Source organism: Lacinutrix sp. MEBiC02404 (assembly GCF_053601575.1).
Genome location: NZ_JBSHNV010000143.1, coordinates 57,672 through 115,342, shown reverse-complemented (window position 1 = coordinate 115,342; position 57,671 = coordinate 57,672). Strand labels below are relative to the sequence as shown.

45 protein-coding genes (2 of these 45 cut by a window edge) are annotated in these 57,671 nt (G+C 33.0%); 17 read left to right on the top strand and 28 right to left on the bottom strand.

Going from position 1 to position 57,671, the window contains the following annotated elements; translation table 11 throughout:
- From ACVCXO_RS04965 to ACVCXO_RS04940, 6 genes are all read right to left on the bottom strand, one after another.
- Nucleotides 1-829 carry the 5' portion of a family 16 glycosylhydrolase gene (locus ACVCXO_RS04965; RefSeq protein ID WP_452228495.1) on the bottom strand. The gene continues 656 nt to the left of window position 1, outside the view, so 829 of the gene's 1,485 nt are visible here — the first part of the coding sequence; it begins with the start codon at nucleotides 827-829; its stop codon lies beyond the left edge, outside the window.
- Between the two features lie 7 nt (nucleotides 830-836).
- Nucleotides 837-2,330 (bottom strand): family 16 glycosylhydrolase, encoded by a 1,494-nt coding sequence (locus tag ACVCXO_RS04960; protein ID WP_452228494.1) that lies wholly within the window; start codon nucleotides 2,328-2,330, stop codon nucleotides 837-839.
- Nucleotides 2,331-2,370: 40 nt separating this feature from the next.
- On the bottom strand, nucleotides 2,371-3,804 hold the full coding sequence (locus tag ACVCXO_RS04955; RefSeq protein ID WP_452228493.1) for a sulfatase-like hydrolase/transferase: 1,434 nt from the start codon (nucleotides 3,802-3,804) through the stop codon (nucleotides 2,371-2,373).
- A gap of 184 nt (nucleotides 3,805-3,988) precedes the next feature.
- Nucleotides 3,989-4,852 (bottom strand): AraC family transcriptional regulator, encoded by an 864-nt coding sequence (locus tag ACVCXO_RS04950; protein WP_452228492.1) that lies wholly within the window; start codon nucleotides 4,850-4,852, stop codon nucleotides 3,989-3,991.
- Between the two features lie 159 nt (nucleotides 4,853-5,011).
- Nucleotides 5,012-5,656, bottom strand: a complete 645-nt coding sequence (locus ACVCXO_RS04945; RefSeq protein ID WP_452228491.1) for a bifunctional 4-hydroxy-2-oxoglutarate aldolase/2-dehydro-3-deoxy-phosphogluconate aldolase — start codon at nucleotides 5,654-5,656, stop codon at nucleotides 5,012-5,014.
- Nucleotides 5,649-6,596, bottom strand: a complete 948-nt coding sequence (locus ACVCXO_RS04940; RefSeq protein ID WP_452228490.1) for a 2-dehydro-3-deoxygalactonokinase — start codon at nucleotides 6,594-6,596, stop codon at nucleotides 5,649-5,651. Before ACVCXO_RS04940 ends, ACVCXO_RS04945 begins: the two co-directional genes overlap by 8 nt.
- A 242-nt stretch (nucleotides 6,597-6,838) precedes the next feature.
- Here ACVCXO_RS04940 and ACVCXO_RS04935 point away from each other — a divergent pair, with 242 nt between their 5' ends.
- The 9 genes from ACVCXO_RS04935 (at nucleotide 6,839) to ACVCXO_RS04895 (ending at nucleotide 21,548) form a co-directional block, all read left to right on the top strand.
- Complete coding sequence (locus tag ACVCXO_RS04935) at nucleotides 6,839-7,873, top strand: family 16 glycosylhydrolase (RefSeq protein WP_452228489.1); 1,035 nt, start codon at nucleotides 6,839-6,841, stop codon at nucleotides 7,871-7,873.
- Between the two features lie 39 nt (nucleotides 7,874-7,912).
- Complete coding sequence (locus ACVCXO_RS04930) at nucleotides 7,913-8,272, top strand: hypothetical protein (protein ID WP_452228488.1); 360 nt, start codon at nucleotides 7,913-7,915, stop codon at nucleotides 8,270-8,272.
- 266 nt (nucleotides 8,273-8,538) lie between these two features.
- Nucleotides 8,539-11,529: a sulfatase-like hydrolase/transferase gene (locus tag ACVCXO_RS04925; protein WP_452228487.1), complete on the top strand. Its 2,991-nt coding sequence runs from the start codon at nucleotides 8,539-8,541 to the stop codon at nucleotides 11,527-11,529.
- A gap of 41 nt (nucleotides 11,530-11,570) precedes the next feature.
- On the top strand, nucleotides 11,571-14,669 hold the full coding sequence (locus ACVCXO_RS04920) for a SusC/RagA family TonB-linked outer membrane protein (RefSeq protein WP_452228486.1): 3,099 nt from the start codon (nucleotides 11,571-11,573) through the stop codon (nucleotides 14,667-14,669).
- Nucleotides 14,670-14,681: 12 nt separating this feature from the next.
- On the top strand, nucleotides 14,682-16,442 hold the full coding sequence (locus ACVCXO_RS04915; RefSeq protein ID WP_452228485.1) for a RagB/SusD family nutrient uptake outer membrane protein: 1,761 nt from the start codon (nucleotides 14,682-14,684) through the stop codon (nucleotides 16,440-16,442).
- Nucleotides 16,443-16,449: 7 nt separating this feature from the next.
- On the top strand, nucleotides 16,450-18,162 hold the full coding sequence (locus tag ACVCXO_RS04910) for a hypothetical protein (protein ID WP_452228484.1): 1,713 nt from the start codon (nucleotides 16,450-16,452) through the stop codon (nucleotides 18,160-18,162).
- Between the two features lie 17 nt (nucleotides 18,163-18,179).
- Complete coding sequence (locus ACVCXO_RS04905; protein WP_452228483.1) at nucleotides 18,180-18,824, top strand: hypothetical protein; 645 nt, start codon at nucleotides 18,180-18,182, stop codon at nucleotides 18,822-18,824.
- 97 nt (nucleotides 18,825-18,921) lie between these two features.
- Complete coding sequence (locus ACVCXO_RS04900; RefSeq protein WP_452228482.1) at nucleotides 18,922-20,079, top strand: mandelate racemase/muconate lactonizing enzyme family protein; 1,158 nt, start codon at nucleotides 18,922-18,924, stop codon at nucleotides 20,077-20,079.
- 14 nt (nucleotides 20,080-20,093) lie between these two features.
- A complete protein-coding gene (locus ACVCXO_RS04895) occupies nucleotides 20,094-21,548 on the top strand; it encodes an NAD-dependent succinate-semialdehyde dehydrogenase (protein ID WP_452228481.1) in 1,455 nt (484 codons plus the stop codon).
- Nucleotides 21,549-21,873: 325 nt separating this feature from the next.
- On the opposite strand, the gene ACVCXO_RS04890 is transcribed toward ACVCXO_RS04895, so the two are convergent.
- From ACVCXO_RS04890 to ACVCXO_RS04855, 8 genes are all read right to left on the bottom strand, one after another.
- Complete coding sequence (locus ACVCXO_RS04890) at nucleotides 21,874-22,917, bottom strand: T9SS type A sorting domain-containing protein (RefSeq protein WP_452228480.1); 1,044 nt, start codon at nucleotides 22,915-22,917, stop codon at nucleotides 21,874-21,876.
- 84 nt (nucleotides 22,918-23,001) lie between these two features.
- A complete protein-coding gene (locus tag ACVCXO_RS04885) occupies nucleotides 23,002-23,787 on the bottom strand; it encodes a T9SS type A sorting domain-containing protein (RefSeq protein ID WP_452228479.1) in 786 nt (261 codons plus the stop codon).
- Nucleotides 23,788-24,170: 383 nt separating this feature from the next.
- Nucleotides 24,171-25,361: a DUF1501 domain-containing protein gene (locus ACVCXO_RS04880; protein ID WP_452228478.1), complete on the bottom strand. Its 1,191-nt coding sequence runs from the start codon at nucleotides 25,359-25,361 to the stop codon at nucleotides 24,171-24,173.
- 10 nt (nucleotides 25,362-25,371) lie between these two features.
- On the bottom strand, nucleotides 25,372-26,757 hold the full coding sequence (locus ACVCXO_RS04875) for a DUF1800 domain-containing protein (protein WP_452228477.1): 1,386 nt from the start codon (nucleotides 26,755-26,757) through the stop codon (nucleotides 25,372-25,374).
- A gap of 50 nt (nucleotides 26,758-26,807) precedes the next feature.
- Entirely contained in the window at nucleotides 26,808-27,830 is a 1,023-nt protein-coding gene (locus ACVCXO_RS04870; protein ID WP_452228476.1) for a UDP-glucose--hexose-1-phosphate uridylyltransferase, read from the bottom strand.
- Nucleotides 27,831-27,846: 16 nt separating this feature from the next.
- Nucleotides 27,847-28,992: a galactokinase gene (galK, locus tag ACVCXO_RS04865; protein ID WP_452228475.1), complete on the bottom strand. Its 1,146-nt coding sequence runs from the start codon at nucleotides 28,990-28,992 to the stop codon at nucleotides 27,847-27,849.
- 26 nt (nucleotides 28,993-29,018) lie between these two features.
- The gene (locus tag ACVCXO_RS04860) at nucleotides 29,019-29,915 is read right to left on the bottom strand and encodes an aldose epimerase family protein (protein WP_452228474.1); all 897 of its coding nucleotides are present in this window, start codon (nucleotides 29,913-29,915) and stop codon (nucleotides 29,019-29,021) included.
- Between the two features lies 1 nt (nucleotide 29,916).
- Nucleotides 29,917-30,915 carry a GntR family transcriptional regulator gene (locus tag ACVCXO_RS04855; protein WP_452228473.1) on the bottom strand — a complete coding sequence of 333 codons (999 nt, stop codon included), beginning with the start codon at nucleotides 30,913-30,915 and terminating at the stop codon, nucleotides 29,917-29,919.
- A 95-nt stretch (nucleotides 30,916-31,010) separates the two neighbouring features.
- On the opposite strand from ACVCXO_RS04855, the gene galE reads away from it, so the two are divergent.
- Together galE and ACVCXO_RS04845 are read left to right on the top strand one after the other, a co-directional pair.
- Nucleotides 31,011-32,036 carry a UDP-glucose 4-epimerase GalE gene (galE, locus tag ACVCXO_RS04850; RefSeq protein WP_452228472.1) on the top strand — a complete coding sequence of 342 codons (1,026 nt, stop codon included), beginning with the start codon at nucleotides 31,011-31,013 and terminating at the stop codon, nucleotides 32,034-32,036.
- 71 nt (nucleotides 32,037-32,107) lie between these two features.
- The gene (locus ACVCXO_RS04845) at nucleotides 32,108-33,118 is read left to right on the top strand and encodes a LacI family DNA-binding transcriptional regulator (protein ID WP_452228471.1); all 1,011 of its coding nucleotides are present in this window, start codon (nucleotides 32,108-32,110) and stop codon (nucleotides 33,116-33,118) included.
- Nucleotides 33,119-33,294: 176 nt separating this feature from the next.
- Here the strand turns inward: ACVCXO_RS04845 and ACVCXO_RS04840 are convergent, their stop codons facing one another.
- The gene (locus ACVCXO_RS04840) at nucleotides 33,295-34,998 is read right to left on the bottom strand and encodes a hypothetical protein (protein ID WP_452228470.1); all 1,704 of its coding nucleotides are present in this window, start codon (nucleotides 34,996-34,998) and stop codon (nucleotides 33,295-33,297) included.
- 383 nt (nucleotides 34,999-35,381) lie between these two features.
- On the opposite strand from ACVCXO_RS04840, the gene ACVCXO_RS04835 reads away from it, so the two are divergent.
- Nucleotides 35,382-40,424 (top strand): translocation/assembly module TamB domain-containing protein, encoded by a 5,043-nt coding sequence (locus ACVCXO_RS04835; RefSeq protein ID WP_452228469.1) that lies wholly within the window; start codon nucleotides 35,382-35,384, stop codon nucleotides 40,422-40,424.
- A gap of 4 nt (nucleotides 40,425-40,428) precedes the next feature.
- Nucleotides 40,429-42,684: a translocation and assembly module lipoprotein TamL gene (gene tamL / locus ACVCXO_RS04830; protein ID WP_452228468.1), complete on the top strand. Its 2,256-nt coding sequence runs from the start codon at nucleotides 40,429-40,431 to the stop codon at nucleotides 42,682-42,684.
- A 61-nt stretch (nucleotides 42,685-42,745) separates the two neighbouring features.
- Here tamL and ACVCXO_RS04825 read toward each other — a convergent pair whose 3' ends face one another.
- Nucleotides 42,746-45,703, bottom strand: a complete 2,958-nt coding sequence (locus ACVCXO_RS04825; RefSeq protein WP_452228467.1) for a DNA polymerase III subunit alpha — start codon at nucleotides 45,701-45,703, stop codon at nucleotides 42,746-42,748.
- Entirely contained in the window at nucleotides 45,703-46,917 is a 1,215-nt protein-coding gene (gene dinB / locus ACVCXO_RS04820) for a DNA polymerase IV (RefSeq protein ID WP_452228466.1), read from the bottom strand. Before dinB ends, ACVCXO_RS04825 begins: the two co-directional genes overlap by 1 nt.
- A gap of 52 nt (nucleotides 46,918-46,969) precedes the next feature.
- Between dinB and ACVCXO_RS04815 the strand changes: the two genes are divergently transcribed.
- Both ACVCXO_RS04815 and ACVCXO_RS04810 read left to right on the top strand, forming a co-directional pair.
- Nucleotides 46,970-47,743 carry an XRE family transcriptional regulator gene (locus tag ACVCXO_RS04815; RefSeq protein WP_452228465.1) on the top strand — a complete coding sequence of 258 codons (774 nt, stop codon included), beginning with the start codon at nucleotides 46,970-46,972 and terminating at the stop codon, nucleotides 47,741-47,743.
- Complete coding sequence (locus ACVCXO_RS04810; protein WP_452228464.1) at nucleotides 47,740-49,077, top strand: exonuclease domain-containing protein; 1,338 nt, start codon at nucleotides 47,740-47,742, stop codon at nucleotides 49,075-49,077. Before ACVCXO_RS04815 ends, ACVCXO_RS04810 begins: the two co-directional genes overlap by 4 nt.
- Here ACVCXO_RS04810 and ACVCXO_RS04805 read toward each other — a convergent pair.
- The 6 genes from ACVCXO_RS04805 to ACVCXO_RS04780 form a co-directional block, all read right to left on the bottom strand.
- Nucleotides 49,070-49,429: a hypothetical protein gene (locus tag ACVCXO_RS04805; RefSeq protein WP_452228463.1), complete on the bottom strand. Its 360-nt coding sequence runs from the start codon at nucleotides 49,427-49,429 to the stop codon at nucleotides 49,070-49,072. The two genes, ACVCXO_RS04810 and ACVCXO_RS04805, sit on opposite strands and share 8 nt — an antisense overlap.
- A gap of 343 nt (nucleotides 49,430-49,772) precedes the next feature.
- The gene (locus ACVCXO_RS04800; RefSeq protein WP_452228462.1) at nucleotides 49,773-49,922 is read right to left on the bottom strand and encodes a hypothetical protein; all 150 of its coding nucleotides are present in this window, start codon (nucleotides 49,920-49,922) and stop codon (nucleotides 49,773-49,775) included.
- A 252-nt stretch (nucleotides 49,923-50,174) separates the two neighbouring features.
- The gene (locus ACVCXO_RS04795) at nucleotides 50,175-50,363 is read right to left on the bottom strand and encodes a hypothetical protein (protein ID WP_452228461.1); all 189 of its coding nucleotides are present in this window, start codon (nucleotides 50,361-50,363) and stop codon (nucleotides 50,175-50,177) included.
- 5 nt (nucleotides 50,364-50,368) lie between these two features.
- The gene (locus tag ACVCXO_RS04790) at nucleotides 50,369-50,662 is read right to left on the bottom strand and encodes a hypothetical protein (RefSeq protein WP_452228460.1); all 294 of its coding nucleotides are present in this window, start codon (nucleotides 50,660-50,662) and stop codon (nucleotides 50,369-50,371) included.
- Nucleotides 50,659-52,086 carry a viperin family antiviral radical SAM protein gene (locus tag ACVCXO_RS04785; protein WP_452228459.1) on the bottom strand — a complete coding sequence of 476 codons (1,428 nt, stop codon included), beginning with the start codon at nucleotides 52,084-52,086 and terminating at the stop codon, nucleotides 50,659-50,661. The genes ACVCXO_RS04790 and ACVCXO_RS04785 overlap by 4 nt, the downstream gene beginning before the upstream one ends.
- Before the next feature lie 65 nt (nucleotides 52,087-52,151).
- Nucleotides 52,152-52,289, bottom strand: a complete 138-nt coding sequence (locus ACVCXO_RS04780; protein ID WP_452228458.1) for a hypothetical protein — start codon at nucleotides 52,287-52,289, stop codon at nucleotides 52,152-52,154.
- A 212-nt stretch (nucleotides 52,290-52,501) separates the two neighbouring features.
- Between ACVCXO_RS04780 and ACVCXO_RS04775 the strand changes: the two genes are divergently transcribed.
- Together ACVCXO_RS04775 and ACVCXO_RS04770 are read left to right on the top strand one after the other, a co-directional pair.
- The gene (locus ACVCXO_RS04775) at nucleotides 52,502-53,521 is read left to right on the top strand and encodes a hypothetical protein (RefSeq protein WP_452228457.1); all 1,020 of its coding nucleotides are present in this window, start codon (nucleotides 52,502-52,504) and stop codon (nucleotides 53,519-53,521) included.
- Complete coding sequence (locus ACVCXO_RS04770) at nucleotides 53,522-54,274, top strand: LytR/AlgR family response regulator transcription factor (RefSeq protein ID WP_452228456.1); 753 nt, start codon at nucleotides 53,522-53,524, stop codon at nucleotides 54,272-54,274. It abuts the gene before it with no gap.
- Between the two features lie 97 nt (nucleotides 54,275-54,371).
- Here ACVCXO_RS04770 and ACVCXO_RS04765 read toward each other — a convergent pair whose 3' ends face one another.
- From ACVCXO_RS04765 to ACVCXO_RS04745, 5 genes are all read right to left on the bottom strand, one after another.
- On the bottom strand, nucleotides 54,372-55,271 hold the full coding sequence (locus ACVCXO_RS04765) for a helix-turn-helix transcriptional regulator (protein ID WP_452228455.1): 900 nt from the start codon (nucleotides 55,269-55,271) through the stop codon (nucleotides 54,372-54,374).
- 9 nt (nucleotides 55,272-55,280) lie between these two features.
- Nucleotides 55,281-55,892, bottom strand: a complete 612-nt coding sequence (locus tag ACVCXO_RS04760) for a hypothetical protein (protein WP_452228454.1) — start codon at nucleotides 55,890-55,892, stop codon at nucleotides 55,281-55,283.
- Nucleotides 55,893-55,898: 6 nt separating this feature from the next.
- A complete protein-coding gene (locus tag ACVCXO_RS04755) occupies nucleotides 55,899-56,906 on the bottom strand; it encodes a PD-(D/E)XK nuclease family protein (RefSeq protein ID WP_452228453.1) in 1,008 nt (335 codons plus the stop codon).
- A 61-nt stretch (nucleotides 56,907-56,967) separates the two neighbouring features.
- The gene (locus ACVCXO_RS04750) at nucleotides 56,968-57,252 is read right to left on the bottom strand and encodes a hypothetical protein (RefSeq protein WP_452228452.1); all 285 of its coding nucleotides are present in this window, start codon (nucleotides 57,250-57,252) and stop codon (nucleotides 56,968-56,970) included.
- A 233-nt stretch (nucleotides 57,253-57,485) separates the two neighbouring features.
- Nucleotides 57,486-57,671: the 3' end of a type I restriction endonuclease subunit R gene (locus ACVCXO_RS04745; protein ID WP_452228451.1), read on the bottom strand. 3,027 nt of this gene lie beyond the right edge of the window; 186 of the gene's 3,213 nt are visible here — the last part of the coding sequence; its start codon lies beyond the right edge, outside the window; it ends in the stop codon at nucleotides 57,486-57,488.

Sequence of the window (57,671 nt, the reverse complement as noted above, 5' to 3'; positions counted from 1 at the left end):
GCCATACTTCCATAGGATTGTTTAATACAAAAGCAGTACCTAATTGGTCTTGCGTAAAATGACGAATCATTTTTCCATCGATAAAAAGTTTAAGATAGTCCACTCCCCATTCTGCTCCATAGACATGAAAATCGTCTGCTGTACGGAAATCTAAATCTTCTGTGTGATTAAAAATATTAGTTGGTCGTTGTGCTGGTGGACTCCAATCGTGTGCAGTTGCTAAATACGAATCTTCCTTAATGTTACCTTTTTTATTTTTAGGGTTCCCCATTAACTCGTACACATCTAATTCTTGCTCATAACCAATAGCCCAAAAAGCTCCGGTAATAGCTGCGTCTCCAACTTTAGAACGCACTTCCATATAACCATACAAAAAACGTTTATTAGTTAAAACACCTGCAGTTGTTACTGGCATTGGTGTTCCATCTTTATAAACTCCATATTTCGATGAGCCCATGTTTCCATCTGCATAACTTTCGTCAAAAAATTCGAAATCTGGCTCCCAAGCTGTTCTTAGTTTTAATTTACCATCTTCCACACGTACATTATGCGGTACAAACTGAGAAGGTGCACGACCTTTCCAAATATAATAATCTCCTTTTCTTCCTTCTACAAACCATTTAACAGTATCGATTTCTTTACCATTAAAATCATCACTAAGTTCTGTATTCATTACCCAACCACCTGTATTATCCGGATCGGAAAAAGGCATAGCCGCAGCTTGTTCTGTCTTTTCTTTTGCTGTGGGCTGATTTTGTGCTTTACAACTCACGTAAGTCATCGTGGTCACACTCAGTACTGCTAGAAATATAAAATTTTTGAATTTCATAGTTGTATTATTTTGCTTTTGTAATTGTTATATCGTCTATAAATAATTTTGCTGCTTTTGTTTCTGGCAAATCTTCTTTTCTAATTTCGATTTTGATGCCATCGCTTTCTGCAGAAGCTTCAGTTCTTGAAAAATCAGCTGCAACCGTTAACCATTGCTTTCTTGGTTTTGATTTTAATCCAGTAAACATCAAGTCTAATTTAGGATTCATTAATGAAATATGAATCGTATCTGTAATTCTACCTTGGTCTAACCAAACTTTAGCGGAAAGTCTATAATCTCCGGAAGGAATGTTTAACGACCCTTCTGGTGTTTTAGCAACCACTTTTTCTACGTGGAGTGAATCATTTTTTCCATATCCAAAAAACTGAAGTGCTTCTACTCCGCTTGCATAATGCCCTTCTGTAATTTTTAAATATTTTGAAGCCCCTTCACTAAAAAGCCAGAATTTCTGATAGTCATTAGCTTCTGAATCCTCAGGTACCATAGTTAAAGGTCTAGGGTTTTCTTCAAATAAAATTGGTCCTTCAAATCCGTAAAAGGCCCTATCTTTAGTTAATAAATTATCTAATGCTTTCTGCCAAACCCGCATATATTCCACCTCAAATGTCGCTGGTAATTCTTCTTTATGCGGTACTCCTATCCACTTAAAAATTTCGGAATCTATCCATATTTCCATTGGATTGTTTAGCACCCAATCTGTACCTAATTCATCTTGTGTAAATCCATGAACAAATTTTCCATCTCTGTAAATTTTCAAATAATCTTCACCCCATTCCACACCATAAACATGAAATTCGTCTGAAGTGATGTATGGTAATATTTCGTCGTACCCAAATGCTTTTGTAGGTCTGGTAGAAGGTGGACTCCAATCGTGAATAGCAGTTCGATTCATAGTATTAGTTATGGAACCTTCTTTTGCAATTTTTGGCGCTCCCATCTGTTCGTACATATCTAGCTCTTGCTCAAAACCAATAGCCCAAAATGCTGCTGTCATTGCTGCTTTTGGTGCTTTAGATTTTATTTCCATATAACCATTTAAGAACCTTTTTTTACTTACAATTGCTGCCGTTGTTACTGGTAATGGTTTTCCTTCGTGAACTCCATAGGTATCGTTGTTAGCTCCATCTGCATAACTTTCTTTTACAAAATCATAATCTGGTTCCCATTGTGTTTTTATGATTAGATTTCCATTTTCTACCACCACGTTATGAGGTGCGTATTGCGAAGGTGCACGACCTTTCCAGATATAATAATCTCCGTTTTGTCCTTCTACAAACCATTTGGTTGTATCGATTGAAGTCCCTTCGAACTCATCGCTGATTTCTTCGTTTAAAATCCAACCACTTTCATTTTCTGGATCAGAAAGAGGAAGTACTTCCTGGTTTAGAATACTAGTTTCTGAAGTGTCTTTTTGTTGCCTTTTTTCCTTACAACTTAAAGTGCAAAGTGCAACAGCACTTAATACTATAACAAAAATGGTTTTACTTTTTTTAATCATTTGATGTATCCAATTAGTTCGGTTAAATTTAGAATTAGGATTAGCCTTTAACTTTTACAGTATTATCGTATTTCTCCATTTCTTTCTTCACTAATTCTGGGGTTCTATAGCGGTCCATTCTGTCAATATCGTATTTTTCAAATTTTTGTTGCAACATCCATAATGGTCGTTCTTGGGTTAATTCCCATTCAAATAGCTTTTTGAACATGGTTTTTACAAGCTCTGGTTCGGTGGCTGCTAAATCATTTTGCTCTGTAATATCTTTGGATAAATCGTATAACTCAGCAGGTCTGTCTGCAAAACGAATTAATTTCCAATCCTTATACCTGCAAACGGCACGTGCTTCTTTTTTCCAGAATAAATATTCATGTGGTCTTTCCGAATTTAGTCCATTTACAAAAGGAACTAAATCCACACCATCTACATCATCTAAATCAGCAAAATCACCTCCACCAGCTGCATAAAATGTTGGTAATAAATCGAATGTGCTAACAGGATAATCGTAAACTGTATTTGCTTTAAGTTTTTCAGGCCATTTCATTAAAAACGGCACTCTTAAACCACCTTCTAAATGATTAGATTTTGTTCCACTCAACGGTAAATTTAAAGATGCATTCTTATCTGTTGGACCTCCATTATCATTAGAGAACACAATAATGGTATTATCCTCTAATCCTAATTCTTTTAATTTATCTAATACTTTACCACAAGCTCTATCTAAAGCTAATGTCATAGCAGCGACTTCTTTACGCTTACCTTTTAAATTTGGAAATTGCTTTAAATCTTCTTCTGTAGCTTCCATTGGTGTATGCACGGCATTAAAAGCTAAATAGATAAAAAATGGATTGTTCTGATTTTTCTCAATAAACGAAATTGCTTCATCAGCAAATACATCTGTAGCGTATCCTTTAGGCTCTTCAAAATTCCCAAAATTGCGTTCCATTTTATTATCATGGTGCACGCCATTAAAGTTTTTGTATCCAAAATAACTTCGTGCGCCACCTCTAAAACCGTAAAACTCATCAAACCCTCTATTTAAAGGATGAAAACGATCTGCATTTCCTAAATGCCATTTACCGTACACTGCATTGGTATATCCTACTGTTTTTAAATAATCTGCAATTGTTTTTTGATCCAATGGCAAACCCATATCATCCCCTAAAAATTTTGAGTTTTCACTCATATAATTTGGAACGTTGATTTCTTGATAACCAAAACGTTGTTGGTATTTCCCTGTAATTAATCCTGCTCTAGAAGGACCACAAGTAGCATCTGTTACATAGCCTTGTGTAAATTTCACACCTTGTTTTGCTAGTTTATCTAGATTTGGAGTTATCATAACATCACTTCCTTGAAATCCAAAGTCCGCATAACCCGCGTCATCTACAAAAAGAAATACAATATTCGGTTTTTTTTGCGCTGTTATTGATGTGTAAATCAATAGAAAAAGAAGTATAAAAAAGTAGTTTTTCATTTTACGAATTATTAATAATCTATATGACCATAAAATTAGTCACAAATTCGCAATTTATTTTATCAAACTTACCAACTATTAACTCTGATTTACCTTGATAATTAAATAGTAACATAATTTGGGTTCCTAGAGAACCTAAAAAGGAAGGATTGCCGTTTTATTTAAAAGAATACGGTTTGAATACTTACAGGGATTGTCTGTAATTTTTTGGAGTGGTACCCATGGTTTGTTTAAACTGTTTATTGAAGTTTGTTATCGAATTATAACCCACTGCATAACATACGGAAGACACAGAAACATTTTCTTGCACCAATAAACGGGATGCATTTCTAATACGAACTTCATTTAAAAATTGTGTAAAAGACTTATTTGTCATTTTTTTAAAAAAACGACAAAAAGAGTTTGTGGTCATACATGCTACTCCTGCGACATCATTTAAAGTAATCGCTTTAGAATAATTATCTGAAATAAATTTAATAACACTATCGATTCGTTTAGAATTCTCCGTAGTATATTGACGCATATCTGTAGAAGATAAGTGTACTTTATCTGTAGTTAAAGAAAGCTGATCTAAGATATTTAAAAGCTGAATGCTTTGCTTTGTACTAGATAAACTTGGTAACTTCAATAAGTCCTTTTTTAATGATGCACTTACTTTATTTCCAAAGCTAATACCATATTTAGATTCTTTAAGAAGTTTTGAAATTTCAGAAAATTCAGGATTCTCAAAAGTATCTTCGCCAAGAAAATTTTTCGTGAATTTGGTAACAATGGTTTCCACATGCTCTTGAATTTTACCATCCTTGATATAATGTTTCATATCATTTCTCCATAAATGCGGTAAATACGCACCAACTAAAACTAAATCTCCTGGATTAAAAGGAGATACGTCATCACCTACAAAACGTATTCCGAAACTACTGGATATATATAATAATTCAAATTCTGCATGGTAATGCCACTGCTCATCCAAACAAGGATCTACCTTTTTGTATGTGTTTAATCTCTTATTACTGAGTGTGTCGTTATTTCTTATTACCAATTTCATAATAATCAAATATAAATAAAATAATTTGATAATTATTTAACATAAATTTATTGAAATGTTAATATTTGGTCTTTACACAAAAAACAGCTCCTTTTAAACAGTCAAAAACAAGCCTACGAACAACCACAACCTACTGTTTTACAACCAAATAGTCGCTATTTATTTTAAAAAACTTTGGATTTCATTTTTTATAGAAATAAAATATTTTTTTAAACCATCAAAATCTTCCTCTTGAATACATTTCTTATTTAGTAACGAGCTTCCCATACCTACTCCAACTGCACCAGCATCAAAAAACGCTTTAATATTTTCTTTTGAAACTCCTCCTGTTGGTAATAATTTTATGGTATTTAATGGCGCTAATACATCTTTAATATATTGCGGACCTAGTTGTGTTGCCGGAAATATTTTTACTGCTGAAGCTCCTAAAGTCCATGCTTTGTATATTTCTGATGGTGTATATGCACCAGGAAATACAGGCACATTTTTAGCAACACATGTTTTAATCACCTCTTCATCTATAATAGGTGTTACAATAAATTGAGATCCTGCATCTAGTGCCTTAGTAAGATCGCCCATATTACAAACGGTTCCTGCTCCTACATTAAGATTAGGAAAAGAGGTTCTTAAATCACGAATAATTTCGGCAGCACCTTCCGTGTTCATTGTAATTTCAATGGTGTGCAAGCCAGCTTCTAAATAAGCTTCCGCAATCTTTTTAACTGTTTCACTCGGTAGGCTTCTAACGATACCTACGATTGGTGCTTTGTAATATAATTCCCAAGAAAAAGAAGTATTAGTCATATTGTTTTAATATTTTTTGTTGTCCTATAAGCATTGCTTTTCCCACAATTTCACTTTCAAAAAGAACATATTCATTTTTACCTAAAATTTCATCTAATGCCATTTTATAAAGATTGGCTAATGGATAAGGGCAGCCTAAAAAGACATTTTTTGATTCGTTTTTTAAATAAGAAAGCTCATCTCCAATAAGTAATCCACTTAGAAAATAATAGTTTTCTTCTTTGGTAGCATTTTCAAACAAATCATTTGCTCTAATAGAGAATAATCGCTCTGTTAGCTTCCCTTGGCATCCAAATTTCACTCCTTCTAAGAAAGAGATATCCATAATATGATCTTTGTCTACTTTTATAATGGAATTAGACAGGATACTTTTTTGAGAAAGAATTTCAAAAAGCTCTCCAGTCATATAATTTTTAAGGTCGGTAAAAAAACCGTTACTATATGTTATGTGTTTACTATGTGTACCAGGTAGAATTAAAATAGCCTCTTTATACGGCTTCAGATATTCTTCTAAGCCTAGGGCCTGCGTTTCTTCTCCTCGCATCATGCCCTGACTATTTTTTACACCAGAAATTAATAAAATTTCTAATCCATAGTTAAGCTGTAATTTTTTAGATACAAATTTTTTACCTTCACTGTCAAAGGGCATTTCCGCATAATCCATATTATGCAATCCTATATTAGAGGTCACCATACCTGCCGAAACGATTAAACAGTTTTGATATTGCTTAGGAAAAACTTGAATCTGCCGTAATAGATAATTTGCAAAAAAATCACTTTGATTTAATTTATCTTGTTCTAAAAAGGCATTATATAAAACTTTCACACCTTTTTCTGTACTATGCTCTTGTATAACCTCTAAAGACTCTCCCTTTACTAAGGTTAATCTAAAATTACTGGTTCCCCAATCACAACTTATAAAATATTTTGGTATAGCCATTGTTTGATGCGTCAGAGGGATTTAATTAATAGCCCTATTATCTCTTCATCCAAAGAACACAATTTACAACTATTTTGAAACAATAAAGTTTACCTTGTTATTGCATTATTTTACCTCTTTATCTTCTTCTCTACTGGCAAGGGTAATATCAATTTAGAAATGGGTAATTTTTAAGAATATTCAATCTTTTATTATTATCAAATTTGTAATCAGCAATCCAAATAACAGATAAAACACAGCATATGAATAAGACTAATCCTTTTCACTTTTTAGCCCTAACTATTAGTATGAGTTTTGTCTTTGCATGTGGAAATCAAAAAAGTACAGTTACAGATTCTTCCGCTTCAAATGCTATTCAAAATAATTCTTTTTATCCTGCATCAGACCCAAACAATACTGGTAACTGGGAGCTAAACACGCAAGTAAGCGATGAATTTGACGCTTCTATTATGGACGAAGACAAATGGTATATCGTTGGTAAATTTAAAGATGGTAAGCCTTTTTACAAACATCCTGACAAACCAAATAAAAAAGTATGGACAGGTCGTGCTCCATCTCAATTTTCAGGAAAAAACTACCGTTTAGAAGCAGGGAAATTGATACTTGAAACACGTTGGGAACCAGATTTCCCATTTATTGAAGAAGTAAGAAAACCTATTTTCGGAGATGCGTTGCCTTACGAGAACATCACAACCGCTTGCATAATAGGTCGTAGAGAATTTAAATATGGTTATATAGAAATAAAAAGTAAGGCTGTAGACGCACCTGTTTCTAGTGCTTTTTGGTCTATGGGAGACAAACTAGAATTCGACTTTTTTGAACTTTTTGGAGGGACAGGCAATTCTAATAAATCCCATTTAGATAGTCAACTATGGTGGTCTATTAGAGATTGGAATAAACCTGTAACAGGCAAACCAACCTACACCGAAAGAAAAGATGTAGGATTTAGAGTTGCAGATGATTTTCATATTTGGGGAATTGATTGGAGTGAAAATGGTGTAAAATATTATATAGATGGCAAACTATTTTCTGAAGTATCCCCAAAAGAAGTAACCGCATGGGCTAAAGAAAACAGAAAGAAAATAGATTTACCAGAGGACTACAATGGCTATGTTGCAACTACACCAATAAGCTTATGGCTAGATCAAGAAACATTTCCTTGGCACGACGTACCAAAAAGCAAAGAAGAATTAGAAGCAAAAAGTCCTGAAGGAAAGAAAGCGGATGGTATTGTTGACTTTGAAATAGAATACATTAGAGTTTGGCAAAAAAATTGATTACTAACTAAAACATTAACAACTTAAATTTAAATTATCATGAAAAAAATCGTTTTAACATTATTATTATTATTTGTAACCGTAGCAACATCTTTCGGACAAGGTAAATTTCAATTAAGACAAAACGCTCATTTTGTTGAAGCAGCAGCTAAAGAATATAATTTGGATGATAAGCAACAAGCCGAACTTTCTGAGTTTAGACTAGAAATGGTATCTGCTTACATGAAAAGCAATCAAGATTCAAAAGCTGGAGATATCACTAAAGAAGAAATGAAAGCAAGCAATAGAGAAGCTAGCAAAACATTTCACAATAAATTATCAAAGCTAACTGGTAAGGCATATGCAGATATGAAAGATTGGCTAGACGAAATGAGAGAAGAACTTAAAAAAGTAAAGTAATACTTTACATTAATTAGTCATAACTCTGTTAAGAGTTATATGAATAAACCTGTAAACAGCTAGCTCAAAAAAGCTAATTGTTTGCAGGTTTTACTGTTTACACTAGGTTATTTTCTGTTATTATAATAAAAATGGATTACCGTTCTGTTAAATATGAGTTAATATGGAGCAAGTTAAGGTTAATATATACTTAATCGTTTTCGCATAACTAGCTTAGATTTGATAAGTAATAACTACTATACTTATAATTAGAAAAAATAATGCTCATGAATAACAGAAATTTTAAAGTAAGCATAACGATACTATCCATGATGTTATCTGCATTTGGGTTTAGCCAAACAGAAAACACAAGGCCAAATATTATTCTAATTTTCGCCGATGATTTAGGTTTTACAGATGTTGGGTTTAACAGGCCAGCCGATTTCCCTGCTGCCTATGGTGCTATTCCAACCCCGCAAATAGATGCACTTGCCGCTAACGGAATAATTGCTAAAAACGCACACGTTGCACACCCTTTTTGCGGACCAAGTAGAGCAGCTTTATTAACAGGTGTATATCCGCATAGAGTCTGTGCGCAATATAATTTACCTAATGGTGTTAACGATCTTGATGGGGTAACCACAAACGAGAAATTTTTCAGTAAAGTTTTACAAGAAAACGATTATAATACTGCTGCTATTGGTAAATGGCATTTAGGTGTAGACACACAGTTTACTCCAAATAGTAGAGGTTTTGATCATTTCTTTGGAATGCTTGGTGGTGGGCATGAATATTTTGAATCTTCTTATGAACCTCAATGGGTTAACAATCCCAATACTACTAATGAATATCGCGTACCTCTTAGAAGAAATGGTGCCTATATCGATCCATCGGAGTTTGATAATGACGAATACCTAACAGATATATTGACGGAAGAAGCTGTTAACTATATCCATGTAAATGCTTCAACAAATCCAAATGACGATCCCTTTTTTATGTATTTAGCATACAACGCGCCACATACTCCTTTACAAGCACCACAAGCTAAAATAGATGCGTTTAATGCTGTAAATGGTAACGGAACTTCTGGTAGTACATTCTCTACAGTAGTAGCAGATAGTCCTGATATTTTAAACGCGAACATTCCTAACAATTGGACTGGTACCGATCAGGCATACAGAGATTCACTAGTGGAAGACCGTCTTATATATGCAACCATGGTGAGTATTATGGATGAAGGTGTTGGCTTGGTAAAAGATGCCTTAGTAGCAAATGGAATTTTAGATAACACTTTAGTTATTTTTATGAGTGATAATGGCGGTAAATTAAGACAAGCTGGTGCTGTAAATTATCCGCTTACAGCTGGTAAAGGTAGCGTAGATGAAGGTGGTCATCGTGTACCAATGTTATTACATTGGCCAGATCAATTTTCTGCCGGACAATCGTATGACCATTTAGTATCGTCTATTGATTTATATCCTTCTTTTTTAGATTTAGCAGGAGCTTCTGTTCCTACAGGGAAACTGTTGGAAGGAAAATCTGTAATGAATCAAATTAAAACGAATCAAAACGCTAGACCAAATGAATCTATTTATATAATGCGTCCGCAAAGTGGTTTTCAAAACGGAGCAATCATGCGTGGAGACTATAAAATAATTAAAAAAGGAAATAATAACACGACAGCAGGTTTTCAATTATACAATATTATCACAGATCCTGGGGAAACAACAAATATTAGAGGTACAGAACCAAATGCAGAGCAACTTGTGGACGACATGCTAACTTCTGGTGTTGCTTGGGTATCCGAATTTCAAGATGTAACTCCTTGTTGGTTTGATAATGATGATGGAGGAAACGGGCATCCACATAGTTTTTTATGGAATGATGGAACGCTACCTAATTACGATGGTTTTTTCGGAATGCCGTTAATACAACAAACAGATCTAATTAATATTGCAGGAGTAAATGACGCTACAGAAGGCACAACTAATGGTGTTTTTACCGTAAGCCTACCTACTGGTATTAATGCAGACCAAGATATAATTGTTACTTATATAGTTAGTGGTGAAGCGGCAACAGATGGTTCAGATTACACCACTTTATCGGGTACTTTAACAATTTATGAAGGTACTAACAGTACAGACATTACCATTGTAGCTAGTGAAGATGGATTAGCAGAAATAAGTGAAACTGTAATTATTCAATTAACAAATACCTCGGTGGGATCTATAAATGCTACACCAGCACAAATTAATATTTCAGATGTTACGGTACCTACTACTTTAACAACAGGTGATGTTGCTATTGTAGGTTATAAAGCTGCAGCACAAAACATAGGAGAATTAGCCTTTATTATTTTAAAAGATATTGATGCTGGAACTTCCATTAGTTTATCAAACCGTAGTTGGAAGGCAGATGGCTCCTTTAATCTTGGAGGTGGCGGAAGCCCTTATGCCATAGACGATGTATTTTCATGGACTTCTACAAGTTCTCATAATGGAGGAACCGTTTTTAAACTAGGCAGCGATGGCATTATTACAACGGTTATTAGTGGTGTAGAAACCCCTGTTGGTAATACCGTACAGACCTTTGGTACAGATGGTGATTGGGACCTTTCTCCTGCTGGAGATTCCGTTTTAATATACCATGGAAATACGGCTACACATCCAGATAATACTAGTAATGCTTGGCTTACAGGATTAAACACTAACGGCGTAGATAATGGTGGTAGTGTACAAGCTGCTGGATGGGCTATTGGTGGTGGTAACGCTTATTGCGTGCTACCTGCAGCTCTTGTTGGTTTTGACATCGATGTTACAGGCGGAGATATTGCTAATCCTTATGATCAAAATTATGGAGTTTATGTTGGTAATGCCTCTGGAGATGCTGCTACATTAAGATCTAGCATAAACAATTACATGAACTGGAATTTAAATGAAGATAATGCGTACTACTTATGGAAAAGCGATTATACCGTTGGTGGTAATGTGGGAAATATTTTTCTAGGCCAACTTAGTTTATCTACTACTCATGTAACTAAGGAAGATTTAAAAATATATCCTAATCCATCTACAGGAGTTTTTACAGTTCAGTTTAGTAAAACGCATAAAGATGTAGAAATAGAGGTTTTATCCATTTCGGGAAAATCGATAAAAAAAATACAAACTAAAAATGTGACTTCTCAAAAAATAGATCTTTCAAACTTTTCAGCTGGCATGTACTTTTTAAGAATAAAATCGGATACCGCTCTTTCTTTCGAAAAAATAATGAAATTATAATATAATTAAACTAATTTAAACAGGCTTTAAAACATAATTAAATGAAACATAAAACCTTATCAACTAAAGACCAAAAAGGAAAACTTCTGTCCATTATACTTTTTGCTTTGTTTTGCAGCTTTAACATATATGCTCAAAACACAATAATCTCAGGAAACATTACCTCTGAAGAAGATGGTTTTCCTCTACCAGGTGTTACGATACTTATCAAAAACACGAATAAAGGAGAAATCACTGATTTTGATGGAAATTATACTATTGAAGCGAATAAAGGAGACATCTTAATTTATAGTTACTTAGGACTCATAACACAACAAATAACTGTAAATGAAACAGCTCAAATAAATATTATTTTAAAACCAGATGAAAATAGTCTGGATGAAGTAGTTGTTGTTGGATACGGAACGGTAAAGAAAAAAGAAATTACAGGAGCCTTAACGCAACTAAAATCTGATGACCTAGAAAGTATTGTAACCTCCGATGTAGGTTCCGCATTACAAGGACAAGTTGCAGGTGTTAACATTGTTGCTTCCGAATTACCAGGTGGAGATTCTGAAATATTAATACGTGGTATTTCTACCCTTGCAGAAGGACAAAACGAACCATTATATGTTGTAGATGGAATTATACAAGATGGTAACCCAAGAATTCCACCAACAGATATAGAATCCTTAACGGTACTAAAAGATGCTGCTTCCACAGCGATTTATGGAGTACGTGGAGGAACAGGAGTTATTTTAATTACAACCAAACAAGGTAAACCTGGTACCTTAAGAGTACGAACAAATGCAAGTTATGCCATTCAACAAAGAAACTCGGCAGTACCATTAATGAATTCTGTAGAGCAAACCTATTTTGACATTGTATCTGCCGCAAATGTGAACAACACTACTTATGATCAAGTTAATTTACAATTATTGCAACAACCAGCATCTTTTGTAAATGAAACCGATTTAAACGACTTGGTTTTTAATGATCAAGCAGCAACACAAACATATAATATAAATATTTCTGGAGGTACAGATGATATTACATATAATGTCGGATTGGGCTTATATGACCAAGGAGGTTTACAAATAAACTCTGCTTTTAACCGCTTTAATATGCGTGCTAACACGGTTTACAGTAAAAATAAATTACGCATCCAATCTAGTTTAGCATTTGTAACAGAAGACAGAGATATACCACAAGGAAATTTATTATCACAAGCTATTGTTTACAGACCAACTCAAAATGGTTTAGATATAAATAATATAGTGGAAGAATTAAACCAAGATGGTGATGATGTGAACCGATTAGGATGGGTTTTAGAAAGTCTTAGAACCACAAATAATTTAAAAAGAAACAGAATTTCTGGTGCAGTAACATTAAATTATGAATTAATTGATGGTTTAAATCTTCAAACCAATTTAAGTCTTACTAAAATAAGTGATATAGGAAAAATCATTAGACCTTATCAAGTAATCTACAATAACTCAGGTCTACTACAAAGTGAACCAGAAAACAGTTATATAGACAGCCGAACGATTTTTAGAACGAACATATTTGGAAACATAGGTGCTACTTATGAAAAAGAATTATTAGAAGATCAGACGGTAACCTTTACCTTTTTTACCGAGTTAGAAGATAATAGTGAGGAAGCATTTTCAGCGAGACGTGCAGGTGTTACTTTTCCAGGTAGCACAACTTTAGACCTAGCAACAGGAACACAAAGCGTAGGTTCTTATGAAGATGTTGAAAAAAGATTTAGTCTTTTAGGTAGAATTCAATACAATTATAAAGATAAATATATCTTAAGCTCTGGGGTTAGAAATGATAGATCTACAAATTTTGGATTAGAGTACAATTCTGGAATCTTTCCTAATATAGCATTAGCTTGGAATGTTCATGAAGAAAATTTTTGGGAAAATTATAAAAGTGCTGTGAACAGTTTTAGAGTAAGAGCTTCTTATGGAGAAATTGGAAATGACAGAATTTCCCCATATAACTACATCCCAAGTTTAGTTCAAAACATAAACTATTTTGGAACCAATGGTGACACTGGAACAGAAACTATTAATTTAGGTACCATTCAACAAGATTTTGCGAATGAAATATTAACATGGGAAACAACTGCTGAAAAAAACCTAGGTTTAGATCTTGGTTTTCTAAAAAACAAAATAACACTTACCGCAGATTACTATTACAGAAAAAAAGTAGATATGCTATTCCCTATTTTAATCCCACCTTCTGCTGGTGGTGGAGAAAATGCTAGTCTTATTTTAAACGTTGGTAATATGGTTAATGCCGGTTTAGAATTAGGTGCCAGCTATCGTGCAAAACTAGGTAACGTAAATATTAATATGAACGGAACCTTTACGACAAACAAGAATGAAATAACTAAGATTAATGGAGATACAGAATTTATTGAAAACAACACCTCTGTATTAGTAGGTAGAGCTCCAGACCAATCTAGAATCACGCGTCTAGCGGTTGGTTATCCTGCTGCTTCCTTTTTCTTATACCAAACAGATGGTATCATTGATACAGAAGAAAAGCTAGCAGCGTACCAAAAAATAGTTAGCAATGCTAAAATGGGTGACACCCGCTTTATAGATAATAATAATGATGGTACAATAGATGATAATGATCGCGCTTATAGCGGTAGTGGTTTACCAGAATACGAGCTTGGTTATACCTTTGAAGCAAGGTATAAAAACTTTGATTTCTCTATGAATTGGTATGCAGCACTTGGTCAAGAAGTAATGAATGGATTTGATGCTTGGGCATATGGTTTTGGTAGACATAAAGATCAAGTATACCAATGGTCTCCTGCAAACCCAGAAACATCTATTCCTGCATATCAAAATGATATTAGAAGACATCCAAATTATAGAGGTAACAGTGATCTTTACTTAGAAGATGGATCTTATGTTAGATTACGTCAAGCATCTCTAGGATACAATATTCCTAAAAAGAGAGTAGAAAAATGGGGACTAGATTATTTACGCTTCTATGTTAGAGTACAAAACCCATTAACACTAACAAAATACTCAGGGTATAACCCAGAAGTTGGTGGAGGTATTTTATCTAAAGGTTTAGATTCAAATACTGGTCCAATATCAAAAATGTATATGTTAGGATTAAACTTAAACTTTTAAAAAATAATAATTATGAAACATACCATGCGAAAATTAATTATGTTAATAGTTGTAGTACTGACTATTAGTTCTTGTTCCGATGATTATTTTGAAGTAAGCAACCCAAATGAAATTGGGGAAAATGATTTTTGGAAAGATTTAAATCAAACAAACCAAGGATTAAATGCAACATACCAAACGCTGCATCACCCAGCTGTTATAAATAAAATAGCAGAAATACTAAGATCCGATATGGGATATCCAGGATATGGTAGACCTGCTCCTCAAAATACGGAGGATTTCTACTTGCACACCTACACGGGTAGTACAAATGAAATTACAGATAAATGGACTATAAACTACCAAGGGGCATTTAGAGCGAATCAAGTAATTGAGGCTTTAAATAACCTAGAAAATAATGGTGGAGATGAAGAGGAATGGAACTCTCAAATGGCACAAGCACGTTTTTTACGAGGCCTATTTCATTTTTACTTATATACCACTTTTAATAAAGGAAGTATAGTTATTCGTGACGCAGTACCTGTAACGCAAGACGATTTTGCGAAACCATTATCTTCTGCCCAAGATGTTATAACTTTTATAAGAGAAGATTTACAATTTGCATACGATAACCTTTATATGAAAGGGGAATATCCAGATAATGATGCAAGTAGAGTTACCTCTGGTGCTGCTGCAACCATTTTAGGAACTAGCTATTTATATGAGTTAGATTACACCAGAGCTATGCCTTACTTTCAAGATGTAATAAACAACCATGGTTATTCATTAGAATATGATATGGATAAATTATTTACTACAGCAGGAGAATTTAATCAAGAATCAATTCTAGAAATTAATTTTAGTAATGATAATGTTAGATTAGATTTACCGCCATGGACTGGAGAATCTGGAACCAACTGGTTAAATCAACAAACATCGAATACAAGAGGTGCAGTTGGTCCTGCTTGGATTGCTTATGATTACAAATCAGAACCAATGGATCCTTCAGACACAAGAAATTACTATGAAGATCCTAATACAGGAACTACATTAAGAAACGTTCCGCTTCGTGCCTCAGCAATGATAGCTATTGTAGAAGATAACCAAACCACCTATTATTTAGATGGAACGGTAAGTGAATATACTCGTTTTAATGCTACGGCTTGGGGATTTGCTTGGTGGAAAAAATACACAAATCATGATATACTTGCTAGAGAAGGTGATGTTCCTGGAGGTGCTCCCTACTCTAGTAAAAATGTAACCTTAAATAGACTTGCAGATGTATTATTAATGCAAGCAGAGTGTAAAATTAAAACAGGAGCTGTACAAGATGCTATGGATTTAATAAACCAAGTTAGAAAAAGATGGGGTCTGTTGTTAATAGGTACGTCTGGACCATTATCTGGAACCTATGACGGCGAAGCTTATACGGCAAACTCATTAATGCAACGCCTCATGAGAATTGAAAAACCTTTAGAAATGTCTATCGAAGGACACTGCATTCGTCATCTTGATTTTAAACGTTGGAAAAGATCTGACAATTATAGTTTTGAAGATCGCTTACAAGAGTTATCTAATGCCACCTATTATGGTGTAGATTTTCAATTTATTAATTCAGAAGGACAAACTATTACAAGAGGAAACAAACCTTCTTTAAAAGCAGAAATCCCTTCTGTTCCTTATGCCACTGTGGATTATGAATTTGACGCCTCTGTTTTAAATTATTCTGAAGCAGTACATGGAGATTATCCGATTCCTTTTTCAGAAATAAATTCTAATCCAAACATTAATTAAAAGCATTATGAAAACAATAAGAATAACATTATTAGCATTAAGTTTGGTTCTATTTTGGAATTGTGATGAAGACGAATACCAAGATTACAGTGCACCAGATACGCTATCAGATACAGCTTGGGCAATTGGAGTGGATCAAGATGCTCAAAACCCTTTTAGCATAAATATTGACACGCATATCTCTTTTTTCGATTTATCGCAAGGAACTGCAAGTCACGAATGGCAAATTCAAGAAGGCAATCATTATCTTAAAGCAGATTTTGAACCAGGTAGCGACGATTTAGTTCCATTTATTGATAACCAAGCTGGTTTAGTAAAAACATCTAAAAAAGCACACGTATTTTTTAGAAATAGTGGGCTTAATACCGTAAGGCTTTATAATAAATTTAATGAACCTGTAACTTATTATTCGAGTGAAGGGGAATTGAATGCAGTACAAGAAGGAAACCTTTGGGTTATTGATACTACATTTACTTTTGATGTATTTGCAAAACTTAAACCCGCATTTAAAGTATCGCAAGATGGTGTCGATATATTAAATGTTACCGAAGCAGATATGCCAACATTGGATGATATAAATTCATGGCCAACAGTAGATGTTGAAGCTGGTTCTTCTCTAACCTTTACAGACTTAACAACAGAAGGTAGACCAAACGGTAGATCTTGGAGATTTGCAGAAGGTACACCTAATCAAGTTGGAGGAGTAACCGCAGTTGTTCGTTTTTTTCAACTAGGAACATTTACAGGTGAAATGAGATCTTTTAGACAAGCACCCGATCCACAAGCTACAGAAATCAAGTTAATTCCTTTAAAAGTTAATGTAATACCTTCTTCACAACCTTTCGTGTTTAGTGGACAATTAAAAGAAGACGAAGGTCAAAAAATCTCATTTCAAGTAAACGGTGAGACCGTGAACTTTTCAGGGCAAGAAGACAACTTTACAGTAAGCGTTACAAATGCAGAAGCTGGTATATTTAATCAAATAATACCTGTGCAATCTGTAGCAGTAAGTAGTGCAAATGCTACTTTTATAGAATTATCATTAGCACAACAAATCTATAATTCAGACACCATAACTGTTTCCTATAATAATGCAACAGATGGCATAACATCTACAGACACAAGAGTACTTCAATCTTTTGGACCTGAAAACGTACAAATGTTTTTTGGAGATTCCGTTCTACCAGGAGGTACATCTAGCTGGGCTAGTTTTGAAACCGCAGGTGGTGGCGTTAATAACGCTAACGCTTCCGCTCAATTTTTCATCCCTGGCGGACAAGGTAATGGTCAATTTGGTGATTGGGTATGGGAACGTGTTACAACTAATTCTTTTGATGGTGATGCTAGTATGCGTTATCAATTACCTGCAGGAGAAAACATTCCGTTAATCAATCTTTTTGGATTTAGTTTTTCGCAACCAGGCGGTATTGCTGCTGGAACCTACAGAGTTTCTTATAAAGTCTTTAAAGAAAATTCTAATTTAAATGCGTTCCGAATGGAATTTGGAAATCCTGTAACACATATTTCAACATTTGATATATCAACCATCAATAATAATGAATGGGTAGAAGTATCGCAAACAATAACCTTTGATACTGCTTTACCTGCAAGTTATAGAACTACATTAAGAGTTGTAGCTGAAGATAATGCAGGAATTACTGGACCACAATTACTATATTTTGATGATTTATCACTTGTAGAATTAGAACCAAGACCATAATTTTAAATACCAAGAACATGAAAACTATTATAAAATATATCAGCATTTTAACTATTATATTTTCTTTTACAAGCTGTGATGAAGAAAACAATTTTAAAGAATCCAATATACAATTGGTACCTGTAATTAGTCTTACAGACATAGCAGCTAATCTTGCAGATAACCCAAATTTTAACCAAGAAGGATTAAATAAATCTTTTAAACCTTTTGCAATTAATATCTACAAAGACAAACCTTTAGTAATCCACTATACATCCTTTGGAAATGCAGTTGCGTATGACCCTATTAATTTAGTTAATAACTCTACAGATTTAAATTATGATATAACTTATGCTGCTTCCGATTCCAGTTTTTCGGATACGCAAGATGTTACCAATGATTATAACTATACTATTAATTACGATAGAAGTGTTACCGAACCAACTCTTGGTTTAACCATAGATATAACCACAGTAACAACTACTAGAAGTAATACTATCGATTCGGATGTTGCAGGAACAGAAACAATTACAGATACCGATGAAAATCCGGATGTTACCAGTGATGCAGTAATTACAATTGAAACATCTATAGATGGGTCTGGAACAACTACTAGAGTAAGAACAAGAACTTCAACTGTTGCGTATAGATTACTAATGGAAGACGAACAAGTATATAATTAAGTTACGCTTAAAGATTATTAAAATGGCCTAATTATAGCGTTAATTGTTTGTTGCTTTTATAAAATGCCATTAGTACTAACTATACTAAATTGAAATTATGATTATTGAAAAAATTGAAACCTTTGTTCTTAAAGATAAATTATCTAAAACGTTCTTCTTTTCACAATGGGAATACTCAGAACGTTGTATTTGTATTGTTAAAGTAACGGCATCCAATGGTCAAGTTGGTTGGGGAGAAGGCTATGGACCAGCAGCTATTTTAGAAGCTGGAATACAATTTTTAAAACCACTTGTAATAGGTCAAAACCCATTAGAGAATGAAGTAATATGGAGTACCATGTACCGTAAAACTCTAGATTATGCAAGAAGAGGAGTATTAGTAGCATCTATTAGCGCTATTGATATTGCGCTTTGGGATTTAAAAGGTAAAATTCTTAACCTACCAATATCTACACTTCTTGGAGGTGCACACAGAAAAAAAATCAAACCATACGCTACAGGTTTGTATTTTACAGATCCAGATAACCCGTCCAGAGATTTTGAAAAAGAAGTTGCTTTATACAAATCACAAGGTTTTAAAGCTATAAAAATGAAAGTTGGATTAGGTGTACAAGAAGACTTTGAGAATATAAAGAAAATACGTGGTTTAATGGGCGATGATATGCAATTAATGATAGACTCTAACCATGCCTATACTTTAAAAGAAGCCAAAGCCCTATGCCAAAAAGTAGAGCAGTTTGATATTAGTTGGTTTGAAGAACCTGTTTCCCCCGAATATTACGAACAATATAACGAGTTAAGAAATAGTACGTCCATTCCAATTGCTGGTGGAGAATGTGAATATTTAAGATTCGGTTTTCAACAACTACTAAAAAATAAATCTGTAGATATTATACAGCCAGATATTTGTTCTAGTGGTGGTTTAACCGAAGCAAAACGTATTGCTGCTTTAGCAAGCACTTACGGCGTTGAAGTTGTCCCTCATACTTGGGGAACCTCTATTGGTATTCATGTTGCATTACATTTTATTTCCAATTTAGAATGTATGCCTGGTAGAATGAAAGCGCCAGATTTTTTAATAGAATACGATCAAACTGAAAACGGTTTAAGAGAACGTCTCACCTTTCCTAAAATAAAAATGAAAGATGGTATGATTGAAGTACCTACTGGACCTGGTCTTGGTCTGGAAGTGGATGAGAAAGTATTAATGGAATATATCGACAAAGAACACAAAGCAAAGCAAACAACCTTTTAAGAATAAAAACACCTATGAAAACCCATAATTTTGGTTATAAAAAACTATATATAGACGGTAAATTAGTCGATGCCTTAGATGGTAAAAAAACAGATGTTATTTGTCCTGCAACAGGAGAAGTCATTGCACAAATTGCCGAAGCTAGTAAAGCAGATACAGAAGCTGCTTTGGTAGCTGCCCAAAAAGGATTTAAATACTGGTCTAAACTTTCATTAGCCGAAAGAACGCAATGGATGCAAAAACTTAGTGATGCTGTAAAAGAAAAAGAGCATGAACTAAGAAATGCTATGGTTCACGAAATGGGTAAAACCTATGCAGGAGCCTATGAAGATATTGAAGCATTAGTAAATGGTTTAGAATGGTATCCTAATGCTATGAAAAACCTCAGAGAGGAACAAATACCAGATTACGAAAATACGCATACGCATAAAATGATTTCTAAACCGGCAGGTGTTGCAGTTGCATATCTTGCTTGGAATTTCCCATTACTAAACGTTGGTTTTAAATTAGGACCTGCTTTAGCTTCCGGATGCTCTATTATTATAAAACCTTCAGCAATATCGCCATTATCTACATATATGGTAGGTGAGATTTTACATGCTATTAATTTTCCAGCTGGTGTAGTAAACATTCTATCCGGCTCTGTGAGTGAAGTTGCTACCGTGTTAACTACTAGCACCATTCCTTCTGTATTAACCATGATTGGTTCCACAGCAACAGGAAAAAGAGTTATTGCAGATAGTACGACTTCTATTAAAAAACTTGGAATGGAATTAGGTGGAAACGCACCTTTCATCGTTTTTGAAGATGCGGATTTTGATACTGCTTTAAATTTAGCCGTAGGTTTAAAATTTGGTAATACGGGACAAATCTGTGTTGCTGCGAATAGAATCTATGTACATAAAAATATCTATGACAAGTTTTTAAAAGCGTATGTAGAAAAAGTTTCAGCATTAAAAATAGGATTTGGAACAAAAGAAAATCCGGACGTTTTTATGGGACCTGTTGCTACTAGGAAAGATAGAGATCGTATGTTCGATATTATTGAAGATGCAGTAAGTAAAGGAGGAAAAGTAGTCTATGGTAATAAAATACCTGAAGGCTTACCAGAAAATGGAAACTGGATAAAACCAACCATTATTTCTGAAGCGAACCATGATATGACCTTGTTTAACAAAGAAACTTTTGGTCCTGTTGCTGGCTTAATGTCTTTTGATACAGATGATGAAGTTCTAAAATTAGCAAATGATACCGAATATGGTTTAGCTTCTTACATCTTTACCAACAACCATAAAAGAATTGAACGCTTTACCGAAGACTTAGAATTTGGTGAAATACAAATAAATGGTGTCAAATACGCTATTTACTTACCTCATGGAGGAATTAAAAACAGTGGTATTGGTCACGATTGTTCCCATTTAGCACTAGATGATTACCTAGTTAAAAAACGTGTTTCTACAGCGATTTAAATGCCCTATACATTGAATTTAAAATGCCTTTTACAAGATGTAAAAGGCATTTTTATTTGTATACCGTTTCCTAATAGAAATTCTTTAAAAAAATATGAGCAGTGTAATCCAACAAATTTTAATAATGGATGTGCCTAATATTTTTAAACGAACCTTCACCTCCAATAACAAAACCGAATATTATATACATACCTTACCTCCACATTTATACTATCTGTAATCTCAAATAAATAATTTCAAACAAACAATTAACGCGATTTTTAAACATAAAAAAACTCCTTTTACAACATGTAAAAGGAGTTTTTTATAAAGACTAATTCTATACTTAATTCTTAATAAACTTTTTAGTAGACACACCTTTATTTGATGTTAATCTAACTACATACATGGCAGCTTTTAAAGAAGAAACATCTATAGATGAACCAATTTTATTAACCGTTAATACCGTTCTTCCCAATAAGTCAAGTACTTCTACTTTTTCAAGAGTTTCTTGCGTTTTAATGTTTAACACATCATGTACCGGATTTGGAAACATTTCAAACTGAAAAGCACTAAAGTTTTCAGTCGAAAGTAATGGTATGTTCTTCGTAACTAGGATTCTATTATTATAAATAATATTAATCTCTCCCGCAACAACAAATCCAAGACCCCAATTAAAGAAATAAGCTCCAGAACCAGTCAATGCTGTATAAACATCAGGTCTAATTCCATTATTAGCAGATCCAATTGGAGATGTTTCATTAGAACCTAGATTTCTTATTCTAGCAGTTTTAGTGGATGAACCCGAATCAGCTCCAAGCGTATATTCTATTATAATTTGGTAAGCAGATTTATCTGCTGTACTAATTTCTGGTTGTGTACCAAAACCTGATGGTCCACCATCACTCAAAAAAACTCTAGCACCTGGCCCGTCAGATCTTACCAACACGCCATCACGATTTTGTCCAAGAATATTACCTACCTGACCTGCAGGAATTGTTGCAACAGGAGATAAACCTGTAACATATAATTGCTTGTTTGCGTCAGTAGCATTAAAGATTTGAGGGTTATTACCCAATTGCGCTACAACTGTAATAGTGATTACATCTCCCGCTACTCCCGTAATAGGTGTTTGATTGATAGCATAAGCAAAATTAGTTTGTGTTTTTATTTGATCAGCACCATTAGCACTCCATGTTTTTGTATTTGGAGGTCCGTTAGGGACATTATGTCCAGCGGACCAATCTGGATGATCCTCTAAATTGGATTGAGCAGCTGCAGCATCATAAGAAGCATCTGTATAATCATCATCAATAATGGTTGTTTGTGCATTTAAGCTCAAAGCAAAAAAAGCAAGAACAACTATAAGTAAAGTGTTATTTTTTTTCATAATAAATTGTTTTAATGGATAATTAATTTAAATATGGGTTGTTGCTGATTGTATTCTTTAACCAACCTTTTAAAGGTAATTGCACTATTCTTTTATAAACTTTTTAGTAGAAATACCATTCTCCGATGTTACTCTAATAAGATACATCGCATTAGTTAAAGAGGATATATCTACAGAATCACTAACCTCATTAACGGTTAATACAGATCTTCCTAATAAATCAATTACCTCTAATTTTGTAATTGCTTCCTTAGAAGTAATATTTAATTTATTTTTTACTGGATTAGGATACATAGTAAAAGCAAAAGCTTCTAACTGGTTTACGGATAATGTATTCGATGCAGAAACCAAAATATTATCTACTTCAATAGTACCAGAATCTGTAATTACACTACCATCGTTTTTTCTAAATACAACCTGTAATCTATCTAATGTTCCTGCATATGCATTACTGGTAATCTCAAAATTGTATGTAGAAAACTCACCTGCTGCATTTGTAGTAACTGGAACATCAATAAAAGTAGGAAAACCATTCAAGCCTGCAACTCTACCTCTAATTCTTAATACGTTAATTTGACTAGATGTGTTACTAATTCTTAATTGCATAAATTTATAATCGTCTGCATTTAATGTTTGAACTGCGGCATCACCATACATAACAATGTTTTTTGTAGATGCATCTGCTGTCCAATTAATTTCTAATTCTCCATTTGGATTATTTGTAAAAGTAGAAGCAAAAGCACCACCACTTCCTCCTTGTGTCCATCCTTCAAATGAATTAGCATCAAAAGTATATTCAATATCTGATTGTGCATTCATGAAAAATGTTAAGGATAAAAAAGCTAAGAAAAGAATGTAATTTTTTTTCATAATAAAAAATTTAAGTTATTGGTTTTATGTGTTTTATTCACAAGTAAAATTAATATTTATAGGAGATGTATCGTTCCTTAATATTACCATAGACTAACACTTAATTATCTGTAAATGAAAAACCCAACTTAGTATACCTTATAATAAGGTGTTACATTTTTACTACAACCTGGATAAAATAAATTTGATGCTTTATAGAATAATAATTACTATAATGAATTAGATACTTCCAATCTTATAGAAAACCGAAAAGGACCAAAAAAAGCATTTAGCCCTGGAAATCCGTATCAAATAGAAAATGGGTGTTAGTCAAGATTCTGGATCTGACCATATGGGGTTTAGAACTGTTGCCATAAAGAGATGGCAAAGGCTGAAAAATAAAATTAAATAAAGTCTAGAGCGGTAAACGGTTTATTAAGAATAGGCTTTTGATTTACATCTAGCCAATTTTCTAAAATAGTAGCATATATTTCTCTAAAGTCAACAGAATACTGGATGTCTTGATTAGCATCTAAATTTAATAAATTAGGAGCTTCATTATAAAATCCTGGTTTATTTAAATGTTTTCCTAAAACAAATACATTATTGGCTGCACCATGATCGGTTCCTCCCGCTGCATTTTGTTGTACACGTCTTCCAAATTCTGAAAAAGTTAACACCAGCGTGTCTTTAAAGGTATCCTTCTTTTCTAAGTCTTTTATAAAAGTAGTAATCGAATCATCATACGTTTTCAATAGTTTACTTTGTCTATTTAATTGATTGGCATGCGTATCAAATCCGCCCATAGACACATAAAATACTTGGCTATCTATACCCGAATTAATAAATTGTGCAGTCGTTTTTAACTGTTTTGCAAAGGGATTGTTTGGATATTCTATTGCACTAGAATAGGTTTTAGTAGTTTCAAAAATATATTTGGCACTCGACTTTGCTTCTATCATTGTCTTGTACAAATACCCTAGATTATGCTCACTTAAATGTGCACTGGTTTGGTAATCTAATATTTTATTAAAATATGGCGTATCCATATTTTTAAATAATATTTCAGGGTTTTTTGTTGCGATACCATTCATGCTTTCTCCTTTTAAAATTAACGACAAACTATCGTCTATTTCTATTCCGGAATAAGGCATTTTTCCATGATGCTCTATATATCGACCCAACCATCCCGTATTTATTACGTCCTCTCTTCCACTGGCGGTATGCCAAATATCAGAAGATCTAAAATGCGAACGTACCGGATTTGGATAACCTACATTATTGATTACCGATAGATAGCCTTTATCATATAAATTTTTCAACCCTTTTAAGGAAGAATGAAAACCTAAATCGTTAGAAGATTTCATTACATCTGAAGCAGAAACCGCCAACTTAGGTCTGCTTTTGTAATAAATATCATTTCTATAAGGAATGATTGTATTTAAGCCATCGTTTCCTCCAGACAATTGAATAATTACCAGTTTTTTTTGAGACAATGTATGCGCCGTTTTGTTTTCAAAAGCTTTTACAAAACTTGGAACAAACAATAAACTACTTGCTAAACTACTTTGCTTTATAAAATCTCTTCTTTTCATCTGAAACGGTTTAGCATAATTGATATTCTGGTAAAGACATTAACTGTATTAAATACTCCTTTACTTCCTTTTTAAACAGATTAGAGAGCATTACTTGTGTGTCTTTATCTATTGGAGAAATAATTAATAATTCTTGTAATATGTCTGCTTCTAAATTTTTATAATTCCGATTAAAGTTATCCCAAGAGGATTCTAATTTTAAGTATCTATCCTTATTTTTCTCTTTAGCATAGTACTCTTCAAAAGCATCTTCAAACTCCCCTTTTTCATCTATATTTATAACATGTCCATTTAATAAAACAGATGCTAATTTTAATCTAAACATTAAGGTATTACTATCTATCCAATTTCTATCTTGCTTCCAACCTGCTACATTTGGTGGATTTAGTAACACTTGTCCCATTAATTTTTGAACGAAAAGTAATTGGTTCTGTTTTTTGAATTTTAAAGGAACAATTTTTTGAATCCCCACAAACAACTCCATGGGCGATTTTATTTTAACCCCAATATTTTCTTCCTCATAAAACCAATCGGATGAAAATATGTAATGCATTAGCGTTTTGGTATTATAATCTTTAAAAAACACTTCTGTTAACTCCTCTAGCCTAGCCGAATCTATTTTAGGATTAATAAAATAGGCATATATTTTTGTGCAAATAAAACGCGCGCACGCTTTTTGTTGTAAAATAATATCGATGATATCGTCACCATCAAAAGTACCTGTTTGACCAAGAAACGTTTTCTCCCCATAATCATGAAACTTCGCATTCAAGGTGAAATCTCCATTTTGTTCGAACCTCCATCCTGTAAATGCACGTGCAGCTTCCTTTATATCTTGTTCTGTATACTCACCAAGACCTAATGTAAAAAGCTCCATCAGTTCTCGTGCAAAATTCTCATTAGGCTTTAATTTTACATTTTGCCTATTATTTAGATATTTACTCATGGAAGCTTCTCTTGCAATTGCTTTTACAAATGCTTTAAAATCTCCCAATGCGTATGTTCTTAAAGTATTGTTATATTTTAAGACATGAATGATATGATTGTCTTTACAAACAAAAACGTTAGCCCAAAACAAGGTTAATTTTTCATTTAAAACCGCATCTGTATCTCTTAATTTATGCAACCAAACACTATTTAGTGCTCTTACTTTTAGTCTGCTTTTTTTAATGAGTGCTCTATATAGTTCTTCGTTGTTTTTTCTTTCCTCATTAGACATATTTATATAGTCGTCAAACTCGGATAAGTCCATCGTAATAGGCTCAAAATTTTCGGACTTTAAAAATAAATCAGAAACAACTTCTGCTTTAGATTTTAAGGACGCCTTAGAAAGTTCGGTATTATTTAACCCAAAACCTGCCCTAAAATATAAATGCTGTATCTGTTTCCTTTTCATATTAAAGCGCTTTAATTACATATACTAAGACGTGTTGAACCGTAAAAGGTTTAAACTACTAATGCTTTTAACCTATGTACTGCTTGTTCTGCTGTGATATCGCGTTGCGGAGAACCAAACATTTCATAACCTACCATAAATTTTTTAACCGTTGCACTTCGCAATAATGGTGGGTAAAAACTCATGTGCCAATGCCAATGTTTATTCGCTTCTCCATTAGTTGGTGATTGATGAATACCACTAGAATACGGAAATGAGCATTCAAATAACGCATCGTAAGCTTTTGTTATTTTCGAAATAGCTTCCGAAAAATCTAAACTTTCTTCTGCTGAAATTTCCGCAATATTAGCATGTTGTTTTTTAGGAACAATCATGGTTTCAAAAGGCCAAACTGCCCAAAATGGGGTTAGTACTACAAAATTTTCATTTTGATAAATAATACGTTCATCAGCTTCCAATTCTTGTTTCAAATAATCGCCTAACAAACTAGATTTATGCTTTGCGAAATACGCTTCCTGATTTTTGTCTTTCTTCTCTACTTCATTTGGTAAGGTAGACTGACTCCATATTTGTCCGTGAGGATGCGGATTACTACAACCCATAACTGCTCCCTTGTTTTCAAATATTTGTACGTAATTAATCATGGCATGCGCTCCTAACTCTAAGTATTCCTTTTGCCAAGTAGTTACCACTTTATTAATGTCAGCAACTTCGATATCTGCTAAACTCTTAGAGTGGTCTGGACTAAAACAAATAACTTTACAAATTCCTTGTTCGCTTTCTGCCTTAAACAACCCTTCATTTACAGAAAATGTAGGCGAAGTTGTTTGTAATGCTGCAAAATCATTAGTAAAAACAAACACGTCTTTATACTCTGGATTTTGTTCTCCATTAATACGAGTATTCCCGGCGCATAAGTAACAAGAAGGATCATGTGCTGGTCTATGTTCTTCTTGAACAGCTTCATTTTGACCTTGCCAAGGTCGTTTTGCTCTATGTGGAGAAACTAAAACCCATTCTCCTGTTAAAATATTAAATCGTTTGTGTGAGTACTCTTGTAAATTAGAATTCATTGTATTCTGATTTTTATTATATAACATTTGTTCCTTTGGAAAGTTTTACTTTGTATACATTACAAGTTCTCCCAAACCTTTTCTGAAATTTATCTGAAGCTTCTTTTTTAAAATTTTTAAATTCACTTTTCAATACCAAATTTATGGTACAACCACCAAAACCGCCTCCCATCATTCTGGCTCCTAACACATTTTGATTTTCTTTTGCAAGCGTGGCTAAAAAATCTAACTCTTCACAACTTACTTTGTACTGTGTACTTAATCCGTTATGCGATTGATTAAGTAAAGCACCTAACATCTCTAAATCACCGGTATCAATATATTTTGCAAACGCATGAACACGTAAATTTTCTTCAATAACATACAGTGCTTTTTGGTAGTCTTCTTCTGTGATATCCTCTTTAATTCCATTTAAATCTTCAATGCTTACCTCTCTTAAAGCGTTAACATTTAGTTTTTTAGATATAGCTTCGCAAACAGACCTTCTATCATTATAAGCACTTTCAGATAGATCATGCTTTACATTGGTGTTGATAAGCATCAGTGTATAATCCTTAAAATCTATCTTATATGGTGTTGCAGTAACCGTTTTACAATCTAAAAGCAAAGCACTTTTTTTAATACCAAACATACTCGCATATTGATCCATAATACCACATTTAACACCTGCATATTTATGCTCTGCTTTTTGTGAAATAAGTATCATTTGCTTTTTGGTTAGCTTTAGCTTAAATAATTTATTTAAAGCATAAACCACACTGTTTTCTAAAGCTGCAGAAGACGACAAACCAGCTCCACCAGGAACATTACCTGCAAATGCAATGTCAAAATTTTCTAATGCATGCCCTAAGTCTAAAATCTCGCCAACGACTCCCAAAATATAATTACGCCAACCACCATTTTCTATCGGCTGAAGATCTTTAAGTTTAAATTCGTAAAAGTCATTTTTGTTTATAGCAAATACCGTACTTGTATCTCTTTTATTTTTTTGAATTGCTAGTACAATACCTTTATTAATTGCTGCAGGAAAAACAAAACCATCGTTATAGTCTGTATGCTCTCCAATAAGATTTATTCTTCCTGGTGCAAACACCATTAATGGCTTCGTTTTAAAATGCTCTTCAAAACTTTTTTTCACTTCTTTAATTAGCTTTTTGCTCATTTTATTTCGTTTTAGACTAGATGCTTTTAATTATTTTCAAGATCCAGTACATATGATACTTTATAGGTCTGTCCTGGTTCTAGTATTTGTAATCCTATTTTATTATTTAAACTATTTGAAACACCTGTTGTAGGTTCTATTGCAATAAGGTTTAAAATATTTGGCGTATAAAGTTGCAAGTAATTGTTTTTGGCCGAAGATGTCATGCTCAATTTATACTTAGGTGTCCTGAATATTACCCTATTTTCATCTAAGTGATATGCAGTATCCAGTGCATTCTTTTTTATTTGAAATGGCATAGGTGCGCTAAATGCGGAAGTACCTTTAGTTATCATTCTAACATCACTTTCCATTTGCATTTTACTATCAAAAGCGACAGAACTATTATATAAGTCATCCGACAAAAAATAAGGATGCCACCCCAAAGTAAAAGGGAAAGAGGTAGTATCTGTATTTTTTACCTTCAATTTTAAGCGAAGACCGTTTTGCGACATTTTATAAATAACATGGATATTATATGCAAAAGGAAACCCTGCATTTTTGCCTATAGCTTTATACTGTAATTCTAATTTTGCGAAATTTAAGGATGCTTCCTTTTTAATCACTTTAAACGTTTTATCATATACTAATCCATGTAATGCATTATTTCTATCTTCCTCATTACAGCCTAGATTATATGTCTTATTTTCAAAAGAATATATACCATCCTTTACTCTATTTGCAAAAGGAAATAAAATGGAAGAAGCATACGATTCTTTATATGGAAACGCATTGTTTAGGGTAATTAAAGGTGCTTTATTTAAAGTCAATAGGTCTAGTCTTCCTCCTTCATCTAAACAAATTCTTGCTACTGAATTTCCTTCCGGACTATATAATTCCACATAGTTTAAGTCCTTTTTAGCATGTGTTTTTATTTGAAACATATTATAAAGATTTTCTTATAGTTAGATGACACGGATTTTCTTCTTGTAAATGTTCTGTATTCAATATCATTTCCGCCAAGCGTTTTCCCATCGCATTAAAATCGGTTGAAATGGTGGTAATACCTTCTGCTACTACTTCTTTTAAAATAGTATCATTATAAGATACAATACCTACTTCTTCTCCTAGTTTTAATACTTCTGATTTAATCTTTTTTAGCATTCGAATTAGATTTTTATCATCTAAAACAAAATATATTTCTCCTTTTAAAGGGGTTCTATTTTCTAAAGAAGCGATCACTTCATTTTCCATATTATTATCCTTACAAAAACGCAAAAAACCGGTAACTATTCCTTTTGGTTGCTTTTCACTTTGAAACAACAATACTATTTTATGATACTTTTTAATGAGATCCATACCAGCATGAAGCGACTGGTAGATATTACTTTCAAAATTTTGAAAAATAGAAGGATATGCTTTTAAATCCGAATGTGTTTGATCTAAAATATAGACTTTATCTGAAGGTAAATGCTGAATAATAGTATTCGCGTTTTTAAAATTGGCAGGCATAATTACGTAGTAATTATAATTACCTATACTATCGCTAATCAGTTTTTCAAACATGTTAAAATTAAAATGATGAAAGAAAATATCTACTTGAATTTCACTACTTAAATTATTTATGAAGGAATTATATAAATCTTCTTTAAACGAATTTAACTCATCAAATAGCAGAAAAATCTTTTGAGAAATATGTACATGTTCACTTAAAACATAATACCCTTTACCAACAATAGATTGTATGATGCCTCTCGCTTTCAAATCATTATAAGCAATTAAAACGGTGTCTCTAGATATAGAATTTCTATTCTTGATACTATTTAAAGAAGGTAGTTTATCTCCTTTAATTAAATCCCCATGTAATATAGCATGCTCCACGGCATCCACTATTTGCTTATATTTTGGTACACTTGATTTTTTAGAAATTTTTATCAGATTCATAAACAAATGTAAAGAAAAAAAATAAACTAGTAGGTACTGGTTGGTAATTTTATATTTTTTTGTAAATTAGCACGGTATTAAAACATGCATTTGAAATGAAAAAAAAGGTAATTGTTACAGGAGGTTGTGGTTATATTGGATCGCATACCGTTATAGAATTGATTCAAAACAATTTTGAAGTTTTAATTTTTGATGATTTATCTAATTCATCTGAAGAAACCATTGAAAGAATACAAGAAATTACTGGCGTAAAACCGGCTTTTGTAGAAATCGATTTAAAAAATAGCGCAGCCACTGCGAAGGTTTTTAAAATACATGCAGATGCAGATGCGGTGATACACTTCGCGGCACACAAAGCCGTGGGGGAATCTGTTGACAATCCTTTAAAATATTACCAAAACAATTTTTACTCCCTTTTAAACACTTTAATTTCACAAAGCGAAAACGGGATTAATAATTTCATATTTTCTTCTTCTGCTACGGTTTATGGCTTACCAAAAACGTTACCAATAACCGAAGAAAATGAAACCCAACGCCCTTTTTCTGCTTACGGAAACACGAAAAAAGTTGCGGAAGAAATACTGGAAGATTATACCAATTCAAATGCAAAATTTTCAGCAATATCGCTCAGATATTTTAATCCTATTGGTGCACATGCTTCTGGTTTAATTGGGGAATTACCTAATGGAACGCCTAACAATTTAATGCCTTATATCACGCAAACTGCTGCAGGAATAAGAGAAAAACTTATGGTTTTTGGTAAAGATTATCCTACTAAAGATGGCACACCAATTAGAGACTATATCCACGTAGTAGATTTGGCTAAAGCCCATGTAATTGCCGTAACGCGATTACTTGACAACGCGAATGAAAAATCCCTAGAAACCTTTAACCTTGGAACTGGTATTGGCTATTCTGTGATGGATGTTATTAATTCGTTTGAAAAAGTATCGAAATCCAAACTTAATTATGAAATCACAGACCGTCGAGATGGTGATGTTCCAGAACTTTATGCTGCTACAAATTTAGCGAAAGAAAAACTAGGTTGGATTGCCGAAAAAGGATTGGATGAAATGATTGATTCTTCATGGAAATGGGAACAGAACTATAGAAAAATTTAATAGCAGCAAAAAAAGGTGTAGCTTTCACCAAGCAAACCTACAGTTAATTAAAGCGTACTTATTTCGGAAACATGAAAAAAATCACACTAAAAGACATTGCTAAACACTTCAATGTTTCCGTTTCTACTGTATCTAAGTCACTAAATAACAGTATAGAAATTAGCAAACCCACAGCCGAAAAAATAAAAGCATACGCCAAAGAAAAAAATTACACCCCTAATTTTAATGCGCTAAGTTTAAAAAATCAAAAGACGAAGACTATTGGAGTAATTATTCCAAACATGCTTAACTATTACTTTGCACAAATATTAAAAGGAATAGAAAAAATTGCCTCTCTAAGAGAATACCGAGTAATTACGTGTATTTCCAACGAATCTCTTCAAAAAGAAATTGAAACTATAGAAATGTTATCGACAGGTGTTGTGGATGGATTTATTATTTCTATTTCTGAAGAAACCCAATTAAAAGAGAGCTATACACATTTAAACGCCTGTCTAGAAAAAGCAATCCCATTAGTAATGTTTGATCGTGTTGTTGCAGAAATAAATTGCGACAAAGTAATTACAGACGATTACAAGGCATCTATTAACGCTGTTAATTATTTAAAAAACAAGGGTTGCAAAAAGATTGCATTTGTTTCCACCGATATAAATTTAAGTATTGGAAAATCTAGATATGAAGGCTATTTAGCTGGTTTAAAAAGCAACAATCTCAAAAAACAGGATGCCATCATTATTACAACACATGAAATGTATTATAAAAAACATGAGGCTGTTGTAAAACCTTTATTTAATCATTCGTTTGATGCTTTAATTACATCTAATGAATCTGTTGCAATAGCTGCCATGAAGGTAGCGCAACAAAAAGGAATAAAAATACCAGAAACTTTATCTGTTTTAGCATTTTCTAACGGCATTCTTGCAAGACATTCCAATCCTAGGCTTAGTACAATTAGTAGACACGGAGAAATTATTGGAGAAAAAGCTGCTACCTTATTAATTAATAAATTAGAAAATAAAATTGCATATACGACATCAGAAACCGTAGAAACCGATATCGTTCTAAGAAATTCTTCAAAATAAAACACTGCAGTACGATTAGGTACAGGTATCATTAAAATACTTGGTGTTAATATCCAAAACGTCTTAAATCTAAACCTTCAGAACCGAGTTCCTATCGCTTTTCAGAAAACATATATACTATAATATTCTTAATTAGAAACCTTGTTAAAGATTCTAAATTACAAATCATAAACGCCTTACCAAGCAGTTGCATCTAACTGTACTCGCTTCCAAGTATCAGTGGCTGTACAAATATAAATATATGTTGCTGTAACTCGAATTTCTCCTTGTGCACCTGTAGATGACGAAGTTGCCGGAGCTGCATTTAGAGCAGAAACTTTAAACTGTGTAGCCTCCGTTGTACCATTAACCTCTAAAGCATGCGTTGTTGCTATTTTAGCAATACCTACTTTGTTAGTGGCAAAATCTCCATAAATTAAAGGTATTGCTCCGTTAGAATTATTAATAAGTAATGTAGAAGAAATTGTAGAATTAGCAGCTGTAAAGAAACCCGCATTATATCCTATAAACACGTTAGCATTACCCCTAATATTCCGACCTGCTTCACGTCCTATAAATACGTTATTATTACCAGTAAGTGCATATCCAGCGGTTGCACCTACTACCGTATTCTCTGCACCTGAGGTAGTATCAAACATTGCTCCACGTCCAATAGCTGTATTATCATCTGCGTTTCTATTTTTACGCAATGCCCCATTACCGACGGCTACATTGTTAGACCCTGTTCGATTTTCCAGCAGTGCTGCCTGACCAATAGCAGTATTAGACTCTCCTGAAGTATTATCACTTAAGGCATTATAACCAAGCGCCGAGTTATAGTTACCTGTTTTGTTTGATGTCATTGTTAAGCTTCCAACAGCACTATTTTGACTACCCGTTGTATTTGAAAACAGTGTACCATTTCCAATCGCTACATTTTTATCTCCATCTAAATTCTTATTCAGTGCTGTACTACCAACTGCTGTATTATTCTCTCCTGAAGTATTCGCGTTTAAGGCCTGGCTTCCAAAAGCAGAATTCCCGAAACCAACAGTATTTAAGCGTAATGCCGAATATCCAAATGCAGAGTTATCATCATTAGTATTACTCAATAAAGCACCATTACCAAAAGCAGAATTATTAGCACCTGTAACATTATTTACTAATGCAGACCAACCTGTTGCGGTATTAAATGTACCCGTTGTATTTTTAAAAAGCGCTTGATACCCAACAGCTGTACTTTGATTTGCAGTATTAACATGCAAAGCTTGAGCGCCAACTGCTGTATTCGCATTACCAGTGCTGGATGCTAAAGCAACTTGACCCAGCGCTGTGTTACCAAACCCCGTTATATTAGCTTGCAGGGCTCTATAACCTAATCCAACATTCCTCCTATTATCACTATCTGTATTTTCACCCGCTTCAATCCCAATAAAAACAGAAGAGCCATCATCCGTGCCATCCACATCCGATTTACCATCAGAAAGATCATTTATTTTTTCGATACTCGAAAGTCGAATCCATCTTGTAGTTGGTTGATCCCAATGGTAAAAGCCTTTTTCATCAACAGGAGTAGTAAGATATATTAGCATACCTTGTTGTGCAGCCGTAGGAGGAGTTAAAGGAAAAGCATCTACTCTAGGAATCAATATCCCATCTGCATTGGATGGAGCTGCTTGGTTAGATGCGGTAATATCTATAGTCGCTTTTGGATCGGAATTGCCTACACCTACTTGAGCGTAAGAAAAAGAGAACATTAGTAATAAGGTATAAAAAGCAATATTTCTGAAGATTAATTTACTCTGTTTGTACATAGTCGTTTTATTGATTACTATTTTTTCTCTAATGTACTCCCCTTTACCACAACCAATCAAGTTTATATTATCCCTAACTAGAACCAAATTAACATATATAAAAAATGTTTTTTTAACACGAACTCGAACTAACGTATTATTTCATAATCTACTTTCCCAATATAGATTAACGCTTTCCTATCTACTATACGAATGAAATACCTAAAAATGAATCTGTCCTAACATTTTCAATTGGTATTTATGTAAGACATTCCAATCCAAGACGTAGTACCGTTATCCTATGTATATAAATAATGGATGATTTAGCGATTACCAATAAATGTTTTATAAAAAAGACAAACCCTTTTATTAACATTTCTATACGCTTTGTTTTAATATCAAAGACGTAAATTTGGATTTCGTATACATTACAATTAAAAATAAAATAAATACGTTAAATTGCTATTTACCTAAAATACTTGAGCTAGTGTATGGAGCCGAAAAAGGTGCATAAAAAATCTTCATTTTGGAAAATCGTTAAAAGAACGATTCTAGTTCTTTTTGTACTTTTTGTTGCGCTTATATTATTTATAAGAAGTCCGTGGGGACAAGACATTATTGTAACCAAAGCAACCAATTATGTCTCTAATAAAACCAATACAAAAGTTGAAATTAATAAACTATACCTTACTTTTTCTGGTAATCTACTTCTTAAAGGGCTTTATTTAGAAGATATCAAAGGAGATACTTTAGTTTACTCTAAAAACATGGAAGCTTCTGTAGCTTTATTGCCTTTAATTAAAGGAGATGAGTTTTATTTAAAGGCATTAGAATGGGAAGGTTTAAAAGCAAATGTCTACAGAAAGGATAGCATTTCTAGCTTTAATTATCAATTTTTATTGGATGCTTTTACTACGGAAGACACTACAACTGTTTCAACTTCTGGAAAGCCTATAAAAATCACATTAGGAAAACTACATCTTAAAGATATAGATGTAACATACAAAGATGCTCATTTAGGGATGCAGAGTGACATTCGATTAAATAGCCTTAATGTAGAAACCAATGCTATAGATTTAGAGCAGATGGGTTTTGATGTTAATAAAATAGAACTTACAGATGGTGTGATTAACTACAAGCAAACCAAACCATTTATTACCAATACAGAAGAACCAGAAACCAAATCTCCATTAATTGCTATCCAAAATTTGGACTTCAATAATACGCGGATTTCTTATAATGCTACTCCAGACCAACTGGACTTAAATGTATTCTTGGATGCATTACATCTACAAATGCCTGTTTTAGATTTAGAAGAACAAGTGGTTATGATAACCGATTTCCAACTAAGAAATTCCGTTATAGGATTTCAGCAATTAAAACCAATTACAGAAACGACTATCGAGAAATCTACAAATTTCGAATGGCCACAATGGAAGATTACCGCAAACAATATCGATCTCTCTAATAATCAAATTACAGCAAAAACCGGAAAAACAACCTTAGTGAACCATGTGTTTAATTCGGAAGATATACAACTAAAAGATTTTAATTTTAAAGCCAATACGCTTTTGTATCAACCCGAAAATGCTAGTGTATCTTTAGAAAAGGTGTCGTTTATAGAACGTAGTGGTTTTCAATTAAAAAAACTTACTACGCAATTAGCATTAAATACCACTTCCACTACATTAAAAGAATTCTCGTTGCATACTAACAATAATAGCGTTGCTGGTACTATTTCGATACAATACAATACTATAAATACTTTAATTAATGCTCCAGATTTAAGTAAAATAGCTGTTTCCATTCCTAACTTAAGTATCAATCCGAAAGATGCTTTTTTCTTCGCACCAGAACTTAAAAACAATAGTTATCTAACCACGCTTTCGCGGAAACAAATTACCGGTGCATTACACCTAAATGGTACTCTAAATAATCTTAACATACCAAAAACTGCTCTTCATTGGGGGAAAAACACAAAAATTAGTGCCGAAGGTTTTATAAAAAACATTTTAGATACGAATACTTTATATGTAGATCTTAAAAACTTGGATATCGCTTCCGTTAAAAAGGATGCTTTAGCTTTTACTACTCCCGAAATCGCCAACATAGAATTCCCAGCAACCTTTCGATTAAAAGGTAGTATTCATGGTGGATTAAGTACTATTACAACCAATGCGAAACTTATCACTTCGGATGGAAATATTGCCGTAAAAGGAAATTTCAAAAACACCAATACGATTGCTTTTAATGGCAACTTTGATGTTACTAATTTACAGCTAGGCAAAATTCTTAAAAATGAAAAATTAGGCGTTTACGCTTTTACAACAGCGATTAAAGGAGAAGGCACCAGCTGGAATACTTTAAATGCAGAATTAACCACCAACTTTAAGCAACTTTCCTATAATAACTATGATTTTTCACAACTGAATCTAAACGGAAAAATCACCAATGGTAACGGAAATCTAAATGTAGATTTTAAGGATGAAAACTTAGATTTTGAGATAGAAAATACAATTCAATTAGATTCGGTTGCTTCAAAAATACACTCGGTTTTACAGCTAAAAGGAGTTAATTTCCAATCCTTCGGACTTACACAAAATGATGTCCGTGCAAAATTTAACCTAGAAGCAGATATTGTAGGTAATGACACAGAAAACCTGCAATTTAAGGGTCTAATTACCGATGCGCTTTCTGTTAGAGACAATACCCCTTATTTATTGGGCGACATTTCTTTTGATGGCGCGCTTACCAATGAGACTACCGCTTTTACTATGGAAAGCAATCCGGTAAATGCCGATTTGTTTTCCAATACAGATATAGCAAATCTTATTACAGAGCTACAAAATCAATTTAATAACTACTTTGAAGATACTATTACTCCGTTAGAAACAGATGTGCCATCTACCACCACAATGCAGTTCAATGCAACGGTAAAACAAGCACCAATTCTTAAAGATTTATTTTTACCCAAGTTAGAATCGTTAGCGCCAATAGCAATAACCATCGACTTTAATGCGCAAAAGAATTTGTTTAAAGCGAGTGCTAATGCACCACAAATAACCTATGACGGAAGTACTATGGACAGCCTTGATTTTTCCCTGAATGCAGAAAAAGAAACTTTAAATTTTGATTTTGCATTGGGAAATTTAAAAACTGGAGCGATAGCCATTCAAAAAATAAACGTAACAGGGAATTTGAAAGAGCAAGTCCTCTACTCCAATTTTAATGCCTTAGATTCTAATGAAACTTTAATTCAAATTGCTTCCGAAGTTACCAAGAATAAAGACAGCATTGGTTTTCATATTAACCCGAAGGGATTCCTGCTTAACAAAGAAAACTGGTCTATTCTTCCAAATAATAAAATCACTTATGCTCCTAATTTTTTAGGTTTTACCGATTTTAAGCTTAGCCAAAATGACCAGCAAATTACCGTTAGTAATACCTTAGCTGGAAAAGACATAGAACACATAGGATTTGATTTTAAAAATTTCGAATTAAGTACTATTACCAGCCTTTTTAACCAAGAAAAGCTACTCGCTTCTGGTGAATTAAATGGAGAAGTTATTATAGAAAATCCTTTTGGAGATTTAGGAATAATAGCCAACACCAATGTATCTAATTTACAAGTTATAGAAGTGCCTTTGGGGGCTTTAACCTTAAATGCAAAATCTATAACTAGTTCTAAGTATGATCTTAATTTAGCAGTTAATGGTGCCAACTTAAACCTAGATATTGTTGGCGATTATGAAGCAAATAAAGATGGAGCACCTCTACATTTTGACATCGATTTAAAAAATCTAGAATTAAAAGCAATCGAGCAATTTGCAGGAACTTATATTTCAAAAACGTCTGGAAATCTTTCTGGAAAAATCAAACTAACTGGTACATCGAAAGTACCTAAATTTTTAGGAAATGTAAAATTTAATGCATCTGGTCTAACCATTAATGCGCTTAATGCTTCTTTTTTACTTCCAAAAGAATCTATAAAACTGGATAATACAGGTATTTATTTTGATGCATTCACCTTAGAAGACACCAATAAAAACCCTTTGGTTTTAGATGGAAAAATCACCACTAAAAACCTAATAAATCCGTCATTTGATTTAACTCTAAAAGCAAAAAACATAGAAGTTTTAAATTCCACAGAAAAGGATAATGATTTATTCTACGGAAAAGTAAATCTCGATACAGATGTAGCTATCACTGGAACTTTAGAACTTCCAAAAGTGAGAGGTAGTTTAATGATCAATGAAGCTTCCAATTTCACCTATGTTATTCCTGAAGATGAAGTGAACCTAGTAGAAAAAGAAGGTATTGTTATTTTTGTAAACAAGGAAAATCCGGAGGATATTTTAACCAAGCAAACCGAGGATTTATCATCCACAGCTGTTTTAACAGGATATGATATCGATGCACAACTAACGGTTTCTAAAAAAGCTATTTTTAATATTATTGTGGATGAGCGTTCTGGCGATAATTTAAAAGTTTCTGGTACCGGAGACTTTAAATTTGGGATTGCCAAAAATGGCGATATGTCACTTTCTGGAAAATATGAAGTAGATAGTGGCCACTACGAAGTAAGTTTATATAATTTAGTAAAAAGGCATTTTGATATTGCAAAAGGCAGCAGTATTGTTTGGCGTGGTAATCCGTTAGAAGCAGATATGGATATTCGTGCTATTTATGAAATAGAAACCGCTGCATCTGGTTTAATGGCCACCCAACTTACAGGAGAAAGTGCGAGTGTTACCAGTAAATATAGGCAACAATTACCGTTTTTGGTATATCTTAATTTAAAAGGACAACTTCTAAAACCGGAGATTTCATTTAATCTAGATATTCCAAAAGACAGTCAAGGAGAACTTGGCGGCGCAGTTTATGCACAAGTACAACAAATTAATACACAAGAAGACGAATTGAATAAGCAAGTATTTTCTTTATTAGTGCTAAATCAATTTTTCCCTTCTTCTACTAGTGATGGTAGTAGTGGTGGTTCCTTATCGATTGCACGAGACAATGCGAATAGTGTGCTCTCTAACCAACTTAATAATTTTTCAAATAAGCTTTTAGGTAAATCTGGTATTGAGTTGGACTTCGGAATTGATAGTTACACCGATTATCAAGGAGATGCACCTACTAATAAAACACAATTAGATGTGAATGCCAAAAAACGATTATTTAATGATAGACTTATTGTAGAAGTAGGAAGCGGCGTTGATATTCAAGAAAATTCCCAAAATGCAGGAGAAACAACGCCATTAGTTGGTACGGTAAATATTCAATATCTTTTTGATGATAATGGCAGATGGAGATTGAAAGCGTATCGGAAAAATGATTTTCAAAATGTTATTGACGGACAAATTATACTCACAGGAATTTCTCTAATTTTTAATCAAGAGTTTAATAAATTTGAAGAGCTCTTCGCAAAAACAGTAAAAGAAGAAGTTGCTAAAATTAAAGAGGAAGAAAAGCAATCCGTAAAACAAGAAGAGGAAAAAGACAAAAATGAAGAGGAAAAATCTGAAGAATAAAACCATGAAGTTAAAACACTACGCTATTTTATTTTTGATATGCATAGTATGCTCTTGTAGCGTAAATAAGTTTATTCCAGAAAATGAAACTTTATATCATGGTGCTACTTTTAAAATCACTTCCGAAGAAAAAATAAAAGATCTAACAGCTATAAAAGAAGAGCTTCAAGCTGTTTTAAGACCGCAACCCAATTCCTCAAAACTAGGAGTACTAGCACGTTATAAAGTCGCAAAAGGAAATCCAGGATTCATCTATCGATTTATAGATAAAAAATTAGGTGAAGATCCTGTTTATCAATCGAATGTGGATATCCAGAAAACGGAAAATCTTATTGTAAATAGATTAGAAAATTTAGGATTCTTCTTTAGTACCGTAACTTCAGAAATTAAAACAGGAACGAAAAAAAGTGAAGTGGTTTATACTATAGAAGTCAAACAGCCGTATCGCATGGAAACCTATCAGTTAGACTCCGATTCGTTATCTATATATAAAGAAATCCAGAAAACGCTAAGCGAATCTTTTATTAAAAAAGGAGATCGCTTCAATCTTTCCAATCTTAAAATAGAACGGGAACGTATAGATGAACATCTTAAATCTAAAGGGTATTATAATTTTAATGCCGACTTTTTAATTTTTGAAATAGATACCAACCGACTTAAAACACAACGTTATGATTTGTTTTTACGTTTAAAAAAGAACACACCAAAAAAAGCACTATTTGCATACCAATTAGACAGTATAAATGTATATCCAGATTACACAATAAACAAAACGAGTAATCCGGAAGATGTTGTAACTATAGATGGCATAAACTTTATACAAGATGCACTGTTTTTTAAACCCAAACGATTGCGACCGTTTATGCAGCTTGAAAGCGGACAGTTTTATGACCCAACTAAATTTAGATCTACCAGTAGACGTCTTTCCTCTATTAGCACCTATAAATTTGTTAATGTGCAGTTTGAAGAACAACCAATACAAGAAAACGATACCATTGGTTATCTAAATACCAATATTTACTTATCCCCTTTAAATAAACGTGCATTAAGTGCAGAACTGCAAGCGAACTCCAAATCGAATGGCTTTACAGGACCTACATTAGCATTAAGTTACACCAATAGAAACCTTTTTAAAGGTGGTGAAGTTTTAAAGATTACTGGAGATTTCGGGTATGAATCTCAATTGGGTGGTAACTCTAGCGGCACAACAGGTCTTAGCAGCACACAATTGGGTGTAACCGCTAATCTTGTTTTCCCAAGGCTAATTTTCCCAATGGATTTATCAGAGCAATTTAAATATACTATCCCAAAAACAGTAATAAGTGCAGGTTTTGAATATTTAAATAGAAGTCAACTTTATAGCTTAAGTAGTTTTAATGCTAGTTTTGGATACCAGTATAGAGCAAATAAGTTTGTGTATCACACCATAAATCCCATTAGTACAAGCTATATTAAACTATCGAATAGCACCCCAGAGTTTGAAACTATTTTAGAGGACAATCCGTTTTTGAAAAGTAGTTTTGAGCAGCAGTTAATTTCTGGTTTAACCTATAATTTCACATATAATGAGCTAAGCAATACCAAAACAAAACATCCTTTATATTTTAGTTCTAATGTAGATATCGTAGGAAACTCTTTAGGCTTATTGAGTTCGAAAAACACGGACACCGGTAAAAAAACAATCTTAGGTGTGGAGTTTGCACAGTATGTAAAAATAGATGCCGATGCTCGTTTTTATTTAAATTTAGGGAAATCGCAAACCTTAGTAACTAGATTGTATGGCGGTTATGGTTATGCGTATGGTAACTCCAGCGTACTGCCATTTTCAAGACAATTTTTCTCTGGTGGACCATATAGCATACGTGCTTTTAGAACACGATCTATTGGTCCTGGATTATATACCGCAGAAAGCACAAGCACAAATTCCTACTTTGACCGTTCTGGAGATATAAAACTGGAAGCTAATATAGAATATCGTTTTCCTTTATATTCGTACTTTAAAGGTGCGTTTTTTGTGGATGCTGGTAATGTTTGGTTACAAAATGAAAATACGGAATTGCCTGGTGGAAAATTCACCTCCAACTTTATAAATGAACTTGCCATTGGTACTGGTTTGGGTTTACGCGTAGACATTCAAAGTTTTGTACTTCGGTTAGATTGGGCTGCGCCACTGCACACTCCTATTATTAACCAAACTAGCAATTACTCTTTGGATGCTGGTAATGGTATTTTTAATTTTGCTATCGGATATCCTTTCTAAATAGCTTCTTTATGGAAGTAAAAAAGAAATGTACGGTTATAAAATGAAAAGATTCACAAATTTAATTCCCTCTCGGATCGGGTTTTAAAGCTAATTTTCTAGACCAGATAATATCCAAACTACAAAAATCAAAAGATGCGGTTACTTTTCCGTAGCAGGCATACACTCCTAAACCATGAATGGGATATTTCTCTACAACCTTCGTAAAATGTACGGTATCAAAATAATTTCCTTCGGTATCGGTAAAGGTGCAAAAACGCAATAATTTTCCGTTGGATGCTTTATGGAATCTGGTATTTACCAAAATGCCATAGAGCAAAACCGTTTTATTAATATTCTTATTTAAATCTTTTACTAGAATACTTTCGTTTAAAGGTTCGTCTATTAAATCAAAATAATCACACAGCGGAAAGCCTAATAATTCCATTTGGTCATAAGCTTCTTCTACAAAAGAAGTCGTAATGGTTGGCAAATCAAACTGTTTATGTTCCGTTTTAAACAGTTTTGCCTGTGCTGTTTTTGTTTTAGAAACACGCAGTTTAAAAATTGCTTGCCATAACAATGCAATCTTAGATAGTTTTGTAAACCGGAAGGCATCAATTCGAATCAAAATAGTTAACTGTTCTATACTAATAGGAACTCTATCGATAAAATTGTCTAAGGATGTAAAGCTGCCATAAAGTTGTCTTTCGGTTAGTATGCGTTTAATAACAAGAACTTCCAGACTTTTTAAATACCCAAAACCTAAATAAATACGTTTCCCTTTTATAAGCGTTGGATGATCGCTGGTATTTACGCAAGGCGGATTAATTATGCCGCCACACATTTTAGTTTCATGAATATAATGTTCTGCACTATAAAATCCGCCACCATTATTCAAAACAGCCACCATAAACTCTAAAGGAAAATAGCATTTTAAATACAAACTCTGATAGCTTTCTACAGCATAGGAAGCCGAATGCCCTTTTGCAAACGCATAACCGGCAAAACTTTTAATTTGATTCCATACTTCAAAAATCAATTCGTCTTTATAGCCTTTTGCTTTACAATTAGCGATGAATTTTTCTTCGACTGCTTCAAATTCGGATTTCGAACGATATTTCCCGCTCATTCCTCTTCTTAGCACATCGGCTTCCCCCAAAGTTAATCCTGCAAACTGATTGGCTACTTTTAGAACATCTTCTTGATATACCATAATGCCGTAAGTTTCTGGCATAATCTGAAGCAATATCGGATTGGCTTCTTTGCGTTTTTCAGGATGCCGTTGCCGTACTATAAATTCCTGTTTCATTCCGGAGCCAGAAACGCCTGGTCTTATAATAGAACTCGCCGCTACCAATCCCAAATAATCTTGCGTTTGCAGTTTTTGCATCAATCCGCGCATGGCTGGCGATTCTACATAATAGGCACCAATCGCTTTTCCGCTTTTCAATAAATTATTAATCTTCTTATCTTTTTTAAATTTCTCTACTTGGGTAATATCAATTGGCGGTACTTCTGGTCGGTTATATTTAATAATTTCTATCGCTTCTTTAATTTTTGCCAATCCGCGCTGTCCTAAAATATCAAACTTAAAAACACCAACATCTTCGGCAATCATCATATCAAACTGTACCGTTGGAAAGCCTTTTGGTGGCATATCGGTTGCCGAATAATAATGAATGGGTTTATCCAAGATTAGAATTCCGCAAGAATGCACACTGATATAATTAGGAAAACCTTTAATTAAATCGCCATATTTTAAAACTAAAGCCGAAATTTCGTCTAGGGCATCTTTGGTGAATCGGCCGCTACTCAATTTATCAATTTCTTCTTTTGGCAATCCGAAGACTTTACCCAATTCCCTAACAACGGCTTTCGTTTTAAACGTATTATAAACGGCTAATAATGCTACATTTTTAAAACGCTTAAAAATATAGTTGGTAATATCCTCGCGATCTTTCCAAGAAAAATCAATATCAAAATCTGGTGGTGAAGCGCGAAACGGATTGATAAAACGTTCAAAATATAAATCCAATTCAATAGGATCTACATCTGTAATTCCTATAATATAAGCGACAATACTATTGGCACCACTTCCTCTACCGACATGGATATACTCTCTGCTTTTGGAATAGGAAATAATATCATAATTGATTAAAAAATAGGATACAAAATCCAAGTCCTTAATGGTTTTTAATTCGGTTGCCAAACGTTGCATTACTTTTGCATTCGGATTGGAATATCTGTTATGTAATTTAGCAGTACACAAGGTTTCTAGCATCTCATAATCTGCTTCCTTGGTGTCTAAATACACACTTTGGTTTTGTGGGGCTCTATCTTTTCCGAAGTTAAAATCAATGCGACAAGCATCTAAAAGCTGTGCTGTATTTTCTAGGATAAATGGGAAGTCCGCAAATGCTTTTTTTAGATTTTCTAAAGACAACATCACATCTGTTTCCCGACATTCTTCCGTTTTCTGAAGCTTACTTAACAAGGTATTGTTATCAATTGCTCGTAATAAACGATGTGCATTAAAATCCCGCTGACTTCTAATGGTCACCTGTTGGTGAATGACTAGCTTGTCTTTAAAATCTTTATAATTAGAAAAAGGAAGCTTCCGAAGTTCTTCTGCAGAAACACCAATAAATTCATTCGTATTAAAAACCGTTTTTTCCTGTTGCAAAACCTGTTCAAACGGATAAATAACAAACACATTTTCAAAGCTTGGTGCCACATTAGGAATTTTCGTTTTGTGTTGTGTATGCGCTGATAAAAAGGTATTCAACTCTTGAAAACCGGCATTATTTTTCGCTAATCCTACAAACTGCTGTGTGGCGCCATTTCTAAAATCGATTCCTAGTACCGGTTTTATGTGATACTGTTTTGCTTTTTGCACAAAATTCAGACATGCCGAAGTATTATTAATATCCGTTAACGCGAGTGTTTGGATACCATTTTCTTTTGCTAATGCTAATAAATCTACTTCCGAAAACGTACCAAAACGCAAGGAATAATAGCTATGACAGTTGATATACATTATTGTTTTCTATGTGCTAATACAATGGGTGGTTCGCCATTAAACGGATTATTAAAACGACCGATGGTTTTTGCGCCTATCGATCCTGCTTTTTGTATACTTAATTCGCCATATTTCCCACGAATGGTATCCATAGCATGATACAAACGCAGCATTTCTTCGGTATCATCAAAAAGGTTAATTTGATAATTACCGCTAACAATATTCGTGAATTTCACACCGACTAATCGGATTAATAATCGGCGTTGGTACAACTGATCAAAGAGTTCTAAAATTTTAGGAATAAGCACATGATCTGCGCTTGTATATGCAATTTTATGCTGTTTGGTATAGGTATTAAAATCCGAATAGCGAATTTTCACACTAATGCAAGCGGTTAGCTTTTCCCCTTTTCGCAACTGATAGGCTAAATTTTCTGCCATCGCAAAAACGGTCGTCCGCAATTTATCCATATCAATAGTATCTTTGGTAAAGGTGCGTTCTGTAGAAATAGATTTCCGTTCATGAAAAGGAATTAATGGCGGATTATCGATACCATTGGCACGTTTCCAAATCGTTCTACCATTTACGCCCAACGCACTAACCAACATTTCTACGGGCATTTGTTGTACCATACGAACGGTATCAATCCCTAAATTTCGTAATACCTGATAGGTTTTGGTACCAACGGAAGGTATTTTCCGAATCGATAAAGGTGCTAAAAACGATTTTTCAAAACCAGGATCTATTTGCAATTGGTTATTCGGTTTTGCTTCGCCTGTTGCTACTTTGGAAACAATTTTATTTGCCGATAATCCGAAAGAAATGGGTAAACCGGTTTCTCGAATGATCGTTTCCCGCAATTCCGAAGCATACTTATAACTTCCAAAAAAGGTATCCATGCCGCTTAAATCGGCATAAAACTCATCGATACTTGCCTTTTCAAAAATGGGAACTTTCTCCTTTATAATTTCGGTCACCAGATGCGATTGTTTGGTGTAAATAGAAGCATTACCACGAATGACTACGGCTTCTGGACATAAACGTCGTGCCACTTTCATAGACATACCAGAATGCACACCAAATCGTCGTGTTTCGTAGCTACAAGCAGACACAACACCTCTATCTCCAGTACCTCCAACGAGCAACGGTCGCTTTTGTAATCGACTATCCATCAGTCGTTCACAAGACACAAAAAAGGTGTCTAAATCCAAATGCAGAATATTTTTTTTCATGTCACAAAATTAGCTACATTTACAAGCAATTATTGCTTATATTTGTAGCATTATGAAATTTATATCCAAAAACATTCGTCATTTAAGAAGTTTAAAAGGCGTTACGCAAGAAGTACTTGCTGAAGATTTACAGGTAACCCGATCGCGCATAAGCTCTTATGAAGAAGGTCGCTCTGCGCCTACCATTGAAATGCTCATTCAGTTGTCCGATTATTTTAAGCTTCCTATAGATATTTTACTTCGCAATGATTTAACGAAAGCAAAAGATACTTCGTTTATCGAATTAGGAAACCAGCGTGTTTTATTTCCTATAATGGTAGATAGTGATAATGAAAATCTAATAGAAATTGTTCCTGTAAAAGCTTCCGCAGGATATTTGGCAGGATATGACGATCCGGAATATATTGAGCAACTTCAAAAAATAAAATTGCCGTTTTTACCAACCGGAAAACATCGCGCCTTTCCTATTAAAGGCGATTCGATGCTTCCTATGAAAAATGGCGCCTTTGTTATTGGACGTTTTGTAGAAGATAGAAGTGAAATAAAAACGGGAAAAACTTATGTTTTAATCACGTTAAATGATGGTATGGTGTATAAACGCGTGTATAATAATATTGATTTGAATGGCTCTTTGTTACTCATGTCTGACAATAAAGTCTACAACGATTATAGTGTGCCCATCGATGAAGTGTTAGAATTATGGGAATTTACTTGTAGTATTAATACCCAAGAATACACCGAAGAAGAACTAAAAATTAGTAGTATTCTTGGTATGTTTAACGAATTAGGCGTAGAATTAAAAGCTTTAGAACGAATTATAAGATGATGTACACCATTATTGATGTGGAAACTAGCGGAACTAGTAACCGAATTACAGAGATCTCCATTTTTAAATACGATGGAAAACAAATTGTCGATGAGTTTACATCGCTTGTCAATCCCGAAGTGATTATTCCTGTATATATTACTTCGTTAACCGGAATTGATAATGCTATGGTTGCTAATGCGCCTACTTTTGCAGAAGTTGCAGATGACGTATTGGCCATTACCGAAGACACCATTTTTGTCGCGCATAATGTGAACTTTGATTACAATGTGATACGCAATGAATTTAAGACTTTAGGTATCGATTTCAACCGAAAGAAACTATGTACTATTCGTTTGTCACGGAAACTCATTCCGGGGCATAAATCGTATAGCTTAGGAAAACTTTGTGCTGCTTTACATATTGATATTGTTGGTAGACACCGCGCAAGAGGTGATGCGGAAGCAACGGTTGTTTTGTTTGAAATGCTATTGCAAAAAGAAAATGCGGAAACGGTTTTTAATGAATTCTTAAAGAAAACCTCTAAAGAAGCGACACTGCCTTCGCATTTACCGACTACTGTTTTTAATAACCTACCCGATAAAGCAGGGATTTATTACTTTAAAAATAAGAAAGGGACCATTATTTACATCGGAAAGGCGAAGGATATCAAGAAACGAGTTTTAAGCCATTTTTACAGCAAGACACAGAAATCTTTAGATCTATGTCGGGAAACTTCCGATATTGATTTTGAGCTCTCCGGATCTGAGCTTATCGCTTTCCTGATGGAAGATGCTGCCATCAAACAGCATTACCCGGAATATAATGTGGTTTCTAAACGTGCTCCGAAAGCCTACGCTATTTTTAGCTATGAGGATAGAAAAGGCATAAAACATCTGGCATATAATACACTAAAAGCCACACCTAATGCCGTGCAAACCTTTTCTACTATTGCGGATTGCAGAGCGTATTTAGAAAAACTGTGTACGCAATTTGAACTATGTCCGAAATTTTGCCATTTACAAGAAGCGGTTGCACAATGTTCGCATTATAAAATTACGACTTGCAAAGGGGTTTGTAGTGCTGCAGAAACCGTAGCTTCTTATAATATACGTGTTACCGAAGCCATTAGCTATATCACCGAAAGCAAACAAGATTTGGTGCTTAAACAAAAAGGACGAAATGCGCAGGAAGAGGCTTTTGTACTTATTAAAAAGAATGTGTATTTGGGATATGGCTTTGTGGATAAATCGGAACAAATAACGACTCCTGAGGATTTAGAAAATTTCTTGATTCCGCAAAAGGATAATTTGGATGTGCAGAAGATATTGCGGTCTAAAATGAATGCTAATTAACAATCTCTTTTTGTGTACCTATTCTATAACAACGTTCTTCACCAAGATATTGGGGATCACCATGTTTCTCCGACCAAAAGCCTTCTAGAATATCTTTAGTAATGCATTTATAAACGACTACGCCTTTATGGATTACGTCATCATCACCTAGGTAGTTAAAATTAATCACCAAGATATTGTCTTTAAAAAAACCGGTTCCAGATTGCTTTTGGTTATTGTTAATTAGCCACGCTGCTTGTATGCGATGGTTTTCGTCTAGGCTTAAGGTTAGCGTTCCTTTGTAGGTTGCTGCTACTGCGTCTTGGTTGGAGCCGGTGATGTTGTAGGTTCCTGGGAGGTTTTGGATTTGCATTTTGGGTTTTATATATTATTCAAAATTAAAAAATATAACATTCATATTTCTTAAAGAACCATTAATAACTTTCATAAATATTTACACTTCTTAATATCTTTCCTTTTTGCCTTAATTATAATCTGTGACAAAACAAAAAACGCCAAACAAAATTTGCCTGGCGTCTTAATCAATAAATAAGATAAGTACTTACTAATCTTCTCTAGAATGATGATACTCATCATTATTTGGGTTTAATTGATTAGAATGATTGTCATTGTCTGCTTGAATTTGATCTTCATCTCTATCTGATTTCATAATAATGGATTTTAAAAATTAATGTTTTAATTAAATAGCTTTAACTCTATTTACTTATTTTTGGTTTATTCTTATCTACTGCCTTTTCAACTCTTTCAATAAATGAATCATCCCCTTTTTCTTTTTTAGGTTTTTCATCAATTGCTTTTTTTATTCGTTTTAGATCTTTCTTTGTAATTGGTTTTGTTTTCTTCATTTTATATATGTATTTAAAAATTAATATTTCAAGTATTATACTAGATGGCCATCTATTTTTACTTGTTTCGTTTATCAAATATACTTTTGATTAAAATTAAATTTTCCTATTTGGGACAGACCTACCATATTTGGGATATCAACCTATATTTTTGTGACAGAAAAAGAATAAGTAAAAAAACAATCCTTTTAAGAAGATACTAATAGCAACGAAACGATTTGCTTGGAAGTTACTCATGGCTACTATTTTTAATTAGTTAGAATTCGTGAATACAAAACATTTTCCTAATCCACCATTGCTTAATTTTTTAAAAGCATCAATAGCTCCATCCATTGGTTTATTGTTTAAGAAAAACCCAATTGTATTCTTCTTTTCTATAAATGGTCCTTCCCCCAATTCTACTAATACACCATCCATGTCAAATAATACTATTTTTTTCATCCTTTTTAAATTTTACTAATTAATAAATAATTCTGTTTCCTTTTCGACGCACTATACTCTTGAAATTCACAATAAAAACAGGTAATTAAAGTGTTATTATCTATCTTTATAAATAATTCTTTGTTCGCGTTTTTATTTATTTTCCTTACCACGTTTCTACTAACAACAAGAAGTGTATTACTATTTTTAAATTCTATTTTTCTTAAAATTTGGATTAAAAGATTATCGCTAATTTGTCTGTCCCATTGTCTGTAATTAAAATGTTCTGTTTTATTAAAACCTGCTATAGAGTTTCTCATGATACGCTTTCCTCCTTTCTTAAATCTTGGCTCTTGTCATTTTCCCAATCATAAATACCACCTCTTTTTTCAAATTTATCCAAATCATAATCCATTGTTTTTAGAGCCTCTTGTATACCAACCTCTAAAATGGGTTTACTATAGTTATGTGTTCCTTGTGCATTATCAAAAAAGCGTCCTGCAGGATCTACCATAACATAACTTCCTTTAATTTCTTCATTAGATTCTGGAACAATAACTTCTACACCTTTATGTGTATTTAAAAAATGAGAGTATTCTGCATTTGTAATTTTAAATTCATCAACTTTATTATCATTCTGACCTTTTATTGGCAATACTTGCAATACTTTCCAACGTTTAGGTTTAGCGTGCTCTATAAAATCTACTAAGTTGTCTTTATAGTTTACTTTGTTAACTACAGTATTAATTTTTAAGCCATAACCATATTGATGAATCTTGTTTATCAAGTCATAATAAAATGCTTTGCTTAAGGCTCTTTTTCCTGTAATTGCTCTCCCTATTTTAATATTATTTTCATCTTCTAAACTATCTATACTTACCGCAATCCAATCTAGGTACGGTTTATTGTTTTCTAAAAATGCATCTGTTAATTTACTACCATTAGTAACAATCATAGTAGTCATACCTAATTGTTTTGCTGTTTTAATAAGGTTTGGCAACCACTTACAAAGCAAAGGTTCTCCGCCAGCAAAAGTTATTTTTTCAAATCCTGCATCTGCTATTTTTCTTACTACATCCAAAGCTTCTTTTTCTTGTAAATGTCCTTTTGGGGCAATATCCCTTACTACATCTTCAAAAGTTGCAAAACAAAACTTACAACGCATATTGCATGCTTTCCATAAATGAAAGTTCACGCTTGGTATTTTAGTTACAGTCTTACTTTTTTGGTAATGTTCTATTATTAGACCGGCAACTTCATTGGCTGATAAATCGTCCGTATTAATAACCAAATCATAGTTTTTATCATTAGTAAAATCTACTCCATAGTTTTCTTGAAATCGATCTTTCATGATTTGGTTTCTTTGCTTAATAGCTTTGGCACTTGTGGACTCATCACTTCTATTCGCTTCATGTATTCTTTTAGAAGCACTTTCATCAGATGCTTTTAATAATACATGAAATGCATTTTCAATAAAATGAAATCCAAGTCTATAATCAATTACAAGATTCTCTTTGCTATTACATTCTAATCTGAACTTCTCATCTATTTCATTATCTAATTCTGGTTTTGTTTTACATTTCTCTTGAAATTCGTTAATAGTCAATCCATACTTTTCCATTGCATATTTCCTAGAATAATTTCCAACAGAAATAAACTCAAAGTTTAATTGTTCTTGAATACGTTTTCCTACTGTAGATTTTCCTGTTCCTGCAAATCCGCTTAATGTTATTTTGGTTTTCATAATTTTTGGTTTAATGGTTAGTTAATCTCGCCTCAAGTTTAAAGGCGAGATGTAATTAATTGTTACTACTTAGCCTTTCGGTTTGGGTTTAACTGTTTCCCTCTGTTGCCATGTACATTACTATTAGCCTGATTACTTCCAGATGTTCCTTTGTTAGCATTTCCTTGATTCGCTTGGTGATTGTTTGGTTTTGAATTACTCATAATTGTTACGTATTAAATAAATTAAAGAAACCTAGCGCTTTACTAAGTCTTCCATTGTTTACTCAAAGATGTAGAAGAATGAAATTAAATTTTTCCATTTGGGATAGAGAAGCTATATTTGGGATATAAACCTACTTTTTTGGGATATAAAAAAGTGAACTTGAAAAGTTTACGCCTTTAATCAACCAACCACCAAATACTTACACTAGTTTATGGATTCATTTTTAGACTATCTCCAACAATTGAAACCCATCGAAATACTACTTTTTATATTAATTCTGATAATTATTAGAAATTGGTATAATCTTTACAGAAAGCGCTCCTTTAGAAAAAAGAATAGATTACTAAAACAACAATTAAAAGCCAGCCAATTGGCTGTTTCTAATTTTAATGAACAGCTTAGAAAAACAGAATCTTTAGAAAGAAAATTACTCAAAAAAAATAATGAAACCTTTCAATTAGAACAACAAATAGAAGATTACAAACAAAAATTCTATTCTTTTTTAAGTGAAAAAGAAAAGGAAATAGCAAAACATAAGGAAGCCATTAATAATCAAAAAAGAGCTTATGACAGGTTTGTAAACTATAAAAATGTAGAAGCAAACAATACTAGGCTTGGTGCGCATTTTATTAAAAATGTAATTAGTCAGATTTATGTGGATATGGAGGAAACCGATAATAGTTACAAGTCCTTTTTAGGGATTAATTATAAAATGGGTAAAAACAACAATAAAGTGCCTCCAATAAAAGCCTTAAAAAACATCTTTAAATTATTAGATTATAACGTCTCTGCTTTAAATAAAGAAAACACCTCTTTAGAAGAAGAATTAGAACATATCACTATGTTTTTAGACCTCATTAAATATCTTAAACCAAATACGAACATACAGTTTGATAATAATTTAAAGCAAGAACAAAAGGAAAATATAAAGATCAAACCTACCTTATTTTTCCCTTTTGTTGAAAACGCATTAAAGCATGGAAGCTTAAACAATACAGACTCGTTTATAAGCATTGTGTTAGAAGAAAATAAAAACAAGCAACTAACCTACTGCTTAGTGAATAGTGCAGAACAGCGATTAGATTATGAAACCAAAGTCGCAGAATCTTCAAATTTTGGGCTAAATGCTTTACAACAATTACTAACTGCTTATTATCCAAATAGCAAACTAGAACATAAAACATTGCCCAATAATCAATATTTGTCGGAACTAACCTTAAGCTTAAATTAAATGATAAAGTATATACTTGTAGATGACGACCAACCTATTTTAGATAGCGTTAAAGCTAAAATTGATACTATTGCGAAATATTATGACTTAAAACATGTAGCTAGCTATGACAATTCAAGAATAGCTTTTGAAGAAATTAATGCTGACGATTATGATTTACTTATTGTAGATTTTACAATGCCTGGGTTTAATGGACTGCAGTTAGCACAAAAAATAGCTAATGGGAAAAAAATTATTTTTTTAACTAGTGAATCCAATAAAGAAAAGCAAGTCATTAATAATTTAGACATTTCGGGATACTTAAGTAAGCCTTTTGAAATTGAAGAATTTGAAGCTATTTTGAAAAATAAGGTTATTGGCAGGATAAACACCTCATCTAAGAGCAATAACCAATTGATTACTTTACACATTGGTAGTAATAGAGATGTAAGATTTAGACCGGAACAAGCCTATTATATAAGTACTTCAAAAAACATTAATGGAGAGCAACCAGATAAAAATTGTGTACATATTTATGGCAAGCATGATACAATTCTATCTAAAAATGTACGTAAGAGTATTAATGAACTTGTTAAAGAGCTAGCCAATTATAACTTTAAGAAAACAAACCAAAGTACAATTATAAACATGTCGCATGTTAACGAAAGGGATAATACCTTCATTAGCTTATTTGATAGTAAAGAAACATTTGAAGTTACAGCAAAAGAAAAGCTAGGATTTATAGCAAAATTGAGAGCTAAACTTAATGTTTAGCATCAATAACAATTCTAAAAGCTATAACACGCTACTTCCTAACCCGATATCAAATACTACATTCTCAATTACCGCATAAAGAATATAAAAAACACCTCTAATACCTTAAAAACGCAGTTTGCAACATTTCCTTAATTTCATCAACCAAAGTAATTGGCTCCATAACCTTAACACTACTACCATACATTAAAATGCGTTCTACAAGTGATCGATTAGGTATTACATCTAATGAAATTTGAAACGCATCATGCGTATCCTCAAGTATTTGCTGAGAATGATGTAAAGGCAATGTTTTTACATATTGTCCTTGTTCTGGAGTAAAAGACAATACTACTCTTTGTTTGGTATTTTCAGAATACACCATACCAATAACATCATGATACAGGTAGTTAATATCCACATCTGTATTTGGTTCAAACGTATTTTCAGTTAATTGCACGTTAGAAACTCTATCCATTCCAAAGTTTCTAAATTCCTTTACGCCTTCTTGTTCTCCAATAATATACCAACGATTAGCATACTCTTTTAATAAATAGGGTTTTAACAATCGTTTTGTAGTTGTGTTTTTCTGAAAATTATAATGCGTAAAGCTAATTTCTCTATGTTGCTTTATTGCTGTTAAAAACAGCTCTAAATATTGTATTCCTTGAAGTCCTTCACTATTATCAAAAACAATATGCTCTAAAGACTTGTTTTTACTTTTAAAACTTTCTTTTAACAAATCTGCTGTATTTACTAATTCTAAAAAACGAACAAAGTTTTCAAAATTCGGACTATTATCATAATCAATATAATAGTTGTTTTTAGAACTATCATATAACACCTCAACCCCAAACTCATTCCTTAAATCATCAAAATCACGTTGAATAGTTCGCTTGGTATGCTCAAAACCATTATCAAATAAAAAGTTTTTTATAGCTTCAAAAGAAGTATCTCGTCCATTTTTAATTTTTTCTATGATTAATGAATACCGTTTTATTTTTCCTTGTACAGACATTTTTACTATTTAAGAAATTAACTCTAATCCAGTATACTCATTTACTAATTCCTTCCAGTTTACAGGTGTTTTTATAAAAGTTTCCACAGCGCCACCAATAGCGGTGAAATCCACGTTTATTTCATAACCTGCTGAAGCATAATCATTTTCTAAGTACTGATCATACTCTAAAACTAAACCCTCTAAATCTTCAAGAAGATCATAATCTAAGCGATCCGCATAATCGAGATATCTCATACTATGAATAACTGTTTTCACACCGTTGACAACCATATAAATCGCTATACGATTATGCATATCGACACTGTTTATTTTAAATTTTTTCTCTGGGTATTTACTCAAATACTCTATACCATTACCAGAGTCAAAGTACTGCTGTAAGTCTATTCGTGCTTGTTTGTCTGTGGTTTGCGAAATCCCCAAACCACAATACAAAACATCTAAAATACTTCCGTAATGCTGAAAAACTTGTTTTCGGGCTTCTATTGGTGACACATGATGAAACTCTTTTTTTGTTTCTACCAAATCGGCTTTAGTAGGTGTTTCATTATGAGATTCATCATGAATATTGGGTACTGCTCTTCGCCAATATTTAGTTTCAATGATGTAGTGGATAGCCATTAAATGTTAATTTGCTTTTTTTAAACTTTCTACCCACTTGTCAAAAGGATCTTTATTTTTGGCATATAACTGAGTAGTTATATAATAGTTTTCAAATATTTCCTTAGTAGTAAAATACCCCGAAGTTGGGTCGTTATCACTTCTGCTCAAAGATTTCCCTTTTTGTCTAATAAATTCAAAATTGATATTAAAAACATCTCCTGAATACTTTTTTGATTGTAGATTCTCAATTTCTTTTAGAGAAATTAAGTTTTGAGCATACAACTCTTTCGTAATACGTCGGATATAAGCGGGAACAGTTTCTTCTTTTTTCACTTCTTCCTCTGCTTTTTCAGATTTGAAACCATTATCAATAAATTGAATAAAAGATTTTATAGTATCTTTTGTATATGTATTTATGGTTTCAATTTTCGCATTATTTTCGTCTTTAAGCAATCCTTCTAAAATACTTCTAATTGAAGTATTAGGGTTTTCGTCATCATTGTTGTCCCAATAAATATGAGTTTTATTATTATTATTATTAGCTACCAAGGAATTAAACTCAATATCACATTTATCATCGTCTGGCGTTGCATATATTGAGTACATTTCAACACCCTCAATGTTTAATTTTACTAATTCTTTTTTTGTTGAATCAATTTGACGTTGCAATTGGCCTGTTGAAACTGCGCTTGAAGTTATTTTATTTTCGATTAAAAATATTTTATGGATTGATTTTTCAGCAGTTAAAAAATTTATCATTTGCGATTTAGCACCACCATATATTTCATCTTTATAGCACACAATTACAATATCTACTATATCTCCTTTTCCTTGTTCAAAAAACACTTTATACTCATATTTATGAATATTAAAATCTTCTTCATCAGAAATTACAGGTTTTAAAAATTTTTCTAAAAAAGAATGTTCTAAAGAGTGATCTGCTTTTGGATTTAAAAGATATCCTAAAAAAGCAGATACATTATTCTCATTAATTGTACCATGACCGTTGGCAAGTATTTTAAAAATGTTCATTTATTTGTTTATTTTTATTTGATTTTATACTATTTTCAAAAAGCTAACAATCTGATGCTAACTACAACCACTCCATAACCGTTTTATGTAACAAATACTGGTTAAATTGATTGGACACCTTTTTAAAAGAAAGCCGTTCTCCTTTATTTTTATTTACATAATGATAAGCGCGCATTGTTAGTGCTAACTCCTCATGCGTCTTTAGTTGTAATATATTTATGTTTACTGTTTTTAAACAGTTCGCTACAAACTGTTTCAAGCTATTTGCGCTGGATTGCGCTTCATTAAAAGTCATATTCTCATATACTTCTAAATAGTCTTTAAATTCCTTTAATACGTTATCCATTGTTTTATTTTTTAATGAATACAAATATCATATGGTAGCTACGACAAAATATGTCGTAGTTATAAAAAACTTTAAATCTTTGGCTTCGTTTACACTGAAAATAAATGAGGTTTTTTTAACCTATTAACCATTATTTCAGATACCTTTTTATTTTTTGGTTCTTATTTATTTATCGTTTTAAAAAGGTGAAAATTAGAAATTCCATCCCGTATACTTTTTTAATAAAGAATAATTTAACTAGCCTGCTGATTATAAACACTCTTATTATTACCATAATAGTTGGTATAAATATGCTGATATACACTAGCTGTCTTTAGACCGACTTCTTCATCATTATAAAAATCTTCTGGCAAATACAATAGGTTATCATAAATAGTACTTTTAACTTGTGCTTTTACTTGTCTACTTTCTCTCCAGTT

Bases quoted from the DNA above. Each gene is read 5' to 3' on its own strand.
- ACVCXO_RS04930 (WP_452228488.1), top strand. From the start codon at position 7,913: ATGAAAAAAATCGTTTTAACATTATTATTATTATTTGTAACCGTAGCA.
- ACVCXO_RS04765 (WP_452228455.1), bottom strand. From the start codon at position 55,271: ATGTCTGTACAAGGAAAAATAAAACGGTATTCATTAATCATAGAAAAA.
- ACVCXO_RS04875 (WP_452228477.1), bottom strand. From the start codon at position 26,757: ATGAAAAGGAAACAGATACAGCATTTATATTTTAGGGCAGGTTTTGGG.
- ACVCXO_RS04815 (WP_452228465.1), top strand. From the start codon at position 46,970: ATGAAATTTATATCCAAAAACATTCGTCATTTAAGAAGTTTAAAAGGC.
- ACVCXO_RS04920 (WP_452228486.1), top strand. From the start codon at position 11,571: ATGAAACATAAAACCTTATCAACTAAAGACCAAAAAGGAAAACTTCTG.
- ACVCXO_RS04795 (WP_452228461.1), bottom strand. From the start codon at position 50,363: ATGAAAAAAATAGTATTATTTGACATGGATGGTGTATTAGTAGAATTG.
- tamL (WP_452228468.1), top strand. From the start codon at position 40,429: ATGAAGTTAAAACACTACGCTATTTTATTTTTGATATGCATAGTATGC.
- ACVCXO_RS04845 (WP_452228471.1), top strand. From the start codon at position 32,108: ATGAAAAAAATCACACTAAAAGACATTGCTAAACACTTCAATGTTTCC.
- ACVCXO_RS04800 (WP_452228462.1), bottom strand. From the start codon at position 49,922: ATGAAGAAAACAAAACCAATTACAAAGAAAGATCTAAAACGAATAAAA.
- ACVCXO_RS04910 (WP_452228484.1), top strand. From the start codon at position 16,450: ATGAAAACAATAAGAATAACATTATTAGCATTAAGTTTGGTTCTATTT.
- ACVCXO_RS04785 (WP_452228459.1), bottom strand. From the start codon at position 52,086: ATGAAAACCAAAATAACATTAAGCGGATTTGCAGGAACAGGAAAATCT.
- ACVCXO_RS04755 (WP_452228453.1), bottom strand. From the start codon at position 56,906: ATGAACATTTTTAAAATACTTGCCAACGGTCATGGTACAATTAATGAG.
- ACVCXO_RS04890 (WP_452228480.1), bottom strand. From the start codon at position 22,917: ATGAAAAAAAATAACACTTTACTTATAGTTGTTCTTGCTTTTTTTGCT.
- ACVCXO_RS04805 (WP_452228463.1), bottom strand. From the start codon at position 49,429: ATGCAAATCCAAAACCTCCCAGGAACCTACAACATCACCGGCTCCAAC.
- ACVCXO_RS04780 (WP_452228458.1), bottom strand. From the start codon at position 52,289: ATGAGTAATTCAAAACCAAACAATCACCAAGCGAATCAAGGAAATGCT.
- ACVCXO_RS04750 (WP_452228452.1), bottom strand. From the start codon at position 57,252: ATGGATAACGTATTAAAGGAATTTAAAGACTATTTAGAAGTATATGAG.
- ACVCXO_RS04915 (WP_452228485.1), top strand. From the start codon at position 14,682: ATGAAACATACCATGCGAAAATTAATTATGTTAATAGTTGTAGTACTG.
- ACVCXO_RS04895 (WP_452228481.1), top strand. From the start codon at position 20,094: ATGAAAACCCATAATTTTGGTTATAAAAAACTATATATAGACGGTAAA.
- ACVCXO_RS04900 (WP_452228482.1), top strand. From the start codon at position 18,922: ATGATTATTGAAAAAATTGAAACCTTTGTTCTTAAAGATAAATTATCT.
- galE (WP_452228472.1), top strand. From the start codon at position 31,011: ATGAAAAAAAAGGTAATTGTTACAGGAGGTTGTGGTTATATTGGATCG.
- ACVCXO_RS04955 (WP_452228493.1), bottom strand. From the start codon at position 3,804: ATGAAAAACTACTTTTTTATACTTCTTTTTCTATTGATTTACACATCA.
- ACVCXO_RS04880 (WP_452228478.1), bottom strand. From the start codon at position 25,361: ATGAAAAGAAGAGATTTTATAAAGCAAAGTAGTTTAGCAAGTAGTTTA.
- ACVCXO_RS04950 (WP_452228492.1), bottom strand. From the start codon at position 4,852: ATGAAATTGGTAATAAGAAATAACGACACACTCAGTAATAAGAGATTA.
- ACVCXO_RS04940 (WP_452228490.1), bottom strand. From the start codon at position 6,596: ATGGCTATACCAAAATATTTTATAAGTTGTGATTGGGGAACCAGTAAT.
- ACVCXO_RS04825 (WP_452228467.1), bottom strand. From the start codon at position 45,703: ATGTATATCAACTGTCATAGCTATTATTCCTTGCGTTTTGGTACGTTT.
- ACVCXO_RS04935 (WP_452228489.1), top strand. From the start codon at position 6,839: ATGAATAAGACTAATCCTTTTCACTTTTTAGCCCTAACTATTAGTATG.
- ACVCXO_RS04855 (WP_452228473.1), bottom strand. From the start codon at position 30,915: ATGAATCTGATAAAAATTTCTAAAAAATCAAGTGTACCAAAATATAAG.
- galK (WP_452228475.1), bottom strand. From the start codon at position 28,992: ATGAGCAAAAAGCTAATTAAAGAAGTGAAAAAAAGTTTTGAAGAGCAT.
- ACVCXO_RS04885 (WP_452228479.1), bottom strand. From the start codon at position 23,787: ATGAAAAAAAATTACATTCTTTTCTTAGCTTTTTTATCCTTAACATTT.
- ACVCXO_RS04835 (WP_452228469.1), top strand. From the start codon at position 35,382: ATGGAGCCGAAAAAGGTGCATAAAAAATCTTCATTTTGGAAAATCGTT.
- ACVCXO_RS04870 (WP_452228476.1), bottom strand. From the start codon at position 27,830: ATGAATTCTAATTTACAAGAGTACTCACACAAACGATTTAATATTTTA.
- ACVCXO_RS04905 (WP_452228483.1), top strand. From the start codon at position 18,180: ATGAAAACTATTATAAAATATATCAGCATTTTAACTATTATATTTTCT.
- ACVCXO_RS04960 (WP_452228494.1), bottom strand. From the start codon at position 2,330: ATGATTAAAAAAAGTAAAACCATTTTTGTTATAGTATTAAGTGCTGTT.
- ACVCXO_RS04860 (WP_452228474.1), bottom strand. From the start codon at position 29,915: ATGTTTCAAATAAAAACACATGCTAAAAAGGACTTAAACTATGTGGAA.
- ACVCXO_RS04810 (WP_452228464.1), top strand. From the start codon at position 47,740: ATGATGTACACCATTATTGATGTGGAAACTAGCGGAACTAGTAACCGA.
- ACVCXO_RS04770 (WP_452228456.1), top strand. From the start codon at position 53,522: ATGATAAAGTATATACTTGTAGATGACGACCAACCTATTTTAGATAGC.
- dinB (WP_452228466.1), bottom strand. From the start codon at position 46,917: ATGAAAAAAAATATTCTGCATTTGGATTTAGACACCTTTTTTGTGTCT.
- ACVCXO_RS04945 (WP_452228491.1), bottom strand. From the start codon at position 5,656: ATGACTAATACTTCTTTTTCTTGGGAATTATATTACAAAGCACCAATC.
- ACVCXO_RS04925 (WP_452228487.1), top strand. From the start codon at position 8,539: ATGAATAACAGAAATTTTAAAGTAAGCATAACGATACTATCCATGATG.
- ACVCXO_RS04760 (WP_452228454.1), bottom strand. From the start codon at position 55,892: ATGGCTATCCACTACATCATTGAAACTAAATATTGGCGAAGAGCAGTA.
- ACVCXO_RS04790 (WP_452228460.1), bottom strand. From the start codon at position 50,662: ATGAGAAACTCTATAGCAGGTTTTAATAAAACAGAACATTTTAATTAC.
- ACVCXO_RS04775 (WP_452228457.1), top strand. From the start codon at position 52,502: ATGGATTCATTTTTAGACTATCTCCAACAATTGAAACCCATCGAAATA.